At 72.2% G+C, this 56,837-nt stretch carries 52 protein-coding genes and 1 pseudogene (1 of these 53 only partly in view); 37 read left to right on the plus strand and 16 right to left on the minus strand.

Annotated features, from left to right (window positions below):
* Positions 1–95: 95 nt before the first annotated feature.
* Complete coding sequence (locus ABZ725_RS33355) at positions 96–1,157, plus strand: hypothetical protein (protein WP_358806228.1); 1,062 nt, start codon at positions 96–98, stop codon at positions 1,155–1,157.
* Positions 1,049–1,834 (plus strand): tetratricopeptide repeat protein, encoded by a 786-nt coding sequence (locus tag ABZ725_RS33360; protein ID WP_358806416.1) that lies wholly within the window; start codon positions 1,049–1,051, stop codon positions 1,832–1,834. Before ABZ725_RS33355 ends, ABZ725_RS33360 begins: the two co-directional genes overlap by 109 nt.
* A 50-nt stretch (positions 1,835–1,884) precedes the next feature.
* Here the strand turns inward: ABZ725_RS33360 and ABZ725_RS33365 are convergent, their stop codons facing one another.
* Entirely contained in the window at positions 1,885–3,168 is a 1,284-nt protein-coding gene (locus ABZ725_RS33365) for a DUF1015 domain-containing protein (RefSeq protein ID WP_358806229.1), read from the minus strand.
* A gap of 94 nt (positions 3,169–3,262) precedes the next feature.
* On the opposite strand from ABZ725_RS33365, the gene ABZ725_RS33370 reads away from it, so the two are divergent.
* The 4 genes from ABZ725_RS33370 to ABZ725_RS33385 all read left to right on the plus strand — a co-directional run bounded on the left by ABZ725_RS33370 (position 3,263) and on the right by ABZ725_RS33385 (position 7,362).
* Entirely contained in the window at positions 3,263–4,291 is a 1,029-nt protein-coding gene (locus ABZ725_RS33370; protein ID WP_358806230.1) for an HAD hydrolase-like protein, read from the plus strand.
* A gap of 106 nt (positions 4,292–4,397) precedes the next feature.
* On the plus strand, positions 4,398–5,441 hold the full coding sequence (locus ABZ725_RS33375) for an iron chelate uptake ABC transporter family permease subunit (RefSeq protein WP_358806231.1): 1,044 nt from the start codon (positions 4,398–4,400) through the stop codon (positions 5,439–5,441).
* Entirely contained in the window at positions 5,438–6,499 is a 1,062-nt protein-coding gene (locus ABZ725_RS33380) for an iron chelate uptake ABC transporter family permease subunit (protein ID WP_358806232.1), read from the plus strand. The genes ABZ725_RS33375 and ABZ725_RS33380 overlap by 4 nt, the downstream gene beginning before the upstream one ends.
* Complete coding sequence (locus tag ABZ725_RS33385; RefSeq protein WP_358806233.1) at positions 6,496–7,362, plus strand: ABC transporter ATP-binding protein; 867 nt, start codon at positions 6,496–6,498, stop codon at positions 7,360–7,362. The genes ABZ725_RS33380 and ABZ725_RS33385 overlap by 4 nt, the downstream gene beginning before the upstream one ends.
* On the opposite strand, the gene ABZ725_RS33390 is transcribed toward ABZ725_RS33385, so the two are convergent.
* Positions 7,346–7,693, minus strand: a complete 348-nt coding sequence (locus tag ABZ725_RS33390) for an SCP2 sterol-binding domain-containing protein (RefSeq protein ID WP_351915297.1) — start codon at positions 7,691–7,693, stop codon at positions 7,346–7,348. The genes ABZ725_RS33385 and ABZ725_RS33390 overlap by 17 nt on opposite strands.
* Positions 7,694–7,735: 42 nt before the next feature.
* On the opposite strand from ABZ725_RS33390, the gene ABZ725_RS33395 reads away from it, so the two are divergent.
* The 6 genes and pseudogenes from ABZ725_RS33395 to ABZ725_RS33420 all read left to right on the plus strand — a co-directional run bounded on the left by ABZ725_RS33395 (position 7,736) and on the right by ABZ725_RS33420 (position 13,702).
* The gene (locus ABZ725_RS33395) at positions 7,736–8,032 is read left to right on the plus strand and encodes a hypothetical protein (protein ID WP_358806234.1); all 297 of its coding nucleotides are present in this window, start codon (positions 7,736–7,738) and stop codon (positions 8,030–8,032) included.
* 7 nt (positions 8,033–8,039) lie between these two features.
* A complete protein-coding gene (locus ABZ725_RS33400; protein ID WP_358806235.1) occupies positions 8,040–8,855 on the plus strand; it encodes a TlyA family RNA methyltransferase in 816 nt (271 codons plus the stop codon).
* Complete coding sequence (locus ABZ725_RS33405; protein ID WP_358806236.1) at positions 8,852–9,757, plus strand: NAD kinase; 906 nt, start codon at positions 8,852–8,854, stop codon at positions 9,755–9,757. Before ABZ725_RS33400 ends, ABZ725_RS33405 begins: the two co-directional genes overlap by 4 nt.
* A 148-nt stretch (positions 9,758–9,905) precedes the next feature.
* On the plus strand, positions 9,906–11,624 hold the full coding sequence (gene recN / locus ABZ725_RS33410) for a DNA repair protein RecN (protein WP_358806417.1): 1,719 nt from the start codon (positions 9,906–9,908) through the stop codon (positions 11,622–11,624).
* Between the two features lie 16 nt (positions 11,625–11,640).
* Positions 11,641–12,290 (plus strand): annotated as a pseudogene (locus tag ABZ725_RS33415) (hypothetical protein).
* 284 nt (positions 12,291–12,574) lie between these two features.
* Positions 12,575–13,702: a glycosyltransferase family 4 protein gene (locus ABZ725_RS33420; RefSeq protein ID WP_358806237.1), complete on the plus strand. Its 1,128-nt coding sequence runs from the start codon at positions 12,575–12,577 to the stop codon at positions 13,700–13,702.
* 15 nt (positions 13,703–13,717) lie between these two features.
* Here the strand turns inward: ABZ725_RS33420 and ABZ725_RS33425 are convergent, their stop codons facing one another.
* From ABZ725_RS33425 to ABZ725_RS33435, 3 genes are all read right to left on the minus strand, one after another.
* Positions 13,718–15,361, minus strand: coding sequence for a PucR family transcriptional regulator (locus ABZ725_RS33425; RefSeq protein ID WP_358806238.1), 1,644 nt, complete (start codon positions 15,359–15,361; stop codon positions 13,718–13,720).
* Positions 15,362–15,440: 79 nt separating this feature from the next.
* Positions 15,441–16,823: an FAD-binding oxidoreductase gene (locus ABZ725_RS33430; RefSeq protein WP_358806239.1), complete on the minus strand. Its 1,383-nt coding sequence runs from the start codon at positions 16,821–16,823 to the stop codon at positions 15,441–15,443.
* A gap of 68 nt (positions 16,824–16,891) precedes the next feature.
* Positions 16,892–18,694 carry a glycoside hydrolase family 15 protein gene (locus tag ABZ725_RS33435; protein ID WP_351915315.1) on the minus strand — a complete coding sequence of 601 codons (1,803 nt, stop codon included), beginning with the start codon at positions 18,692–18,694 and terminating at the stop codon, positions 16,892–16,894.
* Positions 18,695–19,163: 469 nt separating this feature from the next.
* Here ABZ725_RS33435 and ABZ725_RS33440 point away from each other — a divergent pair, with 469 nt between their 5' ends.
* From ABZ725_RS33440 to ABZ725_RS33490, 11 genes are all read left to right on the plus strand, one after another.
* Positions 19,164–20,828 (plus strand): CTP synthase, encoded by a 1,665-nt coding sequence (locus tag ABZ725_RS33440; protein ID WP_358806240.1) that lies wholly within the window; start codon positions 19,164–19,166, stop codon positions 20,826–20,828.
* 154 nt (positions 20,829–20,982) lie between these two features.
* The gene (locus tag ABZ725_RS33445; RefSeq protein ID WP_358806241.1) at positions 20,983–21,609 is read left to right on the plus strand and encodes an NUDIX hydrolase; all 627 of its coding nucleotides are present in this window, start codon (positions 20,983–20,985) and stop codon (positions 21,607–21,609) included.
* A gap of 171 nt (positions 21,610–21,780) precedes the next feature.
* The gene (locus ABZ725_RS33450; RefSeq protein WP_358806242.1) at positions 21,781–23,847 is read left to right on the plus strand and encodes a tetratricopeptide repeat protein; all 2,067 of its coding nucleotides are present in this window, start codon (positions 21,781–21,783) and stop codon (positions 23,845–23,847) included.
* Between the two features lie 137 nt (positions 23,848–23,984).
* Positions 23,985–25,109 (plus strand): alanine dehydrogenase, encoded by a 1,125-nt coding sequence (ald, locus tag ABZ725_RS33455; RefSeq protein WP_358806243.1) that lies wholly within the window; start codon positions 23,985–23,987, stop codon positions 25,107–25,109.
* Between the two features lie 436 nt (positions 25,110–25,545).
* On the plus strand, positions 25,546–26,682 hold the full coding sequence (locus ABZ725_RS33460) for a ParA family protein (RefSeq protein ID WP_351915275.1): 1,137 nt from the start codon (positions 25,546–25,548) through the stop codon (positions 26,680–26,682).
* Positions 26,667–27,230 carry a hypothetical protein gene (locus ABZ725_RS33465; RefSeq protein WP_358806244.1) on the plus strand — a complete coding sequence of 188 codons (564 nt, stop codon included), beginning with the start codon at positions 26,667–26,669 and terminating at the stop codon, positions 27,228–27,230. Before ABZ725_RS33460 ends, ABZ725_RS33465 begins: the two co-directional genes overlap by 16 nt.
* An 18-nt stretch (positions 27,231–27,248) precedes the next feature.
* Entirely contained in the window at positions 27,249–28,295 is a 1,047-nt protein-coding gene (locus ABZ725_RS33470) for a segregation/condensation protein A (RefSeq protein ID WP_358806245.1), read from the plus strand.
* Positions 28,296–28,351: 56 nt separating this feature from the next.
* On the plus strand, positions 28,352–28,921 hold the full coding sequence (scpB, locus tag ABZ725_RS33475) for an SMC-Scp complex subunit ScpB (protein WP_351915313.1): 570 nt from the start codon (positions 28,352–28,354) through the stop codon (positions 28,919–28,921).
* Positions 28,921–30,042 carry a pseudouridine synthase gene (locus ABZ725_RS33480; protein ID WP_351915269.1) on the plus strand — a complete coding sequence of 374 codons (1,122 nt, stop codon included), beginning with the start codon at positions 28,921–28,923 and terminating at the stop codon, positions 30,040–30,042. Before scpB ends, ABZ725_RS33480 begins: the two co-directional genes overlap by 1 nt.
* A 116-nt stretch (positions 30,043–30,158) precedes the next feature.
* Complete coding sequence (locus tag ABZ725_RS33485) at positions 30,159–30,890, plus strand: NUDIX domain-containing protein (protein WP_358806246.1); 732 nt, start codon at positions 30,159–30,161, stop codon at positions 30,888–30,890.
* On the plus strand, positions 30,887–31,909 hold the full coding sequence (locus tag ABZ725_RS33490) for an ADP-ribosylglycohydrolase family protein (RefSeq protein ID WP_358806247.1): 1,023 nt from the start codon (positions 30,887–30,889) through the stop codon (positions 31,907–31,909). The genes ABZ725_RS33485 and ABZ725_RS33490 overlap by 4 nt, the downstream gene beginning before the upstream one ends.
* Positions 31,910–31,933: 24 nt before the next feature.
* Here ABZ725_RS33490 and ABZ725_RS33495 read toward each other — a convergent pair whose 3' ends face one another.
* From ABZ725_RS33495 to ABZ725_RS33505, 3 genes are read right to left on the minus strand one after another with little or no spacing between them, the layout of a single operon-like run.
* Positions 31,934–32,359 carry a Rieske (2Fe-2S) protein gene (locus tag ABZ725_RS33495; RefSeq protein ID WP_358806248.1) on the minus strand — a complete coding sequence of 142 codons (426 nt, stop codon included), beginning with the start codon at positions 32,357–32,359 and terminating at the stop codon, positions 31,934–31,936.
* Positions 32,356–32,940, minus strand: a complete 585-nt coding sequence (locus ABZ725_RS33500; RefSeq protein ID WP_358806249.1) for a DUF6529 family protein — start codon at positions 32,938–32,940, stop codon at positions 32,356–32,358. Before ABZ725_RS33500 ends, ABZ725_RS33495 begins: the two co-directional genes overlap by 4 nt.
* 33 nt (positions 32,941–32,973) lie before the next feature.
* Positions 32,974–33,633, minus strand: coding sequence for a hypothetical protein (locus ABZ725_RS33505; protein ID WP_358806250.1), 660 nt, complete (start codon positions 33,631–33,633; stop codon positions 32,974–32,976).
* Positions 33,634–33,855: 222 nt separating this feature from the next.
* Here ABZ725_RS33505 and aroH point away from each other — a divergent pair, with 222 nt between their 5' ends.
* The 5 genes from aroH to der all read left to right on the plus strand — a co-directional run bounded on the left by aroH (position 33,856) and on the right by der (position 38,497).
* Entirely contained in the window at positions 33,856–34,218 is a 363-nt protein-coding gene (gene aroH / locus ABZ725_RS33510) for a chorismate mutase (RefSeq protein WP_358806251.1), read from the plus strand.
* The gene (locus ABZ725_RS33515) at positions 34,215–35,300 is read left to right on the plus strand and encodes a prephenate dehydrogenase (protein WP_358806252.1); all 1,086 of its coding nucleotides are present in this window, start codon (positions 34,215–34,217) and stop codon (positions 35,298–35,300) included. The genes aroH and ABZ725_RS33515 overlap by 4 nt, the downstream gene beginning before the upstream one ends.
* A 282-nt stretch (positions 35,301–35,582) precedes the next feature.
* Complete coding sequence (cmk, locus tag ABZ725_RS33520) at positions 35,583–36,269, plus strand: (d)CMP kinase (RefSeq protein ID WP_358806253.1); 687 nt, start codon at positions 35,583–35,585, stop codon at positions 36,267–36,269.
* Positions 36,227–36,925 (plus strand): lysophospholipid acyltransferase family protein, encoded by a 699-nt coding sequence (locus ABZ725_RS33525; RefSeq protein ID WP_351915253.1) that lies wholly within the window; start codon positions 36,227–36,229, stop codon positions 36,923–36,925. Before cmk ends, ABZ725_RS33525 begins: the two co-directional genes overlap by 43 nt.
* A gap of 87 nt (positions 36,926–37,012) precedes the next feature.
* Entirely contained in the window at positions 37,013–38,497 is a 1,485-nt protein-coding gene (gene der, locus ABZ725_RS33530; protein ID WP_351915251.1) for a ribosome biogenesis GTPase Der, read from the plus strand.
* 114 nt (positions 38,498–38,611) lie between these two features.
* Here der and ABZ725_RS33535 read toward each other — a convergent pair whose 3' ends face one another.
* Both ABZ725_RS33535 and ABZ725_RS33540 read right to left on the minus strand, forming a co-directional pair.
* Positions 38,612–39,016, minus strand: coding sequence for a hypothetical protein (locus ABZ725_RS33535; protein WP_358806254.1), 405 nt, complete (start codon positions 39,014–39,016; stop codon positions 38,612–38,614).
* Between the two features lie 115 nt (positions 39,017–39,131).
* A complete protein-coding gene (locus ABZ725_RS33540; protein WP_351915247.1) occupies positions 39,132–39,914 on the minus strand; it encodes a hypothetical protein in 783 nt (260 codons plus the stop codon).
* Between the two features lie 562 nt (positions 39,915–40,476).
* Here ABZ725_RS33540 and ABZ725_RS33545 point away from each other — a divergent pair.
* Positions 40,477–41,202, plus strand: a complete 726-nt coding sequence (locus ABZ725_RS33545) for a transglycosylase family protein (protein ID WP_358806255.1) — start codon at positions 40,477–40,479, stop codon at positions 41,200–41,202.
* A 45-nt stretch (positions 41,203–41,247) separates the two neighbouring features.
* On the opposite strand, the gene ABZ725_RS33550 is transcribed toward ABZ725_RS33545, so the two are convergent.
* Genes ABZ725_RS33550 through ABZ725_RS33560 form a run of 3 tightly spaced genes read right to left on the minus strand, consistent with a single transcriptional unit; the run spans position 41,248 to position 45,145 of the window.
* Positions 41,248–41,928, minus strand: coding sequence for an ATP-binding cassette domain-containing protein (locus tag ABZ725_RS33550; protein ID WP_358806256.1), 681 nt, complete (start codon positions 41,926–41,928; stop codon positions 41,248–41,250).
* Positions 41,925–44,648 (minus strand): ATP-binding cassette domain-containing protein, encoded by a 2,724-nt coding sequence (locus tag ABZ725_RS33555; RefSeq protein ID WP_358806418.1) that lies wholly within the window; start codon positions 44,646–44,648, stop codon positions 41,925–41,927. Before ABZ725_RS33555 ends, ABZ725_RS33550 begins: the two co-directional genes overlap by 4 nt.
* Positions 44,648–45,145: a hypothetical protein gene (locus ABZ725_RS33560; RefSeq protein ID WP_358806257.1), complete on the minus strand. Its 498-nt coding sequence runs from the start codon at positions 45,143–45,145 to the stop codon at positions 44,648–44,650. The genes ABZ725_RS33555 and ABZ725_RS33560 overlap by 1 nt, the downstream gene beginning before the upstream one ends.
* Positions 45,146–45,276: 131 nt before the next feature.
* On the opposite strand from ABZ725_RS33560, the gene ABZ725_RS33565 reads away from it, so the two are divergent.
* The 3 genes from ABZ725_RS33565 to ABZ725_RS33575 all read left to right on the plus strand — a co-directional run bounded on the left by ABZ725_RS33565 (position 45,277) and on the right by ABZ725_RS33575 (position 47,721).
* Complete coding sequence (locus tag ABZ725_RS33565) at positions 45,277–45,858, plus strand: hypothetical protein (RefSeq protein ID WP_358806258.1); 582 nt, start codon at positions 45,277–45,279, stop codon at positions 45,856–45,858.
* Entirely contained in the window at positions 45,827–47,179 is a 1,353-nt protein-coding gene (locus ABZ725_RS33570; RefSeq protein WP_358806259.1) for an ABC transporter substrate-binding protein, read from the plus strand. The genes ABZ725_RS33565 and ABZ725_RS33570 overlap by 32 nt, the downstream gene beginning before the upstream one ends.
* Before the next feature lie 326 nt (positions 47,180–47,505).
* Positions 47,506–47,721: an I78 family peptidase inhibitor gene (locus ABZ725_RS33575; RefSeq protein ID WP_351915237.1), complete on the plus strand. Its 216-nt coding sequence runs from the start codon at positions 47,506–47,508 to the stop codon at positions 47,719–47,721.
* A gap of 131 nt (positions 47,722–47,852) precedes the next feature.
* On the opposite strand, the gene ABZ725_RS33580 is transcribed toward ABZ725_RS33575, so the two are convergent.
* Both ABZ725_RS33580 and ABZ725_RS33585 read right to left on the minus strand, forming a co-directional pair.
* Positions 47,853–48,887, minus strand: coding sequence for a phosphatase PAP2 family protein (locus tag ABZ725_RS33580; RefSeq protein WP_358806260.1), 1,035 nt, complete (start codon positions 48,885–48,887; stop codon positions 47,853–47,855).
* Positions 48,888–49,094: 207 nt separating this feature from the next.
* Positions 49,095–50,369: a mannosyltransferase family protein gene (locus tag ABZ725_RS33585; protein WP_358806261.1), complete on the minus strand. Its 1,275-nt coding sequence runs from the start codon at positions 50,367–50,369 to the stop codon at positions 49,095–49,097.
* Positions 50,370–50,674: 305 nt separating this feature from the next.
* Between ABZ725_RS33585 and ABZ725_RS33590 the strand changes: the two genes are divergently transcribed.
* Together ABZ725_RS33590 and ABZ725_RS33595 are read left to right on the plus strand one after the other, a co-directional pair.
* Positions 50,675–52,276 (plus strand): MFS transporter, encoded by a 1,602-nt coding sequence (locus ABZ725_RS33590; protein WP_358806262.1) that lies wholly within the window; start codon positions 50,675–50,677, stop codon positions 52,274–52,276.
* 147 nt (positions 52,277–52,423) lie between these two features.
* Positions 52,424–53,614, plus strand: coding sequence for an acyl-CoA dehydrogenase family protein (locus ABZ725_RS33595; protein WP_358806263.1), 1,191 nt, complete (start codon positions 52,424–52,426; stop codon positions 53,612–53,614).
* A gap of 36 nt (positions 53,615–53,650) precedes the next feature.
* Here ABZ725_RS33595 and ABZ725_RS33600 read toward each other — a convergent pair whose 3' ends face one another.
* Positions 53,651–54,088, minus strand: coding sequence for a cell division protein SepF (locus ABZ725_RS33600; RefSeq protein WP_351915227.1), 438 nt, complete (start codon positions 54,086–54,088; stop codon positions 53,651–53,653).
* 311 nt (positions 54,089–54,399) lie between these two features.
* Here ABZ725_RS33600 and ABZ725_RS33605 point away from each other — a divergent pair, with 311 nt between their 5' ends.
* The 3 genes from ABZ725_RS33605 to ABZ725_RS33615 all read left to right on the plus strand — a co-directional run.
* Positions 54,400–55,626 carry a DUF5685 family protein gene (locus ABZ725_RS33605; protein WP_358806264.1) on the plus strand — a complete coding sequence of 409 codons (1,227 nt, stop codon included), beginning with the start codon at positions 54,400–54,402 and terminating at the stop codon, positions 55,624–55,626.
* Between the two features lie 130 nt (positions 55,627–55,756).
* Complete coding sequence (locus ABZ725_RS33610; RefSeq protein WP_351915223.1) at positions 55,757–56,353, plus strand: ATP/GTP-binding protein; 597 nt, start codon at positions 55,757–55,759, stop codon at positions 56,351–56,353.
* Between the two features lie 377 nt (positions 56,354–56,730).
* On the plus strand, positions 56,731–56,837 hold the 5' end (the start) of the coding sequence (locus ABZ725_RS33615; protein ID WP_358806265.1) for an FAD/NAD(P)-binding protein. It continues 1,678 nt past the right edge of the window; 107 of the gene's 1,785 nt are visible here — the first part of the coding sequence; its start codon is at positions 56,731–56,733; its stop codon lies beyond the right edge, outside the window.

Consider the following 56,837-nt stretch of genomic DNA (forward strand, 5'->3'; position numbering starts at 1 on the left):
TCGTGGGTCGCGTCCGGCGTTCCAGCGTGACGATCGTCGTGAGGGCGATCGTGGGCCGCGTCGGGATGACCGTGGTGACCGTCCCGCGTTCCGGCGTGACGACCGCCGCGACGAGCGTCCTCCCTTCCGCCGCGACGACCGCCGCGATGACCGCCGTGACGACCGGCGTGACGACAACCGTGGTGACCGTGGTGGCTTCCGTCGCGATGACAGTCGTGGTGGTGGTCCGCGTCGTGATGATCGTGGGTCGCGTCCGGCGTTCCAGCGTGACGATCGTCGTGAGGGCGATCGTGGGCCGCGTCGGGATGACCGTGGTGACCGTCCCGCGTTCCGGCGCGACGACCGCCGCGACGAGCGTCCCCCCTTCCGTCGTGACGACCGCCGTGACGACCGCCGTGACGACCGGCGAGATGACCGGCGTGACGACAACCGTGGTGGCGGTTTCCCCCGGCGTGACGACAACCGTGGTGGTGGCTTCGTTCGGCGTGACGATCGCCGCGACGACCGTGACCGCGGTGGTGATCGTGGTGGCTTCCGTCGTGATGACCGGCGTGACGACAACCGGCGTGACGACAACCGTGGTGACCGTGGCGGTTTCCGTCGTGATGACAGTCGTGGTGCTGGTCCGCGTCGTGATGATCGTGGGTCGCGTCCGGCGTTCCAGCGTGACGATCGTCGTGAAGGCGATCGTGGGCCGCGTCGGGATGACCGTGGTGACCGTCCCGCGTTCCGTCGCGACGACCGCCGCGACGAGCGTCCCCCCTTCCGCCGCGACGACCGGCGTGACGACCGGCGTGACGACCGTCGGAGCGATGGCCCCGGTGGTTACGTGCGGCGGGATGACAGTCGCGGGGAGCGCGGGGGCTTCCGTGGTCGGGACGACCGGGATGCTCGTGGGCCCCGTCGGGACGACCGTGGTGCACGGCCCGGTGGTTTCCGTGGGCGTGACGGGCGCGACGACCGTCGGGACGACCGGCGCGACGACCGGCGTGGTGGCGGTGGGCGGTTCCGTGATGAGCGGGACCGGGACCGGGAGCCGATCAAGCGGCTGCCGATCCCCGAGGACGTCACCGGCGAGGAGATCGACAAGGACGTACGGCAGGAGCTGCAGAGCCTGCCCAAGACGCTTGCCGATGACGTCGCCAAGAACCTGGTGATGGTCGCCCGGCTGATCGACGAGGACCCCGAGGGCGCCTACGGGTACTCGAAGGTGGCCCTGCGGCTGGCTTCGCGTGTCGCCGCCGTGCGTGAGGCGGCCGGGTTCGCCGCGTACGCCAACCAGAAGTACAGCGAGGCGCTCGCCGAGTTCCGGGCTGCGCGGCGGATGAGCGGCGGCGTGGAGCTGTGGCCCGTCATGGCCGACTGCGAGCGTGGGCTCGGGCGGCCGGAGAAGGCGCTGGACATGGCCGGCGCGCCCGAGGTGAACAAGCTCGACAAGGCCGGCCAGGTCGAGATGCGGCTCGTCGCGGCCGGTGCCCGGCGCGACATGGGGCAGCTGGACGCGGCCATCGTGACGCTGCAGAGCCCCGAGCTGGCCGCCGGCTCCGTCCAGCCGTGGACCGCGCGGCTGCGGTACGCGTACGCCGACGCGCTGCTCGCCGCAGGGCGTGAGGACGAGGCGCGGGAGTGGTTCGCCAAGGCCGTCGAGGCGGACCGGGACGGCAGCACGGACGCTTCCGACCGGCTTGCCGAGCTGGACGGGGTGGACTTCGTCGACGCTCTGGACGACAGCGAGAGCGACGCCGAAGGGGCCGTCGTCGAGAAGGCGGCGGACGACGTCGAGGAGACGGTCGAGGACGCGGCTGAGGCGAAGGCCGACCGCGACGAGGACTGATCTGTGTGAGGGGCGGGATCCGGTTCACCGGGTCCCGCCCCTTCGTGCGTTCAGGCGTCGAGTGCGCGCAGGACCAGGCCCGAGGCCGGTTTCGGGCCGAACGACGTCGACTTGCGGGGCATGGTGACGCCCTGTCGGGCGAGGTCGCGGACGACGTCCTCGTGGACGGGGTGGAGCAGGACCGCGGTTCCGCCGTCGCGTTGGGCCTTGCGCACCGTCGCCGCCGTGTCGTGGATGTAGGCGATGCGGGTGGGGTCGTCCTCGGGGATGTGCCAGATGTGGTCGAGGAGGGTGGCGTGCAGGACCGTCGCGTCCAGGGTGCGCCAGGCGTCAGGGCGGTCGGTGGGGACGGTGCGGTCGAGGAGGGCCTGGTCGGGGCGGTCGACGAGGTGGAAGGCGCCGTCGCCCGCCAGGAGGAAGGCGTTGCCCGCGCGGGCGGCGTCCGCGAGGGCTTCGAGGGCCTGGGGGAGGGGGAGCTCCAGGCGCTGGACGCGGAACCGGCCGTCGAGCGCGGCCAGGGCGTCCGCGACGGGCAGGCCGTGCAGGAGACGGTGGATGGCCCGGACGCGCAGGGGGTAGCGGACGGTGTCGACCAGGAGGACCAGGCCGTGGTCCCAGGGGCTGGGGGAGGGGTGCTCCGCCTGGAGGCGGAGGTAGGTCGCCCAGCGGTGGTGGCCGTCGGCGATGAGGGCCTGGTGGTGGGCGAGGTCCTCCTGGACGCGGGCCGTGTCGGCGGGGTCGGTGATCGCCCAGAGGCGGTGGCTGTAGCCGTCCTCCGTGGTGGTGGAGAGCAGCGGGGGCCGGTCGGCGGTGCGGTCCACGATCTCCGCCGTGGCGCCGTTGCCCCGGTAGGTGAGGAGGAGGGGTTCGAGGTTCGCGTACGTGGCGCGCATCAGGGCCGCACGGTCCGCGACGACGTGCGGCATGACGTCCTCGTGGGGGAGGACGATCCCCTCCGACGGCTCCGAGACCCGTAGGGCGCCGATGAGGCCGCGCTGGAGCATGCCGTCGGCGTGCCGCTGCTCGTAGACGTACAGGGCGGGCTCGGGGTCGGCCGTCAGGACGCCCTCGGACAGCCAGCGTTGCAGGGTGTCGGCGGCCTGTTCGGTGCGGGCGCTGGGGGTGGTCGCCTGCGGGAGGATCAGCCGGACGATGTTGTACGGGTCCGCGTCCTGGAGGTGGTGCAGGCCGTCGGGGCGTACGACGACGTCGTACGGCGGCGAGGTGACGGCGGCGAGGCTTCCGACCCGGTCGGGGTCGTAGCGCAGGCCTCGGAACGGGGTGAGTTCCAGGCCTCGGGGCGCCGTTGCTTCCGAGTGACCTGCAGTGTTCATCCCGGCATCGTACGGGGCGGACATGTGGGCGTACCTCTGTCGGTGGCATGCGGGATGATCGGGGGAAAGCGGAGCGAACGAGGAGCGATGTGCAATGAGCCGGAGCGTCAGGACGAGGCCCGAGGGCAGTGGGCAGGCCCTGAGCGAGGCGTACGACACGGCGCTGCTCGATCTGGACGGGGTGGTGTATGCGGGCGGGAACGCGATCGTTCACGCGGTCGAGTCGCTGGCCGTCGCGCGGGCCGGCGGAATGCGTCTCGCATATGTCACCAACAACGCGCTGCGGACGCCCGACACGGTCGCCGGACATCTCACCGAGCTGGGGATACCGACCGGGGCCGAGGACGTCATCACCTCGGCGCAGGCCGTGGCGCGGCTGATCAGTGAGCAGGTGCCGGCGGGGGCCCGGGTGCTGGTGATCGGCGGGGAGGGGCTGCGGGTCGCGCTGCGGGAGCGGGGGCTCGTGCCGGTGGAGTCGGCGGACGACGATCCGGCGGCGGTGGTCCAGGGGTTCGGCGGTCCGGATCTGCCGTGGGGGCGGTTCGCGGAGGCGTCCTACGCCGTTGCGCGCGGGGTGCCGTGGTTCGCGTCCAACACGGATCTGACGATTCCCAGCGGGCGGGGCATCGCGCCGGGCAACGGGGCTGCGGTGGAGGTCGTGCGGATCGCGACCGGGGCCGAGCCGCAGGTCGCGGGCAAGCCGCTGCCGCCGATGCACCGGGAGACGATCCTGCGGACGGGCGCCGAGCGGCCGTTGGTCGTCGGGGACCGGCTGGACACGGACATCGAGGGCGCGTTCAACGGTGAGGTCGACTCGCTGCTCGTCCTCACCGGTGTCACCGACGGCGCGCAGCTGCTGGCCGCGCCGCCGCAGCACCGGCCGACGTATGTCGACAACGATCTGCGCGGGCTGCTGACCGGGCAGCCGGAAGTCGTCGCGGAGGGCGATGAGTTCCGCTGCGGCGGGTGGACGGCGAGTGCGGGGGCGGAGGCTCTGGAGCTGGCCGGGGACGGCGAGGCTCTGGACGGGCTGCGGGCGTTGTGCGCGGCGGCCTGGACGGCGGCGGGGGACGGGGCCTGCGGGCTGGACGGGGGGAAGGCGCTGGCGCGGCTGGGGCTGTGACGAGGGGTTCCTGTCGCCCTGAACCTGTGGACCGGCTGGACCGGCTGGACCGGCAACGGTCGTGACCAGGGATCGAGCGGAATGGAGGGTAGGCTAACCTAACTGCGTGTTGGTCGACAGTGTTCCCGAACAGCGCGCGGAGAGCGCCTCCGCGCCCCCGAACCGATGGGCGTTGCGTTCCGTCGGGTTGCTCGCCGCCCTGGCGATCCTGCTGGTGGTGGCGGTGGCGAGCATCGCCATCGGGGCCAAGGAGCTGTCCGCCGCGCAGGTCTGGCACGGGCTGTTCGAGGACTCCGGGACGTACGCGGACGTCGTCGTCGACGAGCGGCTGTCGCGGACCGTGCTCGGACTGCTCGTCGGCGCCGCGCTGGGCCTGTCGGGGGCAGTGCTGCAGGCGCTGACGCGCAATCCGCTGGCCGACCCCGGGCTGCTCGGCATCAACGCGGGCGCCTCGGCCGCCGTCGTCACCGCCATCACCTACTTCGGCGTCACGAGCCTGACCGGCTATGTGTGGTTCGCCTTCTTCGGGGCGGCCGCCGTCGGCGCGCTGGTCTGGTTCCTCGGCGGCAGCCGGGGGGCCACGCCGGTGCGGCTCGCGCTCGCCGGCACCGCGATCAGCGCCGCGCTCTACGGCTACCTCCAGGCCGTGATGATCATGGATGACGCGGCGCTCTCCAGGATGCGTTTCTGGACGGTGGGCTCGCTGTCGACGGCGACCGACGAGACCATCTGGCAGGTGCTGCCCTTCCTGGCGGTCGGCACGCTCCTCGCGTTCGTCCTCGCCCGGCCGCTGAACGCCGTGGCCATGGGCGACGACACGGCCAAGGCGCTCGGCGCGAACCTCAACCGGACCCGGGCGCTGTCGATGCTCGCCGCGACCGTGCTGTGCGGCGCGGCGACCGCCGCCTGCGGGCCGATCGTGTTCGTCGGGCTGATGGTCCCGCACGTCGTGCGCTCGTTCACCGGCCCCGACCTGCGCTGGATCATGCCGTACGCGGCCGTCCTGTCGCCGGTGCTGCTGCTCGGCTCCGACGTCATCGGCCGGGTCGTCGCCCGGCCCTCCGAGGTCCAGGTCGGCATCATCACCGCGATCATCGGCGGCCCGGTCTTCATCTTTCTCGTACGACGGCGGAGGACGGCCCAGCTGTGAAGATCGCACAGAAGACCGGCCGGAAGTCCCCTCGTGCGGTGCGTACCCGGGGCGGGCTGTCCGTCCGGCTGGAACCGCGGGCGCTGATCGTCGTCCTGCTGCTGATCCTCGCCGCGCTCGCCGCGAGCGTCGTGCTGATCGGCACCGGCGACTTCCCGATCCCGGCCGGCGACGTCGTCAAGACACTGCTCGGCGACGGCAACGCCGGGCAGGAGTTCATCGTCAACGAACTGCGGCTGCCGCGGGTCCTCGTGGGGCTGCTCGTCGGCGCGTCGCTGGGACTCGGCGGGGCGCTGTTCCAGGCCGTGTCGCGCAACCCGCTGGGCAGTCCGGACGTGCTGGGGCTCGGGCAGGGCGCGACGGCCGGCGCGCTCGTGATGATCGTGCTGTTCTCCGGGAGCGCCGCCCAGGTGACCGTCGGCGCACTGGTGGGCGGCCTGGTGACCGGGGCCCTCATCTACCTGCTGGCGTGGAAGCGGGGGGTGCACGGGTACCGGCTGGTGCTCGTCGGCATCGGCGTCTCGGCCGTCGCCACGGCCGTCAACGGCTACCTGATGACCAAGGCGGACTTCGTGGACGCGGCCCGTGCGGTCGTGTGGATGACCGGCACCCTCGACGGACGGGACTGGAAGCAGGTCTGGCCGCTGCTCGCCCTGGCCTGCGTACTCGTGCCGCTCGTCCTCGCCAACGCGCGCGGGCTGCGGATGATGGAGATGGGCGACGACGTCTCCCACGCGCTGGGGGTGCGGGTGGAGCGCGTACGGCTGGTGCTGATGGTCGCCGCCGTGCTGCTCACCGCGGCCGCGACCGCCGCGGCGGGCCCCGTCAGCTTCGCGGCGCTCACCGCGCCGCAGCTCGCCCGGCGGCTGACCCGGTCGCCCGGGCCGAATCTCGTGCCGTCCCTGTGCATGGGCGCCGCCCTGCTGGTCATCGCCGACTGGGGCTCGCAGCGGCTCTTCGGCGACGGACAGCTGCCCGTGGGCGTGGTCACCGGTGTGCTCGGCGGGGTCTACCTGCTGTGGCTGCTGGTCACCGAGCGCAAGGCGGGACGGATATGAGCCGCGCCACCCCTGCAAGCAATGGGCCGAACACCAAGAGGAGCACCGTGAACCGCCTGTCCGCCGAGAACGTCACCCTCGCCTATGACCAGCGGGTCATAGCCGAACAGCTGTCGGTGGAGATACCGGACAACTCCTTCACCGTGATCGTCGGCCCGAACGCCTGCGGCAAGTCGACGCTGCTGCGGGCGCTGTCGCGGATGCTGAAGCCGAGCCAGGGCCGGGTGCTGCTCGACGGGCAGGTCATCCAGTCGATGCCCGCGAAGAAGGTGGCGCGGACGCTGGGGCTGCTGCCGCAGTCGTCCATCGCGCCCGAGGGGATCACCGTCGCCGACCTCGTCGGCCGTGGCCGGTACCCGCACCAGGGGATCCTGCGGCAGTGGTCGTCCGAGGACGAGCGGGTCGTGGGGGAGTCGATGGCGCAGACCGGGGTCGCCGAGCTCGCCGACCGGTTCGTCGACGAGCTGTCCGGCGGCCAGCGTCAGCGCGTGTGGATCGCGATGGCCCTCGCCCAGCAGACCCCGCTGCTGCTGCTCGACGAGCCGACGACGTATCTCGACATCCAGCACCAGATCGACGTCCTGGACCTGTGCGCGGAGCTGCACGAGGAGCAGGGGCGCACGCTCGTCGCCGTGCTGCACGACCTCAACCACGCGGCGCGGTACGCCACCCATCTGATCGCGCTGAAGGACGGCGAGGTCATCGCGCAGGGCGCGCCGGCGGACGTCGTCACGGCCGGGCTGGTGGAGGAGGTCTTCGGGCTGCGCTGCCAGGTCATCGACGACCCGGAGACGGGGACGCCGCTGGTGGTGCCCGCGGCGCGCAAGGCACGCGCGCGCGTGGTCGCTAAAGAAGCTTCCTGAGCTGGAACAGGTCCCTGAGGCCGGCCTCCAGCTTCACCCGCCCCGAGCCCCACGCCTTCGCGAAGTTCAGCTCGCCGGCGACCAGCGCGACCAGGTCGTCGCCGGTCATGGTCAGCCTGATCTGGGCCTTCTCGCGGGGAGGCCCCTGGAGGGTGTCGTGGACCACGATCCGGCCGCCTGTCATACGGCCGACGAACGTGACGTCCAGGTCGGTGATCCGGCAGCTCACCGAGCGGTCCAGGGCAGCGGCCGTCCGGACGTCGCCTTCGGCGCCCTGCATGTTGTCGGAGAGCTTCTCGAGTGCGGCACGGCACTCCTCGATCGTGGCCATCGTGATCGACGGTACCCCAGGGGTTCGCGGTAGCGTCTGGGCATGAGCGACACAGTGCCGCAGACGGGTACGGGGACCGGGACGGAGGCCGTGGCCGAGGCGCGGGAGCCGGAGCACGACCCCGCCGCTCCCGCCCCGGTGGCCGTCCCGCGCGTCGCCACCGGCAACGCCGAGGTGGACGCGCAGCTGGAGCGGCTGGCCGACGCGGACCACCTCGCCACGGACGGACATCTCGAGGTGTACGAGGATGTACACCGGGGGCTGCGCGACGCGCTCACCGCGCTCGACGCCCGCCCGGGACCTCCGGCGCCCCCGACCTCGTACGGCACTAGGAGCTGAACCGAACGTGGCAGGAGTCGCACGTCGCCGTCTGGACGCGGAGCTGGTCCGCCGGAAGCTCGCGCGCTCGCGCGAGCATGCGGGCCAGCTGATCGCCGCCGGGCGGGTCTCCGTCGGCAGGACCGTCGCGACCAAGCCCGCCACGCAGGTGGAGACGGCGGCCGCGATCGTCGTCTCCGTCGATGACGACGACCCCGACTACGTGTCCCGTGGCGGCCACAAGCTGGCCGGCGCGCTCGAGGTCTTCGTGCCGCAGGGGCTCGTGGTGGAGGGGCGGCGGGCGCTCGACGCCGGCGCGTCCACCGGCGGTTTCACGGATGTGCTGCTGCGGGCGGGCGCGGTGCACGTGGTCGCCGTGGACGTCGGATACGGACAACTCGCATGGTCTCTGCAGAGCGATGAACGCGTCACCGTCAAGGACCGTACGAACGTACGCGAGTTGACGCTTGAAGCGATCGATGGGAAGCCTGTGGATCTTGTCGTGGGGGACTTGTCCTTCATCCCGCTGGGGCTGGTGCTGCCCGCCCTGGCCCGGTGCACCGGGCCGGACGCGGACCTGGTGATGATGGTCAAGCCGCAGTTCGAGGTGGGGAAGGAACGGCTCGGCAGCGGAGGTGTCGTACGGAGTCCGCAGCTGCGGGCGGAGGCCGTGCGGGGCGTGGCCGGGAAGGCGTGGGAGCTGGGGCTCGGCGTGAAGGGTGTCACCGCCAGCCCGCTGCCCGGGCCTTCGGGCAATGTCGAGTACTTTCTGTGGCTCCGGGCGGGGGCGCCTGCCCTCGACCCGGCCGATGTCGACCGTGCAGTTGCGGAGGGGCCGCGTTGAGTCTGAACCAAGCTCGTACTGTGTTCCTGCTCGCCCACACCGGGCGGCCCGCGGCCATTCGCAGCGCCGAACTGGTGGTCAAGGGGCTGCTGCGCGAGGGCATCGGGGTGCGCGTACTGGAGTACGAGGCCGCTGATCTGCCGCTGCCGGACGAGGTGGAGCTGGTCTCCGAGGCCACCCCGCAGTGCCTGGAGGGGTGTGAGCTGCTCATCGTCCTGGGCGGTGACGGCACGCTGCTGCGCGGCGCGGAGTTCGCGCGGGCGTCCGGGGTGCCCATGCTCGGCGTCAACCTCGGGAGCGTCGGCTTCCTCGCCGAGGCCGAGCGGGACGACCTCGACAAGGTCGTCGACCGGGTGGTGACGAAGGCGTACGAGGTCGAGGAGCGGATGACCGTCGATGTCGTCGTGCACCGCAACGGGGACATCGTGCACACGGACTGGGCGCTGAACGAGGCGGCCGTGCAGAAGGCGGGCGCCGAGAAGCTGCTGGAAGTCGTGCTGGAGATCGACGGGCGGCCGGTCACCGGCTTCGGGTGCGACGGGATCGTCCTGTCGACCCCGACCGGGTCCACCGCCTACGCGTTCTCGGCCGGCGGGCCTGTGGTGTGGCCCGAGGTGGAGGCGTTGCTGATGGTGCCGATCAGTGCGCACGCGCTGTTCGCGAAGCCGCTCGTTACCTCGCCGAACTCGGTGCTCGCCGTGGAGCTGCTGCCCCACATTCCGCCCGGTGTCCTGTGGTGCGACGGGCGGCGGACCTTCGAGCTGCCTCCGGGGGCCCGGGTCGAGGTGCGGCGGGGCAGTGTCCCGGTGCGGCTGGCCCGCCTGCACCACGCCTCCTTCACCGACCGCTTGGTGGCGAAGTTCGCGCTGCCCATCTCGGGGTGGCGCGGGGCGCGGCACTAGCAGCCCTGCGCGGGTGGGGCGAGTGCACTCGGGTGGGTGATAAGTGAAGGCCCTCCGCTTTCGCCCACCTGCTGGTTCGCGCTGTGGGGGCGGGGGGCGTCGCACTCCCGCCCCCCGACCTCGTAAGGTCGTGTCCGTGTTGGAGGAGATGCGGATACGGTCGCTCGGAGTCATCGACGACGCGGTCATCGAGCTGTCGCCCGGCTTCACCGCCGTCACGGGTGAGACGGGTGCCGGCAAGACCATGGTGGTCACCAGCCTCGGACTGCTGCTGGGCGGGCGTGCGGACCCGGCGCTCGTGCGGATCGGCGCCGAGAAGGCGGTCGTGGAGGGGCGCATCAGCCTGCCCGCGGGCGCCTCGGTGGCCGTCCGGGCCGAGGAGGCCGGGGCCGAGCTCGACGACGGGGCGTTGCTCATCAGCCGTACCGTTTCCGCCGAGGGGCGGTCACGGGCGCACGTGGGCGGGCGGAGCGTGCCCATGGGCGTGCTCGCCGAGCTCGCCGACGAGCTGGTGGCGGTGCACGGGCAGACCGACCAGCAGGGGCTGCTGAAGCAGTCCCGGCAGCGGCAGGCGCTCGACCGGTACGCGGGCGACGCGGTGACCGTGCCGCTCGCCAAGTACACCGAGGCCTACCGGCGGCTGCGGGCCGTGGCCGTCGAGCTGGAGGAGATCGTCACACGCGCGCGTGAGCGGGCCCAGGAGGCCGACATGCTGCGCTTCGGGCTCGACGAGATCGCCGGCGTCGAACCGCGTGCCGGGGAGGACGTGGAGCTGGCGGAGGAGGCCGAGCGGCTCGGGCACGCGGAGGCGCTGTCGTCCGCCGCGACGGCCGGGCACGCCGCTCTGGCCGGCAATCCGGAGGATCCCGAGGGCATCGACGCCGCCACGCTCGTCGCGGGCGCGCAGCGGGCCCTGGAGGCCGTCAGGTCGCACGATCCGGCGCTGGCCGCGCTCGCCGACCGGCTCGGGGAGATCGGGATCCTGCTGGGCGATGTGGCCGGTGAGCTCGCCGGGTACGCCGACGACCTCGACGCCGATCCGCTGCGGCTGTCGGCCGTCGAGGAGCGGCGGGCCGCGCTCACCGCGCTCACCCGTAAGTACGGCCAGGACGTGAACTCCGTCCTCGCCTGGGCCGAGCAGAGCGCCGCCCGGCTCACCGAACTGGACGGCGACGACGAGCGCATCGACGAGCTGACCGCCGAACGCGACGCGCTGCGCACCGAACTCGGCGGGCTGGCGCAGGCGCTGACGGACGCGCGCACCGAGGCGGCCGCGCGGTTCGCCGCCGCCGTGACCGCCGAACTGGCCTCCCTGGCGATGCCGCACGCGCGCGTGTCGTTCGACATCCGGCAGACCGAGGACCCGGAGGGCGTCGAGGTGGGCGGGCGTCCGGTCGCCTACGGGCCGGCCGGCGTGGACGAGGTCGAGCTGCTGCTCGCCCCGCACCCGGGCGCGCCGCCGCGGCCCATCGCCAAGGGCGCGTCCGGCGGTGAGCTCTCGCGCGTGATGCTCGCCGTCGAGGTGGTGTTCGCGGGGACGGATCCCGTGCCGACGTACCTCTTCGACGAGGTCGACGCCGGCGTGGGCGGCAAGGCGGCCGTCGAGATCGGGCGGCGGCTCGCGAAGCTCGCGAAGAGCGCGCAGGTCGTGGTCGTCACCCACCTTCCGCAGGTCGCCGCCTTCGCCGACCGGCAGCTGCTGGTGGAGAAGACCAACGACGGGTCGGTGACCCGGTCCGGCGTGAAGGTCCTGGAGGGCGAGGAGCGGATCCGGGAGCTGTCCCGGATGCTCGCGGGCCAGGAGGACTCCGAGACGGCCCGGGCGCACGCGGAGGAGCTGCTGGCCACGGCTCGCGCGGACGGATAGCGCAGGCACGGCGGGGATGGCTCGGACGGGCGTTGAGGAGTCGGCGGGCGGGGGCCGTGGCGCGGGCTTCGCGCCGGCGGCAGCCGTGACACGGGCGGCGACGGCGGCTCTGCGGGCCTCGGCGCCCGGCGGGCGGCTGCGCTGGGAGCGCGAGAACCATCCGGGGCGGACGGTCGGGTTGTATCCCGGCCCGGCCGCCGCGCTGGGCGCCGCGGCCACGGCCGGGCGGGCGGCTCCGGCCGCCGCACTCGCCGTGGCGGCCGCGGGCGCCTGCGGGGCGTACGACGACGTCGTCGGCGTCGGGGATCCCCGGTGGGGCTTCCGGGCGCATCTGGGCGCGTTGCGCCAGGGCGAGGTCACGAGCGGTGCGGTGAAGCTCTTCGGGATCTCGGCGGCCGGGCCGACGGCGGGGCGCTGCTGAAGGAGCGGCCCCTGGACAAGGCGCTCGCCGGGGCGGTCGGGATCGCCGTCGCCGTGTTGCCTGCGGATCTCGGTGGGCGGGAGATGCTCGGCGACAGCGGGGCGCATGCGCTGGGCGCGTTGCTCGGGGCGGCGGCAGTGGCCGGCAACGGGCGCACGGGGCTGGTCGCGCATGCCGTCGCCGTCGCGGCCGCGGCGGTGTGCGGGGAGAAGGTGAGCGCGGCGGCGAGGTCCGCGCTCGGGTAGTCGAGACTCGGGCAGACGAGAGCCGGGTCTTCTGGAGCCGGCGGTCGAGAGCCGGGTCTTCGAGGCTCGGGTATTCGAACGGAACCCTGGCTTCCTTCACCCGTGTGGGTGATGCAGGGGGGTCTGTCGCCGGGTGGCCGGGCGCTGGGCGGCACGGAACACCCGTACGTGCTGGCATCCTTGGGCGTAGTACGTGGAGGAACGTCAGCGGTCCACCCCTCCGCACGGTCCCCTCTGTACGTTTCTTCGTGACCGTCCGACGCCGAACCAGGAGCCCCGGCCACGTGAGCAGCCACTCACCGCACGGCCAGTCGTCGCTGCGCACCGTGCAGGTGCTGGGCGGCGGCAACGCCGGCAGCAGCGCGCACGTGCGCTCCCTGGCCTCGGGGCTGGTCGCTCGGGGCGTACGGGTGACGGTATGCGCCCCTGCCGAGGCCGATCACGCCTACGACTTCACGGGGGCCGGAGCCGACCACGTGCACGTGCCGCGCAGCAGCGACCCGGGGTCCGTGGCGGCGCTCCGGGCGGCCTGCACGGACGCCGACCTCGTCCACGCGCACGGGCTGCACGCCTCCTTCCGGGCCGTCCTCGCGCTCAGCGGCCGACGCACCCCGCTCGTCGTCACCTGGCACAACCGGGCGCACGCCGAGGGCGCCCGCGCCCATCTGCTGCGGCTCCTTGAGCGGCGGGTCGCGCGGACGGCCGCCGTGGTCCTCGGCACCACCTCCGACCTGGTCGACCGGGCCCGCCGGACGGGCGCCCGCGACGCGCGGCTCGCCGCCGTGGCGCTGCCCGGGCCCGGCCGCGGCGAGGGGACCGAGGAGTCCGAGCTGCCGCCCCCGAAGATGCGGGCCGAACTCGGCGCCATCGGCCGCCCGTTGCTCATGGCGGTCGGCTCCCTGGACCGCCACCGCGGCTACGACCTGCTGCTGGACGCCTCGCGCGCGTGGCGACGACTGGACCCCGCGCCCCTGGTCGTGATCGCGGGGGAGGGGCCGCAGCGGGCGGAGCTGCAGCGCCGTATCGAGGACGAGGAGCTGCCGGTCCGGCTCGTCGGGCGGCGGGACGACGTGGGCGATCTGCTCACCGCCGCCGACCTCGCGCTCCTGCCCGGCGGCGGGGAGTCCCGCTCGGTCCTCGCACAGGAGGCCCTGCACGCGCGGGTGCCGCTCGTCGCGGCGCTGGCGGGCGGCATCCGCGAACTCGTCGGGGACGCGGCCGAACTGGTGCCGCCGGACGACGCGGAGGCCTTCGCCGCCGCCGTCGAACGACTGCTCGGCGATCCCGAACGGTCCGAGCTGCTGCGGGACCTGGGCACCCGGCAGGCGGCCACCTGGCCCACCGAGGACGAGACGGTCGCCCAGGTGCTCAGCGTCTACGACGAGCTGACCCGGCCCCGGCCGATGAGCTGAGCCGACGGGGGCCGATCACGGTACGTGTCGGCGCGCGCGGAGGGCCAGGCTCAACGCCAGGACCGTCTGCGGGTCGTCGAGATCCGTGCCGAGCAACTCGCCGATGCGGGCGAGGCGGTTGTACAGCGTCTGGCGGTTGAGATGCAGTTCGCGGGCGGTCTCCGCCTTGCGGCCGGCATGCGCCAGATAGGTCTCCAGGGTGGGCAGCAGGGGCGGTTTGGAGCGGTGGTCGTGGTCGCGGACCGGGCCGATCGCGCGGTCCACGAAGGCCGCCAGATCGGGGTGTTCGCGCAGCCGCCACAGCAGCAGGTCGATGTCCAGACGGCGGGCGTCGTACCAGGGGCGGTCCGGCAGGCCCTGGGCGGCGGTCGCCGTCTCCGCCGCGTGTCTGAGGCCCGCCGAGGCGGCCGCCCAGCCGCCCGCGACCCCGACGACCACCAGCGGCGGCTGCGCGCCCGGCCGCTGCATCCCGGCCCGCTCCACCCCGGCCCGCAGCGCGGCCGCGACCCGGTCCGCGACCGCCGACCGCTCCGACTCCGAGCGCAGCCCCAGCAGCACCGGCACCCGGCCCTCCACCGGCCGCACGCCCAGCAGCACCGGCATGCCCACCGACGCCAGCTCCTCCGCGACCGCCCGGGCCAGCACCGCCCAGCCCCCGCCGGCGGAGATGCCGTCCGCCAGCCGCATGACGACCGGGAGCAGCGGGCCCGCGCCGGGCCGGAAGCCGAGGACCCGCGCCTGCGCCGGAGCGTCCTGGGCGGCGATCCGGCCCTCGGCGAGGTCGGTCAGGAAGTCGCCCCGCCCGCGGGCCGCGAGCTCCTCCTCCTGGCGGGCCTGCATCAGCACCACGGCGAGGATCCCGGCCGTCCGCTCGGCGGCGATCCGGTGCACGGGTGCGAGCGGGGCGCGCACGGGCAGCAGCACGAGCCGGGCGCGTACCGAACCCGCCCCCGGCCCGCCCCCGGGCACGTTCACCAGCACCGAACCGGCGGGCGGCGGCGCGTCCTTGTGCGGGCCGCGCAGCCCCTCCCACACCTGAAGCGGATCCGTTCCCTCCGGACCGGCCCCGGCCGCGTACAGGAGCTGGCCGTCGGCCGTCTCCAGGAACACCGGGTTGTCGCTGAAGTCGGCCAGGATGCCCAGCACCTGCGGGATCCCGCCCCCGCCGAGCAGGGCCTCGGTGCAGCGCCGGTGCACCTCCTCCGCCTGCTGCAGCAGCGCGTAGTGGCCGTTGACGATCTCGGTGTGGACCTCCTCCGTGACCGCCACGAACGGCACCTCGCGGTGCAGTTGGACGAGCGGGAGCCCGGTCGTGCGCGCCGTCTCGACCAGGGACGCGGGCAGCCGGGTGAAACGCGGGCCCAGTTCGATCACCAGGGCCGCGATGCCCCGCTCGGCCAGGGTGCGCACGAACGCCCGCTGCTCGGCCGGGCGGGTGCCGAGGCCGTAGCCCGTGGTCAGCAGCAGCTCGCCGCCCTTGAGCAGGGAGGCGATGTGCGGGACCTCGCCCGCGTGCACCCAGCGCACCGTGCGGTCCAGCCGGTCGCCGCCCGCGAGGACCTCGGGGAGCCCGCTGCGCAGTCCGGGCAGCTCCAGCGCGCGCTGCACCGTGATGCCGGCGCTCTGGCTGTCGAATCCATGGTCCGTACGGCTGTCCATGCAGCGGACGCTACCTGCGGAGACGTTCCGGCAGCATCCCCGCACCGGATCGGACGGCCGACGCCGCCCGGGGGCGTGCTCAGGCCGGCCTGATGTTGTGGTTGAAGCGGAACACGTTGTCGGGGTCGTAGGACCGCTTCACGTCCGCGAGCCGCCGGGCGTTCTCGGCGCCCATGCCGGCCACGACCCGGTCGGCGCCCTCGTCGCCGATGAAGTTGAGGTAGACCGCGCCCGTGCTCCACGGCTGGGCGTCGGCCCGGACGTCCCGGACCCACTGGACGCAGCGCGCGTCGTCGGCCGGGTCCTCCCAGAGCCCGAAGGGGTGCACGCCCCACGGAGCGTCCCGGTACGGGACCGGGTACTCGTGCGGTCCGGCCGCGATCGCCCCGCCCTGCGGGAACAGCGCGTGCAGGGTGCCCGACGGCACGGGCAGGGACTCCCCGCGGGCGCAGTAGACGTCCACGTAGTCGTCGGGCGCGCCGGTCAGGTACTCCGCCGACCAGTAGTTCCGCATGCCCGGCGGGTCGTCGAGCATGCACTGCACGTCCACGTACGGCATCGCGCCGACGACCTCCGCCTCGTGCGGCAGCGCCAGCAGCGGCTCGGCCACCTTGCGCATGTCGCCCTCGCTGCCGGCGTACGTCAGCAGCGCACCGCACAGCAGGCTGCCGACCAGGTGCGGCGGGACGAACTCCTCGGGCGGGCCGCAGAGATAGAGCACCGCGCCGCTCGCCTCGTCCGGGCCCGCCGTGATCACGTCCCGGTAGGTGCGGGTGACCTCGGGGCCGAACTCCGGCAGGTACAGCAGCAGCGCGATGGAGAACTCGGGCAGCTCGTACAGCTTCAGGGTGAGCGCGGTGGCGATGCCGAAGTTTCCGCCGCCGCCGTGCAGCGCCCAGAACAGGTCGGCATGGTCGTCGGCGCTCGCGTGGACCCGTCGGCCCTCGGCGGTGACCACTTCGACGCCGAGCAGGTTGTCGACCGCGAGGCCGAAGCAGCGGTCCAGCCAGCCGGTGCCGCCGCCCAGGACGAAACCGCCGACGCCGGTGGTGGAGGCCCGGCCGCCGGTCGTGGCAAGCGAATGCGGCCGGCAAGCGTGGTCCAGGTCGCTCATCGTGGCCCCGCCCGCGACCCGAACCGCCTCGGCGGCGGGATCGACGGTGACCGCGCGCATATGGCGCAGGTCCACCACCACGGCCCCGTCGCCCAGCGCCATGCCGGCGACGCTGTGCCCGCCGCCGCGCACCGCGATCGGCAGATCGAGGTCACGGGCGAAGCGCACCGACCGCACGACGTCCGACTCGTCCACACACTGGGCGATCACGGCCGGACGGCGGTCGATCATCGCGTTGAAGACCGTCCGGGCCTCGTCGTAACCCGGATCCTGCGGGGCGAACACGTCGCCGACCAGATCCTCGCGCAGCGCGGCGAGAGCCGTGCCCGCCTTCGACGGGGAGGCCATGGGGCGCCCCCTTTCGTGCAGGGGCTATGACCTACCCAGCCTAGGCGGACCGGCTCCGGCCGGCCTGTTCAGCCGCCGTACGCGCCCGACGCCGTCAGTCGCAGCGCCGTGTCGATCAGCGGGACGTGGCTGAAGGCCTGCGGGAAGTTGCCGACCTGGCGTTGCAGGCGCGGGTCCCACTCCTCGGCGAGCAGACCGAGGTCGTTGCGCAGCGAGAGCAGCTTCTCGAAGAGCTTGCGGGCCTCGTCCACCCGGCCGATCATCGCGAGGTCGTCCGCCATCCAGAACGAGCAGGCCAGGAACGCGCCCTCGTCGCCGGGGAGGCCGTCGACGCCCTCGTCGCCGCCCGAGGTGGGGTAGCGCAGGATGAAGCCGTCCTCGGTGGACAGCTCGCGCTGGATCGCCTCGATGGTGCCGATGACCCGCTTGTCGTCCGGCGGCAGGAAGCCCATCTGCGGGATGAGCAGCAGGGAGGCGTCCAGCTCCTTCGAGCCGTAGGACTGCGTGAACGTGTTGCGTTCCTTGTCGTAGCCCTTCTCGCACACGTCCCGGTGGATGTCGTCGCGCAGCTCGCGCCACCGCTCCAGCGGGCCGTCGGCGTCGCCGGACTCGATGAGCTTGATCGTGCGGTCGACCGCGACCCAGGCCATGACCTTGGAGTGCACGAAGTGGCGGCGCGGGCCGCGCACCTCCCAGATGCCCTCGTCCGGCTCGTCCCAGTGCCGCTCCAGGTAGCGGATCAGCTTGAGCTGGAGCAGGGAGGCGTAGTCGTTGCGGGCGAGGCCCGTCATATGGCCCAGGTGGAGGGCCTCGGTGACCTCGCCGTAGACGTCCAGCTGGAGCTGGTGCGCCGCGCCGTTGCCGACTCGGACGGGGCCGGAGTTCTCGTAGCCCGGCAGCCAGTCCAGCTCGGCCTCGCCCAGCTCGCGCTCGCCCGCGATGCCGTACATGATCTGCAGGTTCTCGGGGTCGCCGGCGACCGCGCGCAGCAGCCACTCGCGCCAGGCGCGGGCCTCCTCGCGGTAGCCGGTGCGCAGCAGCGAGGACAGGGTGATGGCCGCGTCGCGCAGCCAGGTGTAGCGGTAGTCCCAGTTGCGGACGCCGCCGATGTCCTCCGGGAGGGAGGTCGTCGGCGCGGCGACGATGCCGCCGGTGGGGGCGTACGTCAGGGCCTTCAGCGTGATCAGCGAGCGGATCACGGCCTCGCGGTAGGGGCCGTGGTACGTGCAGTGCTCGACCCACTCGCGCCAGAAGTCCTCCGTGGCCTGCAGCGACTGCTCGGGCTCCGGCAGCGGGGGCGGCTGCTTGTGCGAGGGCTCCCACGAGATCGTGAAGGCGATCCGGTCGCCGGGGGCGACGGTGAAGTCGGCGTAGGTCGTCAGCGACTTGCCGTAGGTCTCGCAGTCGGTGTCGAACCACACCGAGTCGGGGCCCGCGACGGCCACCGTGCGGCCCTCGTGCTTGTGCACCCAGGGGACGACCCGGCCGTAGGAGAAGCGCATCCGCAGGGTGGAGCGCATGGGGACGCGGCCCGAGACGCCCTCGACGATCCGGATCAGCTGGGGCGCGCCGTCACGGGGCGGCATGAAGTCGATGACCCGGACCGTGCCGCGCGGGGTGTCCCACTCGGACTCCAGGATCAGCGAGTCGCCCCGGTAGGTGCGCCGGGCGGCCGTCGGCGGTTTGGCGTCGGAGGCGTGCGCGGGGCCGAGGCGCCAGAAGCCGTGTTCCTCCGTGCCGAGCAGACCGGCGAAGATCGCGTGCGAGTCGAAGCGGGGCAGGCACAGCCAGTCCACTGTCCCGTCACGGCAGACCAGGGCAGCGGTCTGCATGTCTCCGATGAGTGCGTAGTCTTCGATGCGCCCGGCCACGTGCAACTCCAGTCGAACGGCCACGTCACCCCCGTGTGGAACGGGGGCTGTCGCTAGTGCGGTCAAGGGGTCGTTTGTAATGCGTCGTTGAGCGCTGAAGCAAAGCAGCCGCTCAGCCGAATAGGCAAAACGCCGATTATTGCTCAACGAACTGACGAGCTCTCGTTGTTCCGGTGGGATACGGGCTGGGGTGTGCCGTCTTGCCGGCCGGGCTCGGCAGCGAGTGTCCGAGCAGGATACGACGCACGTAGATGATCTGCGTGCCGCTCTCGGCAACCTGGGTGGGCCGAACGGGTGAGCACCGGGTGAGAAACCGGTGCGGGAGCGGCCGCCCGTGTCGGGCCGTGCGCGGAGCGTGGCCGGAAGCCATCTCCCCGAGGCGCTGATACCCTGGTAGCCCGTGGACCGGTGGTCTCGAAGCCCCCGAACCGCACCCTCGAATCGCGACCACGGGAGCCCCCTCTTGGCCATGACGCCCAAATCCACGACGACCAAGCACATCTTCGTCACCGGGGGTGTCGCCTCCTCGCTCGGCAAGGGTCTGACGGCCTCGAGCCTGGGCATGCTGCTCAAGGCGCGGGGTCTGCGGGTCGTGATGCAGAAGCTCGACCCGTATCTGAACGTCGACCCGGGCACGATGAACCCCTTCCAGCACGGTGAGGTCTTCGTCACCAACGACGGCGCCGAGACGGACCTGGACATCGGCCACTACGAGCGCTTCCTCGACCGTGACCTCGACGGATCCGCCAATGTCACCACCGGCCAGGTCTACAACACGGTGATCGCCAAGGAGCGGCGCGGCGAGTACCTGGGCGACACCGTCCAGGTCATCCCGCACATCACCAACGAGATCAAGCACCGCATCCGCCGGATGGCGACGGACGAGGTCGACGTCGTGATCACGGAGGTCGGCGGCACGGTCGGCGACATCGAGTCGCTGCCGTTCCTGGAGACCGTCCGCCAGGTGCGGCACGAGGTCGGCCGGGACAACGTCTTCGTGGTTCACATCTCTCTCCTGCCGTACATCGGTCCCTCGGGCGAGCTGAAGACCAAGCCGACCCAGCACTCGGTCGCGGCCCTTCGGAACATCGGTATTCAGCCAGACGCGATCGTGCTGCGCTGCGACCGCGAGGTACCGACCGCGATCAAGCGCAAGATCTCGCTGATGTGCGACGTCGACGAGGACGCCGTCGTGGCCTGCCCCGACGCCCGCTCGATCTACGACATCCCGAAGACCGTGCACCGGGAGGGCCTGGACGCCTACGTCGTCCGCAAGCTGGACCTGCCGTTCCGCGACGTGGACTGGACGACCTGGGACGACCTGCTCGACCGCGTCCACAACCCCGACCACGAGATCACCCTCGCCCTGGTCGGCAAGTACATCGACCTGCCGGACGCCTATCTCTCGGTCACCGAGGCGCTGCGCGCCGGCGGCTTCGCCAACAAGGCTCGCGTGAAGATCAAGTGGGTCACCTCCGACGACTGCAAGACCCCGGCCGGAGCCAAGGCGCAGCTCGCCGACGTGGACGGCATCTGCATCCCGGGCGGCTTCGGCGACCGCGGTGTGCTCGGCAAGGTCGGCGCGATCCGCTACGCCCGCGAGAACAGGATCCCGCTGCTCGGCCTCTGCCTCGGCCTGCAGTGCATCGTGATCGAGGCGGCGCGCAGCCTGGCCGACATCGCCGACGCCAACTCCACCGAGTTCGACCCCGCCACCGCCCACCCGGTGATCTCCACCATGGCCGAGCAGCTCGACATCGTGGCCGGCGAGGGCGACATGGGCGGCACGATGCGACTGGGCATGTACCCGGCCAAGCTGGCCGAGGGCTCCATCGTCCGTGAGGTGTACGACGGCAAGGAGTACGTCGAGGAGCGGCACCGGCACCGGTACGAGGTCAACAACGCCTACCGGGCCGAGCTCGAGAAGAAGGCGGGCATCCAGTTCTCCGGCACCTCCCCGGACGGCAAGCTGGTCGAATACGTCGAGTACCCCCGTGACGTCCACCCCTATCTGGTCGCCACCCAGGCCCACCCCGAGCTGCGCTCGCGGCCGACGCGCCCGCACCCGCTGTTCGCCGGTCTGGTGAAGGCGGCGGTCCAGCGGACGGTCGAGGCGAGCAAGGCTTCTGAGTAACACACCAGTTGTACGGTGGCCGGGGTGCATCCCTTCAAAGGTGAGCGCCCCGGCTTCTTTTTTCCGTTTTTATTTGGCCGGTTTTCGTCTTCGGCCGGTTTCGCGGCCGGGCTTCTCCGGCCGGTCTCGTTTTGTGCGTGTGGAAGGACAGGGCATGACGATCAAGGACACCCCCGAGGCGTGGGAGATCCGGGCGAGCGAGACCCCGTTCGTGGGCAACAAGACCTCCGTCCGCACGGACGAGGTGGTCATGCCCGACGGTTCGGTGGTCCGCCGGGACTACCAGGTGCACCCCGGTTCCGTGGCCGTCCTCGCCCTCGACGACGAGGACCGTGTCCTGCTCATCAAGCAGTACCGCCACCCCGTGCTGCACAAGCTCTGGGAGATCCCGGCCGGCCTGCTCGACGTGCCCGGCGAGAACCCGCTGCACGCGGCCCAGCGCGAGCTGTACGAGGAGGCGCACGTCAAGGCCGAGGACTGGCGGGTGCTGACCGACGTGTACCCGACCGCGGGCGGCTGCGACGAGTCCGTACGCGTCTTCCTGGCCCGGAACCTGTCCGAGGCCGACGGGGAGCGCTTCGAGGTCGAGGACGAGGAGGCCGACATGGAGCACGCGCGTGTGCCGGTCGAGGAGCTCGTCCGGGGTGTGCTCGCGGGCGACCTGCACAGCAACTGCCTCGTCGTGGGCGTCCTCTCGTTGATCGCGGCGCGCGGCGGGGCAGGTCTCGACGCGCTGCGCCCGGCGGAGGCGCCCTGGCCGGCGCGGCCGTTCGAGGCGTGAGGCCGCCGCACCCCTGCCCGGTGTGACCATCGGCTGATCCGATCGGGGGATGTCTCGCTCGTGGCCCGCCGTGCTCCTCCCGGAACGTCGCAGAGCGTGAACTAGGCTCTGGAATCGCCCGATCCGGAGTCCCGGCGGGCTTGCGCGTGCGGTGGGACGGGAGTGTGGCCCGTGACGGATCAGGCAGTGGACACAGGCGGCGCGCAGCTGTCCGGACACGCTGCGACAGAGGGCCATTTCCTGGGCCGTACCCGGGAGTTGAAGGAACTGCGCGCCGACATCGAACGTGCGGGGCTGGACACCATCTCCGGGAAGAAGGCCCCCCGCGCGCGGGTCCTGCTCATCGCCGGCCGGCCCGGCTCCGGCCGTACGGCGCTCGCCGAGGAACTCGTCCGCCAGGTCGCCGACCGCTACCGGGACGGGGTGCTGCGCGCCCGCCTCGCCGAGCCCGACGGCACCCCCGTGCCGGTCGAGCGCGCCGCCCGTGGACTGCTCGCCGCGCTGGACGTGCCGACCCCGCCCGGCGCCGACGAGGACGACCTGGCGGCCATCCTGCGCGAGGCCCTCGCCGAGCGGCGCGTGCTGCTCCTGCTCGACGACGCGGCCGGTGCCGAACAGGTCGACGCGCTGCTCCCCGACACCCCCGAGTGCCTGCTCGTCGCCGTCTCCGCCGGACCGCTCACCGGCATCGCGGACGTCCGCCCCTGCACCCTGGGCGGCCTGGACACCAAGTCCGCCCTCGAGCTGCTGACCCGGTACACCGGCTCGGTCCGCGTCACCGTCGACCCACTCTCCGCCGAGGGCCTGGTGGAGGCCTGCCAGGGCCAGCCCGCCGCGCTGAACCTGGCCGGCGGCTGGCTCGCCGCCCGCCCGAAGGCGGCCGTCGCCGACCTCGCCAAGCAACTCCACGCGGAGGGCGACGAGGGCACCCCGCTCAGCCGCATCTTCCGGCTCGTGCACGCCGCCCTGCCCGCCCCGGCCGCCCGGATACTGCGACTGCTCTGTCTCGCCCCGGCCGGCCTCGCCGACCCGCACACCGCCTCCGCGCTGGCCGGCTGCTCGGTGGGCGCCGCCCGCACCACCCTGGACGACCTCACCGCCATCGGCCTGCTGCGGGCCGTGGACTCCCCGCTGCCCCAGTACGAGGTGCCGGGCTGCCTGTACCCGCTGCTGCGCGCCGCCGCCGAGACCCACGACCGCCCGGCCGAGCTCCAGCTGGCCCGCGCCCGCATGCTGGAGCGGACGGTACGGCTGCTGCAGTCCTGCCGGGCCATCACCGAGACCGACAACCCCCAGGCCCGCGAGAAGCTCCAGGGCATGCCCCGCGCCCTGCGCTTCCCCACCCCGCGCGCGGCCGCCGAGTGGCTGAGCGTCCGCCGCCCGGCCCTGCTCGCCTCGGCCCGGCTCGCGGTCGCCGACGGGGAGCTGGACACCCTCGCCCGCCGTCTGATGTCCCAGCTGGTCAGGGCGATGGTCGCGCACTTCGGCACCCAGGCGGCGGCGCCCGACCTGTACGGCGTCCATCAGCTCGTGCTGGACGTGGCCGAGCGCCGCGGGCTGCCCCGGGAGAAGGCCGCCGCCCTGCTGAACCTCGCCGACGTGGACGCCCGGACCGGCCGCACGGCGGCGGCGCTGGTGCGCTACCGGGCCGCCCTGGACGCCGGACGCGAGGCGAACGACCCCTACGCGATCGGCCGCGCGATGGAATCCGTAGGCGGCGCCCACCTGGAGCTCGGGGACTACGACCGGGCCGCCGACTGGTACGGCCGGGCCCTCGCCCAGCGGCAGGCACGGGACGAGCGCACGGACGCCGCCCGCCTCTACGGCCGCATCGCCACCGCGCACACCTACGCGGGCCGCTACGGCGAGGCGCAGCGGGCCTGGCGGGCCGCGGTCTCCGGGCACCGCAAGAACGGCGATGTCGGCGCGCACGCACGGGCGTTGAGCGAGCTGGCCAGGGTCCAGGAGTACGCGGGCCGCCCCGCGGAATCGCTGCGTACCTGTCAGGAGGCCGTGGAGTGGGCCAGGCGCGCCGAGGACACGCGTCTGCAGGCCGCGGTGCAGCTGAGGCTGGCCGACACCCTGGAGCGCCTCGGGGACCCGACGGCGGCCCGTCTGCACCGGGGCGCGGCCGAGCGCATCCTGGGAGAGGAGCTCCCGGACCGCGATCCAGAGCCAGAAAGGCCGGAACACGGCGCTAACACCTGCGAAATCCGTAGTACATCTGCTGAAGATTGATGCAATGAAAGGCTAGACAGAGGGAACGCCTTCATTAGACTGGCTCTGCCGCACCTTCTCCTGCGGTGTATCCCGGTGCGCCCTGTACCTCCGGGAATGTCTTCTGCTGTGCCCCCACACCCCCTGAGCCAAGGACCGTGATCGACGTGAAGGTCGGCATCCCCCGCGAGGTCAAGAACAACGAGTTCCGGGTGGCCATCACCCCCGCCGGTGTGCACGAACTCGTGCGCCACGGGCACCAGGTCGTCGTCGAACGCAACGCCGGTGTCGGCTCGTCGATCACGGACGAGGAGTACGTGGCCGCCGGCGCGCGGATCCTCGAGACCGCCGACGAGGTGTGGGCCACCGCCGACCTGCTGCTGAAGGTCAAGGAGCCCATCGCGGAGGAGTGCCACCGCCTCCGCAAGGACCAGACGCTCTTCACCTACCTGCACCTGGCCGCCTCCAAGGAGTGCACGGACGCCCTCGTCGAGTCCGGCACCACGGCGATCGCCTACGAGACCGTCGAGCTGCCGAGCCGCGCGCTGCCGCTGCTCGCCCCGATGTCCGAGGTCGCGGGCCGGCTGGCCCCCCAGGTCGGCGCCTACCACCTGATGCGCGCCAACGGCGGCCGCGGTGTGCTGCCCGGCGGTGTCCCGGGCGTGCTGGCCGCCAAGGCGGTCGTCATCGGCGGCGGTGTGTCCGGCTGGAACGCGGCGCAGATCGCCATCGGCATGGGCTTCCACGTGACGCTGCTCGACCGCGACATCAACAAGCTCAAGGAGGCCGACAAGATCTTCGGTACGAAGATCCAGACCGTCGTCTCCAACGCCTTCGAGCTGGAGAAGGCCTGCCTCGAGGCGGACCTCGTCATCGGCGCCGTCCTCATCCCGGGCGCCAAGGCCCCGAAGCTGGTCACCAACGAGCTGGTGTCCAGGATGAAGCCCGGAAGTGTCCTTGTCGACATCGCGATCGACCAGGGCGGCTGCTTCGAGGACTCCCGTCCGACCACCCACGCGGAGCCGACCTTCCCGGTCCACAACTCGGTCTTCTACTGCGTCGCCAACATGCCCGGCGCGGTCCCCAACACCTCGACCTACGCGCTCACCAACGCCACGCTGCCCTACATCGTCGAACTCGCCGACCGGGGCTGGGTGGAGGCGCTGCGCCGGGACCCCGCCCTGGCCAAGGGGCTCAACACCCATGACGGCAAGGTCGTTTACCGCGAGGTCGCGCAGGCGCACGGCCTGGAGCACGTGGAGCTGGAGTCCCTGCTCGGCTGACCGCCGGCGGCCTCTCGTCGAGCCGTTTTGCCCGGCCTGCGGGCCAAGTCGGCAGAAGGCAAAAGGCGATACGTCAACAGAGGTCGTCAACCTCGCGCGCCCGGCCGGACCTTGCCCGACAAGGTCCGGCCGGATGTGTGTATGGTCACTTTGCGGCTCTCGGCCAACTCGCCTCGAACGTAACCCTTCGACCGATTCGCACACCGGTGAAACCTGCCGTGCGACGGCCGTACGCCCTTGACAGCGGGATGTTTCATTGCCGACACATCGGGCCGGGTCCGGCGGATTGTGTTGCTGCGGACGCCCGACACGCCATAGAGTCGCCAACCGTCGGCATGGTGCCACGCTGACCTTGTCTAGAAGTTTCCTGGTCACCAAGGAGGTAAGACGACTTGTGAATGAGTCGACATTTGCTCCCGGGGGTGGTCAACCAGGAATGCCGTTGCGGGACCCGGGTCCCGTGGGGCTCGAGGCTGTCGGCTCCGTCGCTGTCCGAACCTTCGCAGCCCACCAGAGCCAGAGCAGCCCCCATATGGCTCTGTCAGCACACCAGAGCATGGATGGCCATCACGTGAACGCCATGGCCGGCGACGGAAGTGGCGCGCCCCACAACCACTTCGCCGACTACGACGAACTGCCCGACGGGCACTTCTACGACCCCGATGCCGAGTACGAGCCGGATCCGGAGTACGCGGCCACGCTCGCGCCCGACGCGGCCCGACAGCGCCGTGAGCGCGTCGGTCCGACCGGACGCCCGCTGCCGTACTTCCCGATCCCGGGCCCGCTGACCCATCACGGCCCCGCGACGATCATCGCGATGTGCAACCAGAAGGGCGGCGTCGGCAAGACGACGTCGACCATCAACCTGGGTGCCGCGCTCGCGGAGTACGGACGACGCGTGCTGCTCGTGGACTTCGACCCGCAGGGCGCGCTGTCGGTCGGTCTCGGCGTCAATCCGATGGAGCTCGACCTCACCGTCTACAACCTGCTCATGGAGCGGGGCATGGCGGCGGACGAGGTGCTCCTGAAGACCGCGGTCCCCAACATGGACCTGCTGCCCAGCAACATCGACCTGTCGGCCGCCGAGGTCCAGCTGGTCTCCGAGGTCGCGCGCGAGTCCACGCTCCAGCGTGCGCTCAAGCCGCTGATGGACGACTACGACTACATCGTCATCGACTGTCAGCCCTCGCTCGGCCTGCTCACCGTCAACGCCCTCACGGCCGCCCACAAGGTGATCGTGCCGCTGGAGTGCGAGTTCTTCGCCCTCCGAGGTGTGGCGCTGCTGACCGAGACCATCGAGAAGGTCCAGGAGCGGCTCAACCCGGATCTGGAGCTCGACGGGATCCTCGCCACGATGTACGACTCGCGCACCGTGCACAGCCGCGAGGTGCTCGCGCGGGTGGTCGAGGCGTTCGACGACCACGTCTACCACACGGTCATCGGGCGCACGGTCCGCTTCCCGGAGACCACGGTCGCCGGTGAGCCGATCACCACGTACGCCTCCAACTCCGTCGGCGCGGCCGCCTACCGTCAGCTCGCCAGGGAGGTGCTCGCCCGGTGTCACGCCGAGTGAGTCTGCCGGGGGCCGACGAACTCTTCCGTACGACAGGGGGAATGGCGCTTCAGCCGTCCGCGCCCCGGCGCTCCGCCAACGGTGAGGCCCGGGTGCCCGGGCCGGCCGGTGAGAGCGACGGGGTGGCGGCCGGCGGCGCGGAGGACGCGCCGCAGTCCGTGCCCGCGCAGGGCGGCGACGGCGAGGGCGCCGAGCATGCGGCGGCCGACGCCGGACAACCCGGCACCAGGGGCGCCACCGGAGAGCGCGCGGAGCGACGTCCGGACGCGCAGGAAGGTTCTGTCTCCGCCGACGGCCAGTCCCGCAAGCGTGGACGGCAGGCGGCCCGCCGGCCCAGCGGCCGGGAACGGCACGACGAGAAGATCACCGTCTATGTCTCCGCCGAGGAGCTCATGGACCTGGAGCACGCCCGGCTGGTGCTCCGCGGCGAACACGGTCTGGCCGTGGACCGGGGGCGCATCGTCCGCGAGGCGGTCGCCGTGGTCCTCGCCGACCTGGAGAGCCGCGGGGACGCGAGCATCCTCGTACGACGGCTGCGCGGGCGGTAGCGGTAGCCTGCGGGGGCCATGACCTCGAACGACGTTCCCGCCCCCGCATCTGCCTCCGGCGGCGCAGCCGGCGGCCGCAGGCGTGCGCTGGGACGAGGTCCGGGAGCGGCGCCGCCCGAGCCGGTCGTTTCGCCTCCGCCGCCCGAGGCGGTGCCGTCCACAGCCGAGCCCCCGGAACCCCCAGCGCCCCTGGCGCCACCGGAACCCCTGGCAGCCCCGGCGCCCCCTGAACCCCCGGAACCTTCCGACGGGGTCTTCAAGGTTCGGCTCGCCAACTTCGAGGGGCCCTTCGATCTGCTGCTCCAGCTGATCTCCAAGCACAAGCTGGACGTCACCGAGGTCGCGCTGTCGAAGGTCACCGACGAGTTCATGGTGCACATCCGGGCGATGGGGCCCGACTGGGACCTGGACCAGACGACCGAGTTCCTGGTCGTGGCCGCCACGCTGCTCGATCTCAAGGCGGCCCGGCTGCTGCCCACCGCCGAGGTCGAGGACGAGGCCGACCTGGCGCTGCTGGAGGCCCGCGACCTGCTGTTCGCCCGGCTGCTCCAGTACCGGGCCTACAAGCAGATCGCCGACATCTTCACGCACCGCCTGGAGAGCGAGGCCCGCCGCTACCCCCGCACCGTCGGTCTCGAACCGCACCACGCCGAGCTGCTGCCCGAGGTGGTCATCAGCATCGGCCTGGAGGGGTTCGCGAAGCTCGCGGTCAAGGCGATGCAGCCCAGGGCGAAGCCGCAGGTGTACGTCGACCACATCCACGCGCCGCTGGTGAGCGTGCAGGAGCAGGCGGGGATCGTCGTCGCACGGCTCAGGGAGCTCGGCGAGGCCAGCTTCCGGACGCTGGTGGACGACACCGACGACACCCTCACCGTCGTGGCCCGGTTCCTCGCCCTGCTGGAGCTGTACCGGGAGAAGGCCGTCGCCCTGGACCAGGAGACCGCGCTCGGCGAGCTGCTGGTGCGCTGGACCGGCGGGGACACGGACGCGCAGCCCCTGGTCACGGACGAGTTCGACCGGCCGCCCGAGGAGCCCGAGAAGGACGCGAAGGAGACGGAGAAGTGAGCAGCGAGGAGACCGTCGCCGCACTGGATCTCAAGCCGGCCCTGGAGGCCGTCCTGATGGTCGTCGACGAGCCCGCGACCGAGGAGCACCTCGCGAAGATCCTCCAGCGGCCCCGGCGAAAGGTCGCGGACGCGCTGCGCGAGCTGGCCGACGAGTACACCGTGCAGGGCCGCGGCTTCGAGCTCAGGCTCGTCGCAGGCGGCTGGCGGTTCTACACCCGGCCCGAGTACGCGGCGGCCGTCGAGGGCTTCGTCCTGGACGGCCAGCAGGCGCGTCTCACGCAGGCCGCGCTGGAGACGCTGGCGGTCGTCGCGTACCGTCGGCCGGTCAGCCGCAGCAGGGTCTCCGCGGTGCGCGGAGTGAACTGCGACGGTGTGATGCGCACCCTCCTGCAGCGCGGTCTGGTCGAGGAGGCGGGCGCGGAACCCGAAACAGGTGCGATCCTGTACACGACGACGAACTACTTTCTGGAGCGGATGGGCCTGCGCGGCCTGGACGAGCTCCCGGAGCTCGCGCCCTTCCTCCCCGAGGCGGAGGCGATCGAGGCCGAGACGCTGGAAGGGGTCCCGTCGTTCGATCCGGACGCTCCGGATTCCGAGGACGCAGACGACAAGACGGAACTTTGATGCGAAGCAGCAGCGGCAGGAACAGCAGCGGAAACAACGGCGGGAGCCGTGGTGGCAACAGCGGCGGCCGCGGCGGGAGCAGCGGGGGCCGCGGTAATCCCCGTGGCGCCGGTGGCAACCGCGACGACAAGAAGGGCGGCCGGCCGAGCAAGCCCCGCCCCGAGGAGCGCCGCTACGACGTGGGCCCCGGCGCCTCCCCGGAAGGCCCCAAGTCCGGGCGCGGCGCTTCGGCGCGCGGCGGCGCCAAGGGCCGCCCGAAGCAGTCCCCGGGCACCGGACGGGGGCGTTGGGCGCCCGCGACCTCCCGTGAGTACGACGCCCGGGCCGAGGAGCGCAACCGCGAGCGGTACGCGGGCAAGAAGGACGTCAAACTGCCCAAGACCTTCCCCGGCGCCGAGCAGGAGGGCGAGCGGCTGCAGAAGATCCTGGCGCGCGCCGGCTACGGCTCCCGGCGGGCCTGCGAGGAGCTGATCGAGCAGGCGCGGGTCGAGGTCAACGGCGAGATCGTCCTGGAGCAGGGCAAGCGGGTCGACCCGGAGAACGACGAGGTCAAGGTCGACGGCCTGACGGTCGCCACCCAGTCCTACCAGTTCTTCTCGCTGAACAAGCCGGCCGGCGTCGTCTCCACGATGGAGGACAACGAGGGCCGACAGTGCCTCGGCGACTACGTGACCAACCGCGAGACGCGGCTGTTCCACGTCGGTCGGCTCGACACCGAGACCGAGGGCGTCATCCTGCTCACCAACCACGGCGAGCTGGCCCACCGGCTGACCCACCCGAAGTACGGCGTGAAGAAGGTCTACCTCGCGCACATCGTCGGCCCGATCCCGCGCGACCTGGGCAAGAAGCTCAAGGACGGCATCCAGCTGGAGGACGGCTACGCGCGCGCGGACCACTTCCGGGTCGTCGAGCAGACCGGCAAGAACTACCTGGTCGAGGTGACCCTGCACGAGGGGCGCAAGCACATCGTGCGCCGGATGCTGGCGGAGGCCGGCTTCCCGGTCGACAAGCTGGTGCGCGTCTCCTTCGGGCCGATCACCCTGGGCGACCAGAAGTCGGGCTGGCTGCGACGGCTGTCCAACACCGAGGTCGGCATGCTGATGCAGGAAGTCGACCTCTAGGCGAAGTCGACCTCTGGTCGGCCTCTAAAGGGCTCTTCAAGTGCTCGCTGAGCACTTGTGCGTGAGCACACCCCCTTTTTATAGTCGTCCTGACTATTAAAGAGGGGGTGTTCGCCATGCAGGGCCACGGAGCCGGCTACGACAAGTACGCCCACGAGCCCTTCGCCGTCACCGTCGACCTCGCCGTCCTCACGCTGCGCGCGGGCCTCCTGCATGTGCTGCTCGTCGAGCGCGGCCAGGAGCCGTACGCCGGACGGTGGGCGCTGCCCGGGGGCTTTGTGCTGCCGGACGAGTCCGCGGAGACGGCGGCCCGGCGCGAACTCGCCGAGGAGACCGGCCTGAAGGACGTCTCCGGGCTGCATCTGGAGCAGTTGCGCACCTACAGCGAGCCCGGTCGCGACCCCCGGATGCGTGTCGTGTCGGTCGCCTTCGCCGCCCTGCTGCCCGACGCGCCCGAGCCGATGAGCGGCGGCGACGCGACGCAGGCGCGCTGGATGCCGTACGAGGACGTCGAGCCGCTCGCCTTCGACCACGACCGGATCCTGGCCGACGCCCACGACCGGGTCGGCGGCAAACTCGAGTACACCTGCCTCGCCACCGCCTTCTGCCCGCCCGAGTTCACCCTCGGGGAACTCCAGCAGGTCTACGAGACGGTGTGGGGGACGGGTCTGGACCGCCCCAACTTCCGTCGCAAGGTGCTCGCCACCCCGGGCTTCGTGGAGCCCGTCCCGGGGGCCGCACGGCTGACCGGAGGCCGCGGCAAGCCCGCCGCCCTCTACCGCGCGGGCGCCGCCGCCGCGCTCCACCCGCCCCTGCTGCGACCGCCCCGGGAAGGACGATCCGCATGACCACCTCGACCACAGTCCGCAAGCGCGCCACCGGCTCCCTGCTGGGCCTCGCCCTGGGCGACGCCCTCGGGTTCCCGACGGAGTTCAACGACGTCCCGTCGATCATCGCCAAGTGCGGGCCGTGGCGGGAGATGGAACTGCCCCAGCGCGCCTTCGTCTCCGACGACACCCAGATGACCCTCGCGGTGGGACGGGCCCTGCGCACCGCCATGGACCGGGGGCTGCTCATGCCGTCGGGGGTGGAGCGGCCGCTGCGCGCGGAGTTCGTGGCCTGGAACCGGTCCCCGGACAACAACCGGGCGCCGGGGAACACCTGCCTGACCGCCTGCGCGCTGCTGGAGGACGACAAGCGTCTGTGGCAGGACGCCAGCCAGATCGGCTCCAAGGGCTGTGGCGCCAACATGCGGGTCGCGCCCCTCGGACTCGCCCCCGGGCTCAGCGAAGAGCAGCGCGCCGGCGGCGCCCAGCTCCAGGCCGGTCTCACCCACGGCCATCCCACCGCGCTCGCCGCCTCCGACCTCACCGCCCACGCCGTACGGCTGCTCGCGCACGGCGCGGCCCCGTCCGCGCTGATCGGGCTGCTGCGCTCGTACGCCGTCGAGAACCGCACCCGCTACTACCACCGCTGGCTCGGCGACCTGTGGACCCGCAGCCAGGACGCCGGTCCGGAGCAGTTCATCGCGCGCGGCTGGGACGAGTGCCTGGGCATGCTGGACCGGCTTCAGGAGGCCCTGCGCGACCCCTCGCCCGAGACCGACCCGTGCCTGGCCACGGGGGAGGGGTGGATCGCCGAGGAGGCCATGGCCACCGGTCTGCTGTGCTTCCTGCTCTTCCCCGACGAGCCGGTGACCGTGCTGCGCCGGGCCGCCTGCACCTCCGGGGACTCCGACTCCATCGCCTGTCTGGCGGGCGCCTTCGCGGGCGCGTACGCCGGGGCGGACGCCTGGCCGAGGGCGTGGGCGGACCGGATCGAGTACCAGGGGGAGCTGGTGACGCTCGGGGCGCTCTGGGACCAGTGACCCCCCGGGACGCCGGCCTGCCGCTCAGGTCAGCTTGATCGCGCCGCCCTCGACCGTGATCTGCTCGGCGGGCAGCGGCCTGGGCGCCGGGCCGCCGGCCACCGAGCCGTCGGCGATGCGAAACTCGCTCTTGTGACAGGGGCAGTGGATGATGCCGTCGGAGACGCTGCCGACCAGGCAGCTCTGATGGGTGCAGACCGCGGAGAACGCCTTGAAGTCGTCCTTCGTCGGCTGGGTGACGACGACCTTCTCGTCGGCGAAGATCTTGCCGCCGCCGACGGGGATGTCGGTCGTCTTGGCCAGTTCCTGACCGGCGGCGGCGCCCGACGTCTTCTCGGACGAGGACGAACTGTTGTTCTCGTCGCCGTAGTTGCTGCAGCCCACCGAGAGCGCAGCCGCCGCGCCGCCCGTCGCCAGGAGAACCGTGCGTCGTGTAGCGGGGGAAGTCATGTCGTCACTCCGAACGTGCGGAAGAACCAGAGGGCCGAGGTCAGCCAGATGATCGTGAGCGCGGCGAAGACGAGTCCGCCGACGATCGGCAGCAGCCATCCCGGGAGTCGCTCCCAGCGGAGCAGCAGCATCTTTGCACTGAAGGCGCCGAAGAAGAAGCAACCCAGGACGGAGTGCCACAGAACGCGCGATTCATATGTCTGATAGCCAAGCGCGTAGAGGCAGTGCACCGCAACCGGGACCGCGATCAGAAAGGCCACGCGGCCCGACCAGCGGTGCAGGGTGCCGGACCAGGGCGGCCCCGGCAGCTTCCCGTACAGCATCGACGCCGAGACGATCTGGACCAGCGCGAAGAACATCGCGGCCGTCGCCAGCCATGACTTCACCGCGCCGGTGCTGCTGAACCCGGCCAGGTTGAAGGCCGTCCCGGCCGGATCGTGGACCTTGCCGTACACGCCCAGGGCGACCGCCACCGCGGCGGCGACCAGCGCCGGGATCAGGTAGCGGGCCGGGTTCGGGGGGCGCTCGGAGGGCTCGGGGGCGGGGAAGTCCTGGGTGGCGGCGTTCGGATCGGCGGTCATGATGCTCCCTGCTCGACGGGGCGCTCGAAGGGGTCAGGGGGTTACGGGGAGTGCCGTGAGCTGCTCGCCGTCGATCGTCACCGCTCCGGTCTCCGGGTCGATGCGGGGCGCGGCGGAGGGCTTGCCGTCACGGGTGACGATGCCGACCTGGCTGCCGTCCTTCAGGACGATCCAGCCGCCGTCGATGCTCGTGGAGGCCACGGTGGCCGTCGCCCGGTAGAGCCCGGCCGGCTTCTTCGCGTTCTCCGCGGTGAAGGTGTAGTGCCCGCCGCCGACGTCGACCGTGCCGTCGATCTGCCTGCCGTCCTGGAGCGTGCCGTCCAGCTTCGCGCCGTTCTTCCCGGTGAGCATCATCGTGCCGTCGTCCCGTACCGGACCCCTGAGCCAGGACTCCTTGGTGGCGCCGTCGCAGAAGTACGCGACCGCCTTGCCGTTGCGGACCTTGACGCCGACCGTCGCCGCCTTGTCGTCGGTGTGGCCGGAGTAGTCGGCGTCGAGGACCTGGGCGCGGGTGGGCGTCGGGGTGGGCGTCGGGGTGGGCGCGGCGACGCTGCGGGTGGGGGTCGGGCTCGGTGACTTCTCCTCCTGCGCGGACGAGGCGGTCTTCGTCCCTGTCGTCGCGTTGAGCGTCAGCAGGAACAGGCCGAGCACCAGTCCCGCGAGAAGGGTGAGCAGGGGTCCTGGACGCTTCATGTCGGGCCTTCCCCGATAGCGGGTGTCCTGCCGTCAGACTGACATGAGAGCGCAGCCCGCACCCGTCGTAAAGGGCGTATGGGGGTGTTGGGGGTGTTTCCGTCTCGGCACGCGGGCGGCGCGCACCCGACCGACGCCGCCTGACTAGGCTGGATGCGCCGGGAGCCGTACTTCGGCACATCAGCAGACCAGCACACCAGTACTTCAGCGAGGAGCAGCGCCGTGGCGGTACGAGCGGTCCGGGGAGCCGTCCAACTCGAGCGGGACGAGGCCGGCCACATGGACGAGCAGGTCGGGGCCCTGCTCACCGCCGTCCTGGAGCGGAACGCGCTCAGCGTCGACGACCTGATCAGCATCTGGTTCACGGCCACGCCCGACCTGCACAGCGACTTCCCGGCCGCCGCGGCCCGGGGGCTCGGCATCGTCGACGTGCCGCTGATCTGCGCGCAGGAACTCGAGATCGAGGGCGCCATGCCGAGGGTCGTGCGCATCCTCGCGCACATCGAGTCCGACCGGCCGCGCGCCGAGATCAGCCATGTCTACCTCGGCGCCGCGGCCGCCCTGCGCAAGGACATCGCCCAGTGAGGACCGCGCTCGTCATCGGAACCGGGCTGATCGGCACCTCCGCCGCCCTCGCCCTCGCCCAGCGGGGCGTCGTCGTCCACCTCGTCGACCACGACCCCGAGCAGGCCCGTACGGCGGCCGCGCTCGGCGCCGGCACCGACGACGAGCCCGACGGCCCGGTCGACCTCGCGATCGTCGCCGCCCCGCCCGCCCACGTGGCCGGGGTGCTCGCCGACGCGATGCGCCGGGGGGTGGCCCGCGGCTACCTCGACGTGGCGAGCGTGAAGGGCGGGCCGCGCCGCGAGCTGGAGGCGCTCGGCCTCGACCTGTCGGCGTACATCGGCAGCCATCCCATGTCGGGGCGCGAGAAGTCCGGGCCGCTGGCCGCGACCGGAGACCTCTTCGAGGGCCGGCCCTGGGTGCTGACGCCGACCCGGGACACCGACACCGAGGTCCTGAACCTCGCCCTGGAACTGGTCTCGCACTGCCGGGCCGTCCCGGTGGTCATGGACGCGGACGCCCACGACCGTGCGGTGGCGCTGGTCTCCCACATGCCCCACCTGGTCTCCAGCATGGTCGCGGCGCGCCTGGAGAACGCCGAGGAGGCCGCCGTACGGCTGTGCGGACAGGGCATCCGGGACGTCACCCGGATCGCCGCCTCCGAGCCCGGGATGTGGATCGACATCCTGTCCGCGAACCCGGGGCCGGTCGCCGACCTGCTCACCGACGTCGCCGCCGACCTGGAGGAGACGGTCCGGGCCCTGCGCGCCCTGCAGTCCTCCGACGACGCCAAGCGCCGCGAGGGCGTCGGCGGCATCCAGGACGTCCTGCGCCGCGGCAACGCGGGCCAGGTCCGCGTCCCGGGCAAGCACGGGGCCGCTCCGCGGGTATACGAGGTCGTCGCCGTGCTGATCGACGACCAGCCGGGGCAGCTGGCCCGTATCTTCGCCGACGCGGGGATGGCGGGCGTCAACATCGAGGATGTGCGGATCGAGCATGCGACGGGGCAGCAGGCGGGGCTGGTGCAGTTGATGGTCGAGCCGAAGTCCGCGGTTCTGTTGTCCTCGGCGTTGCATGAGCGAGGGTGGGCGCTGCGGCAGTAGGGCACCCGGCGTCGGTGCGGGCGTTGCTGGGGGCTGCTGCCCCCGGGCCCCCGCTTCGGCCCTGAACGGGCCTCGTCCTCAAACGCCGGACGGGCTGGGTGGTGCGGACCTCGGCCGAGAAGCCTCGCGCGGGCTAGGTGGTGCGGACCGTGGCCGAGAAGCCTCGTGCGGGCTGGGTGGTGCGGACCTCGGCCGAAAGGGTGAGCCGTGGCCGGTAACCTTGTGTGGGGCACCATCGCGGCCCCGCACATCCACCGCCTCGCACCAGGAAGGTGTCCCCCCGTGGAAAACGGCGCCGCCCAGCCCGTGATTGTCGCCATCGACGGTCCCTCCGGCACGGGCAAGTCGAGCACGTCCAAGGCCGTGGCCGGCCGGCTCGGGCTGAGCTACCTGGACACCGGCGCCCAGTACCGGGCGATCACCTGGTGGATGGTGAGCAACGGGATCGACATCGAGGACCCCTCGGCGATCGCCGCCGTAGTCGGCAAGCCCGAGATCCTCTCCGGCACCGACCCGGCCGCCCCGACGATCACGGTCGACGGCGTCGACGTGGCCGGTCCGATCCGCACCCAGGACGTCACCTCCAAGGTCAGCGCGGTGAGCGCGGTACCGGAGGTGCGGGCCCGGATCACCGAGCTGCAGCGCTCGCTGGCCGCCTCCGCCGAGCGGGGGATCGTCGTCGAGGGCCGTGACATCGGCACGACCGTGCTGCCGGACGCCGACCTGAAGATCTTCCTCACCGCCTCCCCGGAGGCCCGCGCCGCCCGCCGCAGCGGTGAGCTGAAGGGCGCCGACGTGCACAGCACCCGCGAGGCGCTGATCAAGCGGGACGCCGCCGACTCCTCCCGCAAGACCTCCCCGCTCGCCAAGGCGGACGACGCCGTCGAGGTGGACACCACCGAGCTCACGCTGGCCCAGGTCATCGAGTGCGTCGTCACCCTCGTCGAGGAGAAGCGGGCCGCGAAGTGAGTACTGATTCCGTTTCCCTGCCCACGCAGAGAGGCGCCGAGATCGGGCGGCGCATCGGCGTCGGCCTGATGTACGGGCTGTGGCGGCCGCGTGTGCTGGGCGCCTGGAAGGTGCCCGCGAGCGGCCCGCTGATCTTCGCCGTCAACCACTCCCACAACATCGACGGCCCGATGGTCATCGGCGTGGCGCCCCGCGCTTCGCACTTCCTGGTCAAGAAAGAGGCCTTCATCGGCCCGATCGGCTCGTTCATGACCCACACGGGCCAGATCAAGGTCGACCGGGACACCACCGACCGCACGGCCATCACCCGGGCGCTGGGCGTCCTGGAGAACGGCGGGGTGCTAGGGATCTTCCCCGAGGGCACCCGGGGCGACGGCGACTTCGCCGCCCTGCGCGCGGGGCTCGCCTACTTCGCGGTGCGCAGCGGGGCGCCGATCGTGCCCGTCGCCGTGCTGGGAAGCACCGAGCGGCGCGGACGGTTGATCAAGGCGCTGCCTCCGCTGCGCTCGCGCGTCGACGTCGTCTTCGGCGAGCCGTTCGACGCGGGCGACGGCAGCGGACGGCGCACCCGCAAGGCGCTGGACGAGGCGACCGAACGCATCCAGAAACAGCTGGCCGCCCACCTGGAAAACGCCAGGCGCCTGACCGGGCGCTGAGCGACACTGAATACCGAGTAGTGGATCAACCCGAACAAAACGGCTGCTCCACCGATCACCACGAATGAACGACGAGGTACGGACTTCATGAACGACCACACCCAGCCCGACGGCTCGGACGGCTTCGAGCACGATCACGGGGCGCTCGGTGACACCGAGTACGCGGAGTTCATGGAGCTCGCCGCCGTCGAGGGCTTCGACATCGAGGACGTCGAGGGCGCCATCGAGGAGGCCGGTCACGGCCCGCTGCCCGTGCTCGCCGTCATCGGCCGCCCGAACGTCGGCAAGTCGACCCTGGTGAACCGGATCATCGGCCGCCGCGAGGCCGTCGTCGAGGACAAGCCGGGCGTCACCCGCGACCGCGTGACCTACGAGGCCGAGTGGGCGGGCCGCCGCTTCAAGGTCGTCGACACCGGCGGCTGGGAGCAGGACGTCCTCGGCATCGACGCCTCCGTGGCCGCGCAGGCCGAGTACGCGATCGAGGCGGCCGACGCCGTCGTCTTCGTCGTCGACGCCAAGGTCGGCGCGACCGACACCGACGAGGCGGTCGTCCGGCTGCTGCGCAAGGCCGGCAAGCCCGTCGTGCTCGCTGCCAACAAGGTCGACGGCCCGAGCGGCGAGGCCGACGCGGCCTACCTGTGGTCCCTGGGCCTCGGCGAGCCGCACCCCATCTCCGCGCTGCACGGCCGCGGCACCGGCGACATGCTGGACGCCGTCCTGGAGGCGCTGCCGGAGGCCCCCGAGCAGAGCTTCGGCACCGCCGTCGGCGGGCCGCGCCGCATCGCGCTCATCGGCCGCCCGAACGTCGGCAAGTCCTCGCTGCTGAACAAGGTGGCGAACGAGGAGCGGGTCGTCGTCAACGAGGTCGCGGGCACCACCCGCGACCCGGTCGACGAGCTGATCGAACTCGGCGGCGTGACCTGGAAGTTCGTCGACACGGCGGGCATCCGCAAGCGCGTCCACCTCCAGCAGGGCGCCGACTACTACGCCTCGCTGCGCACCGCCGCGGCCGTCGAGAAGGCCGAGGTGGCGGTCATCCTGATCGACGCCTCCGAGTCCATCTCGGTCCAGGACCAGCGCATCGTCACCATGGCCGTCGACGCGGGCCGTGCGCTCGTCATCGCCTACAACAAGTGGGACACCCTCGACGAGGAGCGCCGCTACTACCTGGAGCGGGAGATCGAGACCGAGTTCGCCCAGGTCGCCTGGGCGCCCCGGGTGAACGTCTCCGCACGCACCGGGCGGCACATGGAGAAGCTGGTCCCGGCGATCGAGACCGCCCTGGCCGGCTGGGAGACCCGCGTCCCGACGGGCCGCCTCAACGCCTTCCTCGGCGAGCTGGTCGCGGCCCATCCGCACCCGGTCCGGGGCGGCAAGCAGCCCCGCATCCTCTTCGGCACCCAGGCCGGCACCAAGCCGCCGCGGTTCGTGCTCTTCGCCTCCGGCTTCATCGAGGCGGGCTACCGGCGCTTCATCGAGCGCCGGCTGCGCGAGGAGTTCGGCTTCGACGGCACCCCGATCCACATCTCGGTGCGGGTGCGCGAGAAGCGCGGCGCCAACAAGAAGAAGTGACCGGGCAGAAGTGAACAGGCAGAAGTGACGGCCGCATGGTGGGAGGGCGGTACCCGTGACCACGGGTACCGCCCTCCCACCATGTGCGGACCGGCCGTCCTCGGACTGGTCCGGTCAGAAGGCCCTGCGGGGGGCCGGCGGGAGCGCCGGGATGTGGTGCAGCGCGGTGGGCGTGGGCTGCTGGCCGATCTGTCCGACCCGCTGCCACTGGGACTGCTGTCCCGTCCCGTGCCGCGCGCTCTGCGCCCCCGCGCTGTAGGCGCTGTACGAGCTGCTGAACGATCCCGGGCGGGGTGCCGCGTATGTGCCCGTGCTGTGCGGGATGTTCCCGAAGGCGGTGAACCCCAGTTCGTCCTCGCCGCTGCGGTCACCCGGCAGTGAGCGGAACGTCTTGACGTACTCGGCGTAGAGCGCGTCGTAGATCGGCGTGGCCGATGGGCCGCCCTGGGAGTCCTGAGCCGGTCGCGCGGACGGGATCGACGGGAAGACCGGGCGGCGGGGAACGTCGTAGGTGTGCACGTATGTCCAAACGAGGTTGGACTTCAAGAGATGCGGTCGCACGGCATGCCTTTGGGGGCGCGGGGCTGGGTTTCATGTGCGACCGCAGTCCCCGCCCCGTGCCCCCGTGCGGGACTCAGGTCCCGGCGAGGGGAAGCGCCGCTCCGACCAGCTGTCCGTTCGCCGCGGCCTTGTCCAGCGCGTCGCGCAGCAGGTCCTCCCGGGGCTGGCGGCCGATCGACCCGACCGGGGCCGCGAACATCAGTACCTGCTGGTGCTTGTTGGCCGCGGCCCGCCACCCTTCCGTCACCTGCAGCGGCTGGTGCGCCTGCCACCAGGCGACCGGCTGGCCGCCGTTGGCCGACGGCTGCAGCACCGCGTGCAGCTGCCCCATCGCCAGCAGCACGGACCAGCCGTGCTGCACCGGCGGCACCTCGGTCAGCTCGCTCAGCGGCATGAAGCCCTGCTCGATGAGCAGCGGCAGGAAGTCGTCGCCGGCGCCGACGGTGCCGGGCCGCACGATGGGCGCGGTCGGCTCGACCACCAGGGCCGGGTGCAACTCCCCGGCGATCAGGACGAGTCCGCTGGTCACGCCGAGCACCGCCTGCTCGGGGACGACCTTGTCGGGGTCCAGGTCGACGGTGTCGCCGCTGATGGAGCGCACCGCGCCCTGCAGCTGCTCCTCGGTGACCTGGACGACCTGGGAGGGCAGGCAGGTGGCGTGGGCGAAGGCGAGGACGGCGGTCTCGTCCCCGATGAACAGGACGGTGCTGGTGCGCTCGTTCTCGGAGTCGCCCTGGGTGCGGCAGGACGTGCAGTCGTAACTGCCCGGGGCGTTGTCTCCGGCGAGTAGCCGGTCGGCTTCTTCGTCGCCGATCTCGGCGCGTACCTCGTCGCTGACGTCGAGCATGCGCGGCACGGGTGGCTCCCTCGGATGCGGTGCGTGGGCGAGGCCGGGTGGCTCCGGCTCGTGGTCCGGGCAGGTCCCCGGCTCATGAAGAAGACAACGGGCAAGCTGTGGCGGGAGTCACGCTGCAACGCTGACGGAATCGAACCATCCTGCGTGCAGCGTCACGCTGCGTGCGGAATTGGACACTCCATGTCAAGTAACGGAGAGGTTACGGCAGTTGGCCCGGTGAACTGACTCACAGTTTGTTCGAAGGCCTGGTCGACAAATCATGAAATGAGGGAATGAAGTAGGTGGCCGGAATTCGCCGCTACCCACGGTAACTGCTAACTGGCCTGGGACAACAGGGAGTCGGTTGATAACGGGTCATCAAGGTCCCTAGATTGCTCCGCCGTGTGCAACTCGCACCGCTCGGGTACGTCCGCCGGCCGCGCAGAGCCAGACGAAGCGTCAGACGCAGAGTCGGCACCGCGCAGCACCATCGCTGGCGGACGGGGCGGAGCGCGCCGACCGCGTCACCGCGCGGCCGACGCGCCCGGCCAGGGGGAGCCCGGGTACGTAGAGAGGGATCTACATGTCCGAATGTGCCGATAACTACACCCGCAAGGCTTCGCGCAAGACGGCGGTCCTCGCCGGGGCGGTACTCCTCGCCCCCCTCGGACTGCTGTCTGCGACCGGCAACGCCGCGGCGGCCGACAGCGGGGTGTGGGACCGCATCGCCCAGTGCGAGAGCGGCGGCAACTGGCACATCAACACCGGCAACGGCTACTACGGCGGGCTGCAGTTCTCCGCCGGCACGTGGCGTGCGTACGGCGGCACCGCCTACGCCTCGACCGCCGACAAGGCCAGCAAGGCACAGCAGATCTCTGTCGCCGCCAAGGTGCAGAAGGCACAGGGGTGGGGTGCGTGGCCGACCTGCTCGGCGCGTGCCGGAGCGTCCGGCAGCGCGCCGGACTCCGGTTCGTCCTCCACCAGGTCGAATTCGAGCAAGTCGAATTCGGGCAAGCAGAACTCGAGCAAGTCGAGTAAGTCGAGCTCGGGCAAGTCGAACTCCTCGAAGTCTTCGAAGTCCTCGAACTCCGGTTCTTCGAAGTCGAGTTCCTCGACGGCGCCGGAGCGTTCGACGAGCCAGACCTCCCGCGGTACGTCCCGAGGCGACTACACCGTCGTCCAGGGCGACACCCTCAGCACCATCGCGGCCCGGAACGCGACGACCTGGCAGCGGATCTACGCCGCCAACAAGGCCGTCGTCGGGGGCGACCCCGACCTGATCGTGCCCGGTCAGCGCCTGACGCTCTGAGCACCCGCCAGTGGCCTCACCCGGAGTACCGGCCGGGTGGGGCCACTACGGCGTTCCGGGCGGCCGTGCCGCCCACTCGCCCGCCTCCCCGGCGAACGCGACGGCCCCGCGGCGGAGTTCGTACACGAAGGCCCGCCGGCCGAGCAGCACGGGCGGCAGCCGCTGCTCGGCCAGCACCACGCACGCGTCGAGCGAGGCCAACAGCTCGTAGGTACGGGCCGCGACCGCCGGGGCCATGCCCTGGGTGGGCTCGTCGGCGAGGACCACACGCGCGTGCGTCGACAGGGCACGGCACAGGGCCACCATGCGCTGCTCACCGCCGGAGAGGGTGCCGGCCCTACGCGCGAGCAGGGTCTCCAGGTGGGGGTAGACGGTGTGGTCGGCGCCGGCGAGGTCCAGGTTCTCCCGCACGGTCAGCGAACCGAACACCGCCCGCCGGTCGGGAACCAGGCGCAGTCCGTGCCGCGCCCGCTCGAACGCGGGCATCCCGGTCACGTCCGTCCCGTCCCAGACCACCGCACCCCCGGACAGGGGCACGACCCCGGCAAGCGCCCGCAGCGTCGTCGTACGGCCCGAGCCGTTGCGGCCCAGCAGGACGGTGAGACCCGGGGCGGGGGCGATGAGGGAGACGCCGTGCAGGGCTTCGAGCGGGCCGTAGCGCACGCGCGCGTGCCGCAGGGCGAGCTGGGAGTGCGGGGTGGGCTGGGAGAGCTGGGCGAGCGTCACGGGTTCGCCTCCTGCGCGGCCAGGGCGTCGAGGACGCGGTCGGGCGGCCCCGAGGCGACGATCCGGCCCGCCGCCATGACGTGCACGACGTCGGCGAGGCCGGCGACCAGGTCCAGGTCGTGCTCGACGACGAGCAGGGCGGTGCCCTCGGCGGCCAGCGCGCCCAGCACCCGGGCGAGCGAGGCCACCTCGACGGTGTCGAGACCGGCGGCGGGCTCGTCGAGCAGCAGCACCCGCGGGCTGCCCGCGAACGCCCTGGCGAGCTCGACCCGGCGCATCGTGCCGGTGGGCAGCCCGGCGGCGGGCAGCGCCCTGACCGTCCCGTCGAGCCCGAACAGGGCCAACGCCCGCTCCACGGCGGCAGGATCGACGATCCGTCCCTGCTCGGCGCCGACCCGGACGTTCTCGGCCACCGTCAGCGACGGGAAAACGGCCAACTCCTGGAAGGTCCGCGCGACACCGAGCCGGGTGCGGGCGGGCGCGGGGAGCCGGGTGATGTCCCGCCCGTCGAGCAACACCTGCCCGCGCGCGGGACGCAGGGTCCCGGCGAGACAGTGGAACAACGTGCTCTTCCCGGCCCCGTTGGGCCCCACGACGGCGACGACCCGACCGGCCCCGACGCTCAACTCGACCCCGTCCAACGCGGTGAACCCGCCGTAGCGGGCACGCAGACGCCGGGCGGTGAGGAGGGGAGTGCGGGGTGGCGGGGGAGACGAGAAGGAGGCGCGGTGCGGAGCGCGGTACGGCGGGGACGGGGCGCGGTGCGGCGGGGGCGGGGGCGGGGTGCGGTCAGGGGCGGGCGGCGCGGTGGGCGGTGGGTGCGAGGCGCCCGGTCTGTCCCGCCCCGGCCTGTCCCGCCCCAGCCTTTCCCTCACCCGTGCCCCCAGCGGTGTCAACGTCGCCCTCCGCTGCCGGGCTCCCGTCCGCAGCCGCTCGCCGATTGCGCGCAGGGCGCCGTGCGGTCCGTCGGGGAAACGGCCCAGGAGCACGGCCAGGACTCCCACCAGGGCCGCCGCGACTCCGCCTCGGGCCCCTGCGTCCAGGCCCACCAGGAGGGCTGCCGCGGCCAGGGCCCCCAGGGTGCTGTCCGCGCCCAGGACGATCACGGCGGCGAACCAGAGCAGGCCCCGCACGGGGTCGTAGGCGCCCGCGTCGAAGGCGCGCAGGCCCATGCCGAGCAGGGCGCCGCCCAGCGCGGCCAGGGCGGCCCCCGCGACGAAGGCCAGGAGCTTCAGGGACGGGACGCGTACGCCCGCCGCGGCCGCGCCCGGCTCGTGGTCGCGCATCGCCGCGAGCGCCCGCCCGGTGCGGCCCCGGCGCAGTGCTCGGGTCGCGAGCAGCGCGGCCGCCAGCAGGGCCAGCTCCAGGACGTAGTACGCGCGGTCCCCGTCGAAGCCGGCGGGGCGGCCGAGGGAGAGGCCGGACGTGGCGTACGGCTGGGCGAAGACGAAGCGGCTCACCCCGACGCCGACCGCGAAGGTCGCGAGGGCCAGGGCGAGTCCGTGGCGGCGGATCGCGGGCCAGCCGGTCAGCAGGCCCAGCGGGGCCACCAGCAGGACCGCCACGGCCAGCGCCGCCAGTTCGGGGAGGCGGGGGAGCCCGGGGAAGCGGCCGGCCGCGAGCAGTGCCGTGAACAGGGCGCCCAGACCCGCGTACGCCGCCTGCCCGAGGGAGATCTGGCCGCCGCGGCCGGTGACGACCACCAGGGACAGCAGGATCACGCCGAGGGCGGGCACCTGGACCGCCGTGTGCAGGTCCGAGCCTGCGAGCCCGAGCGGCAGCAGGAACAGCACGACGGCCACGATCCAGGCCCCCGGCGGGGTCGTCACACGCGCGCGTGCCGGACGCGGGAGCGCGTCGCGCGTGCCGATGCCGGGCAGCGCCAGCGCGGCGACCAGCAGGGCGAGGACGAACAGGTTCGCGCCGACCGCCTGCAGCAGCGGCGCGCCCCACCCCGTCGGATGCAGCCGGGTCAGCTGGCTCTGCGCGACGCCGATCCCCAGGGCGACCACCACCGCGACCGGGAGACTGCGCATCCTGGCGGCCACCGCGACCGCGACGACCTCCATCACCAGCAGCGGCAGCCCGTACGGGTCCAGGCGCACGTACGGCGCCAGCAGCACGCCCGTCAGACCGGCGGTGAACGATCCGAACGCCCAGCCCGCCGCGGCCACCCGGTCCGCGTCGATCCCGCCGAGCACGGCCAGCTCCCGGTCGTCGACCACGGCCCGCAGCTCCCGCCCGAAGCGCGTCCCGCGGATCACCGCCGCCACGCCCACGGCGAGCGCCAGCACCACGGCGAGCTGCCCCCATGGATCCGCCGACGCCGACACCAGTTCCGGCACGTCGTCCCGCGCCCCCTGCCCCCACACCAGCGCCGCCCCGCCCACCAGCAGCACGAACACCCCGATGGACGCGACGAGGGTCTGGGCCGGGTCGTCGCCGAGGACGGCGAGCGGACGGAAGACGAACCGTTCCAGCAGCACCCCGACGGCCGGGGCGAACACCAGCAGCGTGACCGCCGCCGCCGGCCACAGCGGCCACCCCCACCCCACCACGCACTGCCGCAGCACGTAGGCGCACAGCATCGCGATCGCCCCGTGCGCAAAGTTGAGCACGCCCGTCGCCCGGTAGGTGACGATCAGACCGATCCCGGTGAGCGCCGCGGCGCTGCCGACCGAGAGACCGGCGAGCGTGAGGTCGTAGGTGAGCGAGGACATCAGGAGTCCGCCGCGTCCGGCTCGCAGATGGGGCACGGGTCGAGGTCGCCGGTCGCCAGCAGTCGGCCGTCCACCGGCACCGCCTCCGCCTTCCCGGCGACCAGCGGGCAGTCCGCGCGGTGCCACAGGGTGCCGCCCGGGACCATGCGCAGCTCGCCGCTGACCGCGACGGGCGCGGGTGCCGCGGACTCGTCCGGTTCCTCCGGCCCGGCCGCCACCAACAGGCCGTACAGCTCCTCCACGCGCGCGTGGGCGACGGCGCCCCGGCCGTAGGTGAGGAGGACGGCCGCGGCGACGATCAGCGCGGCGCCGGGGATCGTGCAGGAGGCCAGATAGGGCAGCTGGCGTTCGGCGTACCGTTCGCCGGAGACGCCGTACCAGCCGACCGCGCACAGCACCGCGCCGGCGGCCAGCGCCGCCCAGCCGGCCCACAGGACGGGGTGGACGTTGCGCAGCCGCGCACTCGGCGCGCTCCGCACGGTCGGCGTCGTCGGCATCGTCGGCTCCCACACGTCGTGTGTCTGGCTGCGTTCTCAAGCCGGCCAATGGCTTGCACTATGCCCTCTGGAAGCTGACCCTGAAAGCACCGGGCGTCCTTGGCCCGGACCGACACCCGGTGGTGAGCCAGATGGTTCTCGGGAGCGACCTCAGGCGGGGGAACGCAACGACGGGAGGCGGCCCGCGGGCGGCGGGACGGGGCACGGCACTGGCGGCCGCCCTGGTCCTCCTGCTCGCCCCGGCCCTCGCGGCCTGCAGCGACGACGACGGCGGCGGCGCTTCCGGTACCCCCTCGGCGTCGGCCCCGGGGACGACGACGAGCGCGCCCGCGGCCACGAACGCGCCCGCCGACCCGGCGGCGGCCGAGCGGGAGATCCGGCAGAACTGGGAGAAGTTCTTCGACCCGGCGACCTCCGCCGAGGACAGACAGGACGTCCTGGAGCACGGCGAGCTGATGGGCCCGGTCCTGGACGCCTTCAGCGGTGACCAGCGCGGCGGACAGGTGGCGGCGAAGGTCGAGAAGGTGGAGTTCACCAAGCCGACCGAGGCGACCGTCACGTACACGCTCACGCTCGACGGCGCGACCGCCCTGCCGGGCGCCTCCGGCACGGCCGTCGAGGAGGACGGCACCTGGAAGGTGTCCGTCAACTCGCTGTGCGCGCTGGTCAAGTTGAGCGGCGATGCGTCCGCGTCGGCGCTCCCGGGCTGCTGAGACGGCCGCCGCGGCGCTGCTGCTCCTGCTGAGCGCGGCCTGCGGCAGCCGGCTCCCGGAGAGCGACTTCGAGTCCCCCTCCGCGTCCTCGCGGGCCACGTCCGGGCAGAGCGGCGCAGCGCCCATCCGCGTCGGCATCATCGCCAGCGCCACCAGCCCGGTCGGCGGCAGCGCCTTCACCGGCCCGCGCGACGGCGCGCAGGCGTACTTCGACCGTCTCAACGCGCGCGGGGGCATCGACGGCCGCCGGGTCGAGGTACGGCTGTGCGACGACGGCGGCAGCGGCGTCGGTGACAACACCTGTGTGCACCGGCTGCTCGACGAGGACAGGGTCGTCGCCCTGGTCGCCACCACCGCCCTGGACTACGCCGGAGCCTCCCGCGTCTCCCGCGCGGCGGTGCCGGACATCGGCGGCCAGCCCATCGGCGCCGCCTACGACACCTGGCCGCACCTGTACGGCGTCTACGGCAGCCTCGCGCCGCGCGACGGCCGCCCGGGCTGGGACGGGGAGCTGTACGGCGGCACCGAGGTCTACCGGTACTTCAAGCGTGCGCACGGCGCGCGTACGGCCGCCGTCGTCTCCTACAACCAGGCCGCGTCCGCCGCCTACGCGAGGCTCGTGGAGCGGGGCCTGAAGGCCGAGGGCTACAAGGTCGTCAGCGAGCAGGTCGACTTCGCGCTGCCCAACTTCCGCGCTGCCGCGGCCGACCTCGGGCAACAGGGCGCCGACCTCGTCCTGGACGCCCTCGACACACACGGAAACGCCCGGCTGTGCGAGGCGATGGACGAGGTCGGCGTGAAGGTCACCGCCAAGGTGACGAACGTCCAGAACTGGACCTCGACCGTCCCCGAGGACTACAAGGACTCCCCGAGCTGCCGTAACGCCCTGTGGGCGACCGGGTCCAGCCGCAACTACGAGGACACCTCGAACCCGGCTGTACGGGAGTTCCGGGATGCGACCAAGGGGCTGAAGACGCACTCCCAGTGGCAGCTGGAGGGGTGGGCGGCGGCCAGGTGGTTCACGGAGGCGGCCGAGTCGTGCGCCGAGAGCGGCAGGACGGGGGAAGGCGGGACAGGGGGAGACACGACGGGGGGAGACGGCGTCACGCGCGCGTGCGTCGACGCCTTCATGAACCGCAGCCAGGGGTACGACGCCGGCGGGCTGCTGCTCCCCGTGCGGTTCGAGCGGCTCGCCGAACCGCCGAAGAGCCGCCGGACGTGTCTGTCGGTCGCCCGCTGGCAGGACGGCAAGGGGTGGGTCACCCAGTCGGAGATGACCGACACCTGCTTCGACGTCCCGCAACTGGCGTACACACCGTGAGACACCCGGCCCGCCGGGTACGGAGGATGTGTGGGGGAGCAGTGCATTTCCTATGCGCAGTCAGCTCCCGCGATCCCGCCCGGAATCGAAAAGGAACGGGGTGCGGAGACGGCTGTCCGAGCGCTTTTCGGCGGGTTATTCGGGGCGTCCGCGCGACGCGCGGGAATTACGTTCGAATGCACGCGGCAGGCGTACGAAACCGCTCGTACGTGTGATCTGGTTGGGCCGAAACGCGTGTCGTGGTCCTGTGACAGAAGTGTGACCGGAGTGATCCGTATCCCCGGTCCGGTCTTCCCGGGGCGCGCCCCGCGGCCTAGCGTGGCGGCATGGCACCGAATCACACTCCGCCTGCGGAGCCCCAGGACAATCCGGACGGGTACGTCGGCCTCGAGGCCGCACGGGCCGAGCGGCTCGCCCGTGAACGGGGGTGGTCGACGGTGCGCTCGCTGGCGCCCGGGACGATCGTCACCATGGAGTACCTCTTCGGGCGGCTGAACTTCGAGGTGAGGGACGGACGCGTGACCCGCGCCTGGAAGGGCTGAGCCGTTCGCAAGCGGCTCGCGCCGACACGGCGAAGGCCCCGGTTCCCGAGCTTCGGGAACCGGGGCCTTCTGGCGCGGGACCGGGTTGTGCGTACCGGGGTCCCGCCGTGTCGGGGCGGCGATCGCGCTGGTCAGCCGCCTGTGAGGGGGCGGGTCGCCGAGGCCGGCGTACCGCGGGGGAGGCGGTCGGCGTGCGGTGGGCGGCGGGTTCCGGTCGGGGTGACCGGGGTGCGTTCCGAGCGGGTCGCGTGCGGGCCGGGGGCCAGATAGGCCGGTGCGCGCGGGGACCTCGCCGGGGCGAGCGGCTCGCGGGCCGCGGCGGCCTCGTCCTGGGCCACGGGGTGCGGCTTGAGCGGCAGGGACACGGCGACGGGAGCCACCGGAACCGGAGCCGGGAACGTGGCGCTGCGGCGCTCGCGCCGGCGGTCGCGCAGGGCGAAGATCGAGACCTCGGCGCGGGCGATCAGCGGTTCGCACCAGGGCAGCGCCAGCAGGACCAGCAGGCCGGCGGCCCAGCCGAGCACCACATCGCTCAGCCAGTGCGTACCGAGGTAGACGGTGGTGAGGCCGACGCCGAGCGAGACCACCGCGGACACCGCGGACAGCCAGCGGCGAGCCCTCGGCGTGGACGCCAGATACGCCAGGATTCCCCAGGTCACCACGGCGTTGGCGGTGTGGCCGCTGGGAAATATATCGCCGCCCAGACCCATCTCGTTGGAGCCGATGGTGGTGGCGTAGTGCGGTCCCAGCCGGCCCATGCCGAGCTTCGCGGCGCCCACGGTGATGTTCAGCAGCAGCAGCGAGGCGCCCAGGGTGAGCAGCGGGCGAAGCGTGTGCTGGCGCCAGGATCTCCAGCCGAGCCAGGCGGCGACCATCACGGCGGTCGGGCCGCGCTGGCCGAGGACCACGTAGTAGTCGAGGAAGGCGTGGATCTCCGGCCACTGCTGGTACGGCCGGAAGAACATGACCTGCCAGTCGAAGCGGACCAGCCATGAGGTGACCACCACGAGCCACACGATCGCCAGATAGAAGGCCAGGGTCGCGGACAACAGGGCGACCCGGTGCCTGCTCATCTTCGGCACATCGATGTGGGCCGGTCGTTCCGGCTCACGATCGAGCCTGGCGAACACCCGGTCCAGACGGGTGAGGTTTTGTTCGGTACGCACCTAAACGACGTTACAGCGAGTGAGCTCGCGACTCGGCCGATACCGCCGGTTTGTGATGACGATGTGATGTGGGATTGCTCTCAGGGAGCTATTTATTACTGCGGAATGAGTAATCGTCGAACGCTGTTCCCTTCAATTCCTTTGATCATTCCACGGGATGCTTTTAGGGAACTTATGAAAAGGTGCACCGAAAAGCCGGACCCACCGTTACGGAGGACCGGAGCCGTTCAGCCACCACGCCCCGTACACGGCCGAGGCCGCCGCGAGGCCCGCCACCACCGCCGCCGCCCTGACGGTCCGCAGCCGGGCCAGGGCGAGGGCGAGCGGCAGCAGCAGCGGGAAGGCGGGCAGCAGCAGACGCGGCTTCGAGCCGAAGTAGCTCGACGCGCACAGCGCGAGCGCGAGGACCACGCCCCCGTACACCAGCAGCGGAAGCGGCTGGCGCTGCCGTACGCACGTGACGTACAGCCACAGCAGCAGGGCGACGCCGACGATCAGGCCGAGGCCGGCGAGGGCCGACGGGAACGACGTGAACTTGTCGGCGACGAAGCGGGCGAAGGCGTACCCGCCGTCGAAGCCGTTGCGCCAGCCCGCCTGGACGTCGAGGTAGCCGAGGAGCCCCTTGCCGGTGCGACGGCCGACCCACAGGACGTATCCGGCGGCGCCGAGGGGCGCGAGGAGCATGGCGACAGCGCGCGGTGCGAGGCGGGGCCCGTCGGCCGTGCCCCCGCGCCCGGAAGGGGCGCCGGCCGACGCGTGAGGGGCGCGCTCGGGGGCGTGCGCGCCGGACTCGGGCGCTGTGCTGCGGGTTCCCGCGAACGAGACCGTCCGGGACGACTCCCGCTCACGAAGGAAGGACGCGATGCCCGCCGCCCACACCGCCGCGACCACCGCGAGCCCCACCGGACGGGTCAGCCCGGACAACGACGCCAGCACCCCGGCGGTCACCCACCGGCCGGTGAGCACCGCGTACAGCGACCAGGCGGCCAGCGCGGTGAAGAGCGACTCGCTGTACGCCATCGACTGGACGATCCCGACGGGCAGGACGGCCCACACCAGCACCGCGCACACCCCGGCCCGACGCCCGTACACATGATCGGCGACCGCGAAGATCCCCCAGGCCGCCGCGAGCGAGGCGACCAGCGAGACGACGAAACCGGCGTCGGCGTACGACAGCGGGGTCACCGCGTGCAGCAGCCGTTCCAGCCAGGGCAGCAGCGGGAAGAAGGCCAGATTGGAGTGGACGTCGCCGTTCGGCAGCCGGACCTCGTAGCCGTAGCCCAGCTCGGCGACCCTCGTGTACCAGAGGGCGTCCCAGCGGGCGGTCAGCAGCGTGTACGCGCTCTTGTCGCGGGCGGCGCTCCACAGGGCCAGGGCGAGCAGGCCCAGGGCGCGCACGGCGGCGTACCCCAGGAGGGCGGGAGCCGCCCGGCGCAGGGCCGCGGCGCCGCGGGGCGTCACACGCGTCTCAAGATCGGTCACGGGCTCGATTATCGACGGGGTGCTCGGCGGCGCGGACCGCCGGGGCGTGCGCGACGGTGCGCACAGGCGCGTCGAGGGGCGCGGCAAGGGGCGTGGGGAGTGGCGTGGGGAGTGGCGTACGCCACATGGGTTGCCCGTGGACGGTGAGAGGTCCGCCACTTGGCCGTGGCGCGAACTCGCGTACGCTGCGTTCCACTCGTGTTCGTTTGCGCGGGCCGGAGACCACCGCTCCTCTCCGGCCGAGTCGCGGGGAGTCCCCACCCCGCGAGCCCGCCGGAACGAGGGATCACCTGGGAGGTACGTACATGTCCGGGACGACCACGGCCGCCGCTGGGCTGCGCCGTAGGGCGGCCGGGGCCGGTGCCAACCGCTGGGTCGTGCTGGTGGTGCTGTGCGTCAGCCTGCTGCTGGTCGCCGTCGACGCCACCGTGCTGCACGTGGCGGTGCCCGCCGTCACCGAGGACCTGCGGCCCGGCGGGATCGAGCTGCTCTGGATCGTCGACACCTATCCGCTGGTCTGCGCCTCGCTGCTGATCCTGTTCGGCACGCTCGGCGACAAGGTGGGCCGCCGACGGATCCTGCTGCTCGGATACGCCCTGTTCGGCGTCGCCTCCGCACTGGCGGCGTTCGCCGGGAGCGCGCAGACGCTGATCCTGGCGCGGGCGCTGCTGGGCGTGGGCGGCGCGATGATCATGCCGGCCACGCTGTCGATCCTGCGCCAGGTCTTCCCGGACCGGCGCGAACGGGCGCTGGCGATAGGCATCTGGAGCGCGGTGGCCGCGGTGGGCGCCGCGGTCGGTCCGCTGCTCGGCGGCTTCCTCCTGGAGCACTTCTGGTGGGGCTCGGTCTTCCTCGTCAACATCCCGTTGATGCTGGTCAGTCTGCCGATCGGACGACTGCTGCTGCCCGAGTCGCGGGGCGCCAAGGACGGCCCCTGGGACGTGGTCGGCGCGCTGATGGCGGCGGCCGGGCTGTTCGGTGTCGTGCTCGGCGTGAAGCGGCTGGGCGGCGGGGAGCTGGGACTGTTCACCGTGGCGCCGCTCGCGGTGGGCGCGGTGCTGATCGCGTTGTTCGTCCGCCGGCAGCGGCGGTGCGCCCATCCCCTGGTCGACCTGCGGATGTTCGGGCGGCCGGCGTTCAGCACCTCGGTGGGGTGCATCGTGCTGGCGATGCTGGCGCTGGTGGGCCTCGAACTGATCGCGGCGCAGTACCTGCAACTGGTGCTGGGTCTGTCCCCCCTGGAGACGGGCCTGCGACTGCTCCCCCTCACCTTCGCCGCGATGGCCGCGGGGCTGGCCGGGGCGCGGCTGCTGCGCCAGTTCGGCCCGCGGCGGATGGTGTGCGGGGGATTCCTGCTCACGGCGTTGGCCGTGCTGACCCTGACCGCGATGGGCGGCTCGGACAATGCGGGGCTGCTGCTGCTCGGGTTCCTCCTGCTGGGCTTCGGCCTGGAGACGACCTTGTTCGCGGCCTACGAGTCGATGCTGAGCGAGGCTCCGCCGGAGCAGGCGGGCGGCGCGGCGGCGATCGGGGAGACGTCGTACCAGCTGGGCGCGGGGATCGGGATCGCGCTGCTCGGCAGCGTGATGAACGCGGCGTACGCGCCCGGCCTCGACTCCGTGCCCGGGGTGCCGGCCGCCGCGTCGGCCTCGGCGGGGCATTCGCTGGGCGAGGCCTACGAGGTCGCCGGGCGGCTCGGGGGGTCGGCCGGGGCGACCCTGCGCCGAGCGGCTCGGGACAGCTTCGTGCACGGGCTGCATGTCACGCTGCTGGTGAGCGCGGGGCTGCTGCTGCTCGGGGCACTGATGGCGGTGCGCCTGCCGCGGGTCATGCAGTGCGAGGCGCCTGCGGCGGAGGTGGAACTCCCCGCGCCCCGGGAGGTCGCAAAGTCCCGCGTCTCCGCATGAGTCACCCACCCACCGCCCGTTCGCTGTTCCTTGATGGGTGGGCGTATCCCGTGGGGCCTGTTCGCCGTTGGCGTCTTGCGGTCGCATCGCGACTCGGGGCAGGGTGGTTAGCGGTGCTAGTTTTTGGGATCCCGGAGGCTGTTCTGTATGTCTGCGTCCTCGAAGTTGCCCCCCTTCGACCCCGCCGATCCCCTCGGTCTCGACGAGCTGCTCGAGCCCGAGGACCGGGCCGTCCGGGACACCGTGCGGGCGTGGGCCGCGGATCGGGTGCTGCCGTATGTCGCCGAGTGGTACGAGCGCGGCGAGCTGCCGGTCATCCGGGAGCTCGCCCTCGAGCTCGGCGGGATCGGGGCGCTCGGGATGTCGCTCAGCGGCTACGGATGCGCGGGCGCCAGTGCCGTGCAGTACGGGCTCGCCTGCCTCGAACTCGAGGCCGCCGACTCCGGGATCCGTTCCCTCGTCTCCGTGCAGGGATCCCTCGCCATGTACGCCGTCCATCGCTTCGGCAGCGAGGAGCAGAAGCAGGCCTGGCTGCCGAGGATGGCCGCCGGCGAGGTCATCGGGTGCTTCGGGCTTACCGAACCCGACCATGGGTCCGACCCGGCCGCCATGCGGACGTACGCCAAGCGCGACGGCTCCGACTGGGTGATCGGCGGGCGCAAGATGTGGATCACCAACGGGTCGGTCGCCGGGGTGGCCGTCGTCTGGGCGCAGAGCGAGGACGGGATCCGGGGGTTCGTCGTCCCGACCGACAGCCCTGGGTTCTCCGCCCCGGAGATCAAGCACAAGTGGTCCCTGCGGGCCAGCGTGACCAGCGAACTCGTGCTCGACGACGTGCGGCTGCCCGCCGACGCCGTGCTGCCGGAGGTCACCGGGCTGCGGGGCCCGCTCAGCTGTCTGTCCCACGCCCGCTACGGCATCGTGTGGGGCGCGATGGGCGCTGCGCGGTCGTGTTTCGAGACCGCCGTCGAGTACGCGAAGACCAGGGAGCAGTTCGGGCGGCCCATCGGGGGCTTCCAGCTCACCCAGGCCAAGCTCGCCGACATGGCGGTCGAGCTGCACAAGGGGCTTCTGCTCGCCCATCATCTGGGGCGGCGGATGGACGCCGGCCGCCTGCGTCCCGAGCAGGTCAGCTTCGGCAAGCTCAACAACGTACGGGAAGCGATCGAGATCTGCCGGACCGCCCGCACGATCCTCGGGGCCAACGGGATCTCGCTCGAGTACCCCGTCATGCGGCACGCGACCAACCTGGAGTCGGTCCTCACCTATGAAGGCACCGTCGAGATGCACCAGCTCGTGCTGGGCAAGGCGCTCACCGGACTCGACGCCTTCCGCTGACCCCCGGAGGGGGCAGGGCCGGCGAGCGGCCCTGCCTCAGCTCTGGTTGAAGAAACCGTCCGCCCGACGCGCGGACGGGTCGCCGTTCACGATCTCCGTGTTGGCGGGGGTCAGCAGGAACACCCGGGTGGACACCCGCTCGATCGAACCCCGCAGGCCGAAGATCAGCCCGGCCGCGAAGTCGACGACGCGCTTGGCGTCGCCGGCCTCCATGGCCGTGAGGTTCACGATGACCGGCACACCTTCGCGGAACAGCTCACCGATCGCCCGCGCGTCCCGGAAGCTGTCCGGGGTCACGGTGCCGATCCGTCGGCCCTTCTCCTCGGCCGTGTCCGCGGCGACCTTGACGCGGGGGTCGGTGACCCAGGCCTCTCCGGAGTCGGTCCCCTCGGAATAGTCGTCGTCGTAGTAACGCTCGTCATCGTTGTCGTCGACGAGGCCAAGCCAGGCACTCGCCTTGCGCACCGATCCCATGGACGCCTCCTCTCACAGCGGTCTTTCTGCTTTCCGCATTCCCCATGGTCGTCCATGATGCGGATGTCGCGCCAAGTGGATAGACGCCGCGCGGGGGGTTTGTGACGGTACTGGTGCACAGCGAATCCGTACAGAGCCCGCGCCCCCCAAGGGTCCTACCGCATACGGCTGCTGACTGTGAGTGAAATATGATTCTTCGTGGCGGATGGGTGACGCTCGGTGCGTCCGGGTGAACCGAGACGTTCACTCCGGCATGACAATCGGTCGATAACATGCGCCAGCTCAATGTCCCAAGGACGACGGGGGTTGTCGTGTTCGGAATCGTCAGGCCATGCAGTCACCGGCTCGGTGAGGGTCTCAAGACGCAGTGGATGGCGCACCTGTGCGGGCTGTGTCTCGCGCTGCGCGGTGATCACGGGCAGTTCGCCCGGGTCGTCACCAACTATGACGGGTTGCTCATATCGGTTCTGACAGAGGCTCAGGCCGAGCGGGTCACGGCCGGCGGGTGGCGGCGGACGGCGGGACCGTGCCCGTTGCGCGGGATGCGCACCGCGTCCGTCGCGCAGGGGGAGGGCGCGCGGCTCGCGGCCGCCGTCTCGCTGGTGCTCGCCTCCGCCAAGGTCCGCGACCACGTCGCCGACGGGGACGGGCTGCTGGCGCGGCGGCCGGTCTCCGTCGCCGCGCGCCGGGTCGCCGCGAGCTGGGGGCGGGCCGGGGAACGCGGCGGGGCCGCCGTCGGATTCGACACCGCGGTCCTCGTCGACGCCGTGGACCGGCAGGTCGGCATCGAGGCGCTCGCCGGACCGGGCACCTCGCTGCTGACCGTCACCGAGCCGACCGAGACCGCCACCGCCGCGGCCTTCGCACACACCGCGGTCCTGGCGGGCAGGGAGGGCAACGCCGCGCCGCTCGCCGAGGCGGGCAGGCTCTTCGGCCGGCTGGCCCATCTGCTGGACGCGGTCGAGGATCGGCAGGCCGACGCGGCGAACGGCGCCTGGAACCCGCTGACGGCCACGGGCACCCCGCTCACCGAGGCCCGGCGGCTCGCCGACGACGCGCTGCACGGGATCCGGCTCGCCCTGAAGGACGCCTCGTTCGTGGACGGCAAGCTGGTGCATCTGCTGCTCGCGCACGAACTGGAGCGGTCGGTCGACCGGGCGTTCGGGACGCAGAGCTGCGGGCACGCCCACGGCCCGGAGGGCGGGCACGGGCCGCAGGGCGCGTTCGGGCCGCCGACCGGCCCCTACGCCCCGCAGGGCCCGGTGGATCCGAACGCGCCCGCCGACCCCGGCAACCCGTACGGCAACCCTTACGGGGGCGAGCCGCCGCGACCCGACAAACGGGGCTTCCTGGCCGGCTGCGCGGTCGCGATCGGGCTGTGCTGCACCTGCAAGGCGTGCTGCGCCGACGAGTTCGAGGGGCCCTGGTCGAGGAAGAAGCGCGAAGGCTGGTGCAGCAACTGCGACTGCGATTGCTGCGACTGCTGTGACGGGTGCGAGTGCTGTGAGTGCTGCTCCTGCTGCGACTGCTCCTGCTGACGAGACGTCACCTGCCGTGTGCGGCTGCTCATCGTCCGTGGCGGGCGGGCGCCACGGTGAGCGGTGAGCACCCCGGGGACGTATCTCCCGGAGAGGATGCGGACGCGGAGGCTCGAAAGGATCAGTGATCATGCCCGGGCGTTCTGACAAAACCGTGCCGCTCGCCGTGAAGATCGTGGTGAGCGGCGGGCTCGGCGTGGGCAAGACCACCTTCATCAGAGCCGTCTCCGAGATCGAGCCGCTCGACACGGAGGCGGCCATCACCCAGGTGTCGGTCGGGGTCGACTCGCTCGAGGGCGTGGAGTCCAAGACGACCACCACGGTCGCCCTCGACTTCGGCCGGATCAGGGTCGATCCGACCATCGCGCTGTATCTGTTCGGCACGCCCGGACAGAGCCGGTTCTCGTTCCTCTGGGACGACCTGGTGGAAGGGGCGCTCGGGACGGTCGTCCTCGTGGACACCCGGCGGATGGAGGAGTGCTTCCCGGCCGTCGACTACTTCGAGACCCGGGGCCAGCCCTTCATCCTTGCCGTGAACCGCTTCGACGGGGCCGAGCGGTTCGAACTGAAGGACGTCCGGGAGGCGTTGGGGCTGAGCGTCGACGTGCCGGTGCTGGAGTGCGACGCGCGTGAGCGTGACTCCGTGCGGGATGTGCTGGGGGCGTTGATGGACCGGGTGATCGGGTTTCGGGCCGCCGCCAGGCGGAAGGCGGTCGGGGTGCGCTGATCGCTGTGAAGGGTGCGCGAGACGAGGGGGCGCGCGGGTGTGCGTGAAGGCTGGACCGGGTGCGGGGAAGAGCACGAGAAGGGCGCCCCGGGAACCGGGGGCCGCAGTGGGTCAGCTCAACAGGAACAGGACCACACGCGACCGAAGTCGATGTGGGAGCGGGTGACCAGCCACTGCTGCGGATGCATGGGCCAAGTGGAACAGGTCTCCGGTTTTGCGTCAACCGACGTGAGACGTACGGCTCACAGTGTGGACGGCCTTGACAGCCGGGGGAAACGCCCGCGTACTCTCACCGGACGGCCCTGCTGAGGGGCTCGGCCGTTTCCGGTGCGTGAAGGCACCCCCCGTGTCCAACCCAGCTGTCACGGAGCCTTCGCATGTCTTCCGAAACCCTCACTCCCGAATCCCCTGCCACCCTCGTGATCGTCGGGGGCGGGCCGCGGGGTACCGGTCTCATCGAGCGGATCGCCGCCAACGCGCCCGA

The organism is Streptomyces sp. NPDC006872 (assembly GCF_040635845.1).
Lineage (GTDB): Bacteria > Actinomycetota > Actinomycetes > Streptomycetales > Streptomycetaceae > Streptomyces.

Bases quoted from the DNA above. Each gene is read 5' to 3' on its own strand.
- ABZ725_RS33505 (WP_358806250.1), bottom strand. From the start codon at position 33,633: ATGAAGCGTCCAGGACCCCTGCTCACCCTTCTCGCGGGACTGGTGCTC.
- ABZ725_RS33445 (WP_358806241.1), top strand. From the start codon at position 20,983: ATGACGATCAAGGACACCCCCGAGGCGTGGGAGATCCGGGCGAGCGAG.
- ABZ725_RS33545 (WP_358806255.1), top strand. From the start codon at position 40,477: ATGTCCGAATGTGCCGATAACTACACCCGCAAGGCTTCGCGCAAGACG.
- ABZ725_RS33470 (WP_358806245.1), top strand. From the start codon at position 27,249: ATGACCTCGAACGACGTTCCCGCCCCCGCATCTGCCTCCGGCGGCGCA.
- ABZ725_RS33480 (WP_351915269.1), top strand. From the start codon at position 28,921: ATGCGAAGCAGCAGCGGCAGGAACAGCAGCGGAAACAACGGCGGGAGC.
- ABZ725_RS33490 (WP_358806247.1), top strand. From the start codon at position 30,887: ATGACCACCTCGACCACAGTCCGCAAGCGCGCCACCGGCTCCCTGCTG.
- ABZ725_RS33610 (WP_351915223.1), top strand. From the start codon at position 55,757: ATGCCCGGGCGTTCTGACAAAACCGTGCCGCTCGCCGTGAAGATCGTG.
- ABZ725_RS33390 (WP_351915297.1), bottom strand. From the start codon at position 7,693: ATGGCCACGATCGAGGAGTGCCGTGCCGCACTCGAGAAGCTCTCCGAC.
- ABZ725_RS33500 (WP_358806249.1), bottom strand. From the start codon at position 32,940: ATGACCGCCGATCCGAACGCCGCCACCCAGGACTTCCCCGCCCCCGAG.
- ABZ725_RS33365 (WP_358806229.1), bottom strand. From the start codon at position 3,168: ATGAACACTGCAGGTCACTCGGAAGCAACGGCGCCCCGAGGCCTGGAA.
- scpB (WP_351915313.1), top strand. From the start codon at position 28,352: ATGGTCGTCGACGAGCCCGCGACCGAGGAGCACCTCGCGAAGATCCTC.
- ABZ725_RS33440 (WP_358806240.1), top strand. From the start codon at position 19,164: ATGACGCCCAAATCCACGACGACCAAGCACATCTTCGTCACCGGGGGT.
- ABZ725_RS33570 (WP_358806259.1), top strand. From the start codon at position 45,827: ATGCGTCCGCGTCGGCGCTCCCGGGCTGCTGAGACGGCCGCCGCGGCG.
- der (WP_351915251.1), top strand. From the start codon at position 37,013: ATGAACGACCACACCCAGCCCGACGGCTCGGACGGCTTCGAGCACGAT.
- ABZ725_RS33370 (WP_358806230.1), top strand. From the start codon at position 3,263: ATGAGCCGGAGCGTCAGGACGAGGCCCGAGGGCAGTGGGCAGGCCCTG.
- ABZ725_RS33565 (WP_358806258.1), top strand. From the start codon at position 45,277: ATGGTTCTCGGGAGCGACCTCAGGCGGGGGAACGCAACGACGGGAGGC.
- ABZ725_RS33590 (WP_358806262.1), top strand. From the start codon at position 50,675: ATGTCCGGGACGACCACGGCCGCCGCTGGGCTGCGCCGTAGGGCGGCC.
- ABZ725_RS33600 (WP_351915227.1), bottom strand. From the start codon at position 54,088: ATGGGATCGGTGCGCAAGGCGAGTGCCTGGCTTGGCCTCGTCGACGAC.
- ABZ725_RS33425 (WP_358806238.1), bottom strand. From the start codon at position 15,361: ATGGACAGCCGTACGGACCATGGATTCGACAGCCAGAGCGCCGGCATC.
- ABZ725_RS33460 (WP_351915275.1), top strand. From the start codon at position 25,546: ATGCCGTTGCGGGACCCGGGTCCCGTGGGGCTCGAGGCTGTCGGCTCC.
- ABZ725_RS33575 (WP_351915237.1), top strand. From the start codon at position 47,506: ATGGCACCGAATCACACTCCGCCTGCGGAGCCCCAGGACAATCCGGAC.
- ABZ725_RS33595 (WP_358806263.1), top strand. From the start codon at position 52,424: ATGTCTGCGTCCTCGAAGTTGCCCCCCTTCGACCCCGCCGATCCCCTC.
- ABZ725_RS33395 (WP_358806234.1), top strand. From the start codon at position 7,736: ATGAGCGACACAGTGCCGCAGACGGGTACGGGGACCGGGACGGAGGCC.
- ABZ725_RS33385 (WP_358806233.1), top strand. From the start codon at position 6,496: ATGAGCCGCGCCACCCCTGCAAGCAATGGGCCGAACACCAAGAGGAGC.
- ABZ725_RS33430 (WP_358806239.1), bottom strand. From the start codon at position 16,823: ATGGCCTCCCCGTCGAAGGCGGGCACGGCTCTCGCCGCGCTGCGCGAG.
- ABZ725_RS33495 (WP_358806248.1), bottom strand. From the start codon at position 32,359: ATGACTTCCCCCGCTACACGACGCACGGTTCTCCTGGCGACGGGCGGC.
- ABZ725_RS33555 (WP_358806418.1), bottom strand. From the start codon at position 44,648: ATGTCCTCGCTCACCTACGACCTCACGCTCGCCGGTCTCTCGGTCGGC.
- ABZ725_RS33560 (WP_358806257.1), bottom strand. From the start codon at position 45,145: ATGCCGACGACGCCGACCGTGCGGAGCGCGCCGAGTGCGCGGCTGCGC.
- recN (WP_358806417.1), top strand. From the start codon at position 9,906: ATGCGGATACGGTCGCTCGGAGTCATCGACGACGCGGTCATCGAGCTG.
- ABZ725_RS33485 (WP_358806246.1), top strand. From the start codon at position 30,159: ATGCAGGGCCACGGAGCCGGCTACGACAAGTACGCCCACGAGCCCTTC.